Source organism: Bradyrhizobium sp. Arg237L (assembly GCF_029990105.1).
In the GTDB taxonomy this organism is placed as follows: domain Bacteria; phylum Pseudomonadota; class Alphaproteobacteria; order Rhizobiales; family Xanthobacteraceae; genus Bradyrhizobium.
In genome coordinates, this window is record NZ_JAQMIL010000001.1 from 114,094 (window position 1) to 171,049 (window position 56,956).

General features: G+C 63.2%; 52 protein-coding genes (2 of these 52 running past the window's edge). 29 read left to right on the forward strand and 23 right to left on the reverse strand.

The window, feature by feature from the left end; translation table 11 throughout:
* Positions 1–1,335, reverse strand: partial view of a sensor protein FixL gene (gene fixL, locus OZ411_RS00525; protein WP_282526343.1) — the 5' portion only. The gene continues 195 nt to the left of window position 1, outside the view; 1,335 of the gene's 1,530 nt are visible here — the first part of the coding sequence; its start codon is at positions 1,333–1,335; the stop codon falls past the left edge of the window.
* A 206-nt stretch (positions 1,336–1,541) separates the two neighbouring features.
* Between fixL and OZ411_RS00530 the strand changes: the two genes are divergently transcribed.
* Positions 1,542–1,979, forward strand: a complete 438-nt coding sequence (locus tag OZ411_RS00530; RefSeq protein ID WP_282526344.1) for a CBS domain-containing protein — start codon at positions 1,542–1,544, stop codon at positions 1,977–1,979.
* A 227-nt stretch (positions 1,980–2,206) separates the two neighbouring features.
* On the opposite strand, the gene OZ411_RS00535 is transcribed toward OZ411_RS00530, so the two are convergent.
* Entirely contained in the window at positions 2,207–2,932 is a 726-nt protein-coding gene (locus OZ411_RS00535; RefSeq protein ID WP_282526345.1) for a CBS domain-containing protein, read from the reverse strand.
* 237 nt (positions 2,933–3,169) lie between these two features.
* Between OZ411_RS00535 and OZ411_RS00540 the strand changes: the two genes are divergently transcribed.
* The gene (locus OZ411_RS00540) at positions 3,170–5,878 is read left to right on the forward strand and encodes a bifunctional acetate--CoA ligase family protein/GNAT family N-acetyltransferase (RefSeq protein ID WP_282526346.1); all 2,709 of its coding nucleotides are present in this window, start codon (positions 3,170–3,172) and stop codon (positions 5,876–5,878) included.
* Positions 5,879–6,178: 300 nt separating this feature from the next.
* Here OZ411_RS00540 and OZ411_RS00545 read toward each other — a convergent pair whose 3' ends face one another.
* The 4 genes from OZ411_RS00545 to OZ411_RS00560 all read right to left on the reverse strand — a co-directional run bounded on the left by OZ411_RS00545 (position 6,179) and on the right by OZ411_RS00560 (position 7,795).
* Complete coding sequence (locus OZ411_RS00545; protein ID WP_282526347.1) at positions 6,179–6,589, reverse strand: hypothetical protein; 411 nt, start codon at positions 6,587–6,589, stop codon at positions 6,179–6,181.
* A gap of 38 nt (positions 6,590–6,627) precedes the next feature.
* Positions 6,628–7,104 (reverse strand): phage holin family protein, encoded by a 477-nt coding sequence (locus OZ411_RS00550; RefSeq protein ID WP_282526348.1) that lies wholly within the window; start codon positions 7,102–7,104, stop codon positions 6,628–6,630.
* Positions 7,105–7,109: 5 nt separating this feature from the next.
* A complete protein-coding gene (locus OZ411_RS00555) occupies positions 7,110–7,382 on the reverse strand; it encodes a hypothetical protein (protein WP_130581921.1) in 273 nt (90 codons plus the stop codon).
* Between the two features lie 95 nt (positions 7,383–7,477).
* A complete protein-coding gene (locus tag OZ411_RS00560; RefSeq protein WP_282526418.1) occupies positions 7,478–7,795 on the reverse strand; it encodes a cytochrome c in 318 nt (105 codons plus the stop codon).
* A 173-nt stretch (positions 7,796–7,968) separates the two neighbouring features.
* Here OZ411_RS00560 and OZ411_RS00565 point away from each other — a divergent pair, with 173 nt between their 5' ends.
* The 11 genes from OZ411_RS00565 to OZ411_RS00615 all read left to right on the forward strand — a co-directional run bounded on the left by OZ411_RS00565 (position 7,969) and on the right by OZ411_RS00615 (position 18,528).
* On the forward strand, positions 7,969–8,679 hold the full coding sequence (locus OZ411_RS00565) for a cyclic nucleotide-binding domain-containing protein (RefSeq protein WP_282526349.1): 711 nt from the start codon (positions 7,969–7,971) through the stop codon (positions 8,677–8,679).
* Between the two features lie 416 nt (positions 8,680–9,095).
* Positions 9,096–10,718: a cytochrome-c oxidase, cbb3-type subunit I gene (ccoN, locus tag OZ411_RS00570; protein ID WP_282526419.1), complete on the forward strand. Its 1,623-nt coding sequence runs from the start codon at positions 9,096–9,098 to the stop codon at positions 10,716–10,718.
* Positions 10,719–10,729: 11 nt separating this feature from the next.
* A complete protein-coding gene (gene ccoO, locus OZ411_RS00575; RefSeq protein WP_282526350.1) occupies positions 10,730–11,464 on the forward strand; it encodes a cytochrome-c oxidase, cbb3-type subunit II in 735 nt (244 codons plus the stop codon).
* Between the two features lie 11 nt (positions 11,465–11,475).
* On the forward strand, positions 11,476–11,640 hold the full coding sequence (locus tag OZ411_RS00580) for a cbb3-type cytochrome c oxidase subunit 3 (protein WP_130581917.1): 165 nt from the start codon (positions 11,476–11,478) through the stop codon (positions 11,638–11,640).
* Between the two features lie 6 nt (positions 11,641–11,646).
* On the forward strand, positions 11,647–12,516 hold the full coding sequence (ccoP, locus tag OZ411_RS00585) for a cytochrome-c oxidase, cbb3-type subunit III (protein WP_282526351.1): 870 nt from the start codon (positions 11,647–11,649) through the stop codon (positions 12,514–12,516).
* A gap of 91 nt (positions 12,517–12,607) precedes the next feature.
* Positions 12,608–14,071 (forward strand): cytochrome c oxidase accessory protein CcoG, encoded by a 1,464-nt coding sequence (gene ccoG, locus OZ411_RS00590; RefSeq protein ID WP_130581915.1) that lies wholly within the window; start codon positions 12,608–12,610, stop codon positions 14,069–14,071.
* Positions 14,072–14,091: 20 nt separating this feature from the next.
* Positions 14,092–14,592, forward strand: a complete 501-nt coding sequence (locus OZ411_RS00595) for a FixH family protein (RefSeq protein WP_130581914.1) — start codon at positions 14,092–14,094, stop codon at positions 14,590–14,592.
* A gap of 9 nt (positions 14,593–14,601) precedes the next feature.
* On the forward strand, positions 14,602–16,794 hold the full coding sequence (locus OZ411_RS00600) for a cation-translocating P-type ATPase (RefSeq protein ID WP_282526352.1): 2,193 nt from the start codon (positions 14,602–14,604) through the stop codon (positions 16,792–16,794).
* Entirely contained in the window at positions 16,794–16,979 is a 186-nt protein-coding gene (ccoS, locus tag OZ411_RS00605; protein WP_130581912.1) for a cbb3-type cytochrome oxidase assembly protein CcoS, read from the forward strand. Before OZ411_RS00600 ends, ccoS begins: the two co-directional genes overlap by 1 nt.
* A 66-nt stretch (positions 16,980–17,045) precedes the next feature.
* Positions 17,046–17,492, forward strand: coding sequence for a hypothetical protein (locus OZ411_RS00610; RefSeq protein WP_282526353.1), 447 nt, complete (start codon positions 17,046–17,048; stop codon positions 17,490–17,492).
* A 181-nt stretch (positions 17,493–17,673) separates the two neighbouring features.
* A complete protein-coding gene (locus OZ411_RS00615; protein ID WP_282526354.1) occupies positions 17,674–18,528 on the forward strand; it encodes a 3-hydroxybutyryl-CoA dehydrogenase in 855 nt (284 codons plus the stop codon).
* 113 nt (positions 18,529–18,641) lie between these two features.
* On the opposite strand, the gene OZ411_RS00620 is transcribed toward OZ411_RS00615, so the two are convergent.
* The gene (locus OZ411_RS00620) at positions 18,642–19,856 is read right to left on the reverse strand and encodes an ABC transporter substrate-binding protein (RefSeq protein WP_282526355.1); all 1,215 of its coding nucleotides are present in this window, start codon (positions 19,854–19,856) and stop codon (positions 18,642–18,644) included.
* A 154-nt stretch (positions 19,857–20,010) separates the two neighbouring features.
* Between OZ411_RS00620 and OZ411_RS00625 the strand changes: the two genes are divergently transcribed.
* The 3 genes from OZ411_RS00625 (at position 20,011) to OZ411_RS00635 (ending at position 23,765) form a co-directional block, all read left to right on the forward strand.
* Positions 20,011–20,778 carry an FCD domain-containing protein gene (locus OZ411_RS00625; protein ID WP_282526356.1) on the forward strand — a complete coding sequence of 256 codons (768 nt, stop codon included), beginning with the start codon at positions 20,011–20,013 and terminating at the stop codon, positions 20,776–20,778.
* Positions 20,779–20,833: 55 nt separating this feature from the next.
* Complete coding sequence (locus tag OZ411_RS00630) at positions 20,834–22,447, forward strand: acyl-CoA synthetase (RefSeq protein ID WP_282526357.1); 1,614 nt, start codon at positions 20,834–20,836, stop codon at positions 22,445–22,447.
* Positions 22,448–22,595: 148 nt separating this feature from the next.
* Positions 22,596–23,765 carry an acyltransferase gene (locus OZ411_RS00635; RefSeq protein ID WP_282526358.1) on the forward strand — a complete coding sequence of 390 codons (1,170 nt, stop codon included), beginning with the start codon at positions 22,596–22,598 and terminating at the stop codon, positions 23,763–23,765.
* A 630-nt stretch (positions 23,766–24,395) separates the two neighbouring features.
* Here OZ411_RS00635 and OZ411_RS00640 read toward each other — a convergent pair.
* The 3 genes from OZ411_RS00640 to OZ411_RS00650 form a co-directional block, all read right to left on the reverse strand.
* Positions 24,396–24,884, reverse strand: a complete 489-nt coding sequence (locus tag OZ411_RS00640) for a hypothetical protein (protein WP_130583102.1) — start codon at positions 24,882–24,884, stop codon at positions 24,396–24,398.
* 300 nt (positions 24,885–25,184) lie between these two features.
* Positions 25,185–26,330, reverse strand: a complete 1,146-nt coding sequence (locus tag OZ411_RS00645) for a GGDEF domain-containing protein (RefSeq protein WP_282526359.1) — start codon at positions 26,328–26,330, stop codon at positions 25,185–25,187.
* 259 nt (positions 26,331–26,589) lie between these two features.
* Positions 26,590–26,805, reverse strand: a complete 216-nt coding sequence (locus OZ411_RS00650; protein ID WP_130583104.1) for a dodecin domain-containing protein — start codon at positions 26,803–26,805, stop codon at positions 26,590–26,592.
* Positions 26,806–26,984: 179 nt separating this feature from the next.
* Between OZ411_RS00650 and OZ411_RS00655 the strand changes: the two genes are divergently transcribed.
* The 3 genes from OZ411_RS00655 to OZ411_RS00665 all read left to right on the forward strand — a co-directional run bounded on the left by OZ411_RS00655 (position 26,985) and on the right by OZ411_RS00665 (position 29,415).
* Positions 26,985–27,560: a heme-binding protein gene (locus tag OZ411_RS00655; protein WP_282526360.1), complete on the forward strand. Its 576-nt coding sequence runs from the start codon at positions 26,985–26,987 to the stop codon at positions 27,558–27,560.
* A 216-nt stretch (positions 27,561–27,776) separates the two neighbouring features.
* The gene (locus tag OZ411_RS00660; RefSeq protein WP_282526361.1) at positions 27,777–28,772 is read left to right on the forward strand and encodes a hypothetical protein; all 996 of its coding nucleotides are present in this window, start codon (positions 27,777–27,779) and stop codon (positions 28,770–28,772) included.
* A 274-nt stretch (positions 28,773–29,046) separates the two neighbouring features.
* Positions 29,047–29,415 (forward strand): winged helix-turn-helix domain-containing protein, encoded by a 369-nt coding sequence (locus OZ411_RS00665; protein WP_282526362.1) that lies wholly within the window; start codon positions 29,047–29,049, stop codon positions 29,413–29,415.
* Positions 29,416–29,423: 8 nt separating this feature from the next.
* Here the strand turns inward: OZ411_RS00665 and OZ411_RS00670 are convergent, their stop codons facing one another.
* Positions 29,424–29,801 carry a hypothetical protein gene (locus tag OZ411_RS00670; RefSeq protein WP_130576769.1) on the reverse strand — a complete coding sequence of 126 codons (378 nt, stop codon included), beginning with the start codon at positions 29,799–29,801 and terminating at the stop codon, positions 29,424–29,426.
* A gap of 188 nt (positions 29,802–29,989) precedes the next feature.
* Between OZ411_RS00670 and OZ411_RS00675 the strand changes: the two genes are divergently transcribed.
* The gene (locus tag OZ411_RS00675; RefSeq protein WP_282526363.1) at positions 29,990–30,553 is read left to right on the forward strand and encodes a DUF2478 domain-containing protein; all 564 of its coding nucleotides are present in this window, start codon (positions 29,990–29,992) and stop codon (positions 30,551–30,553) included.
* Positions 30,554–30,577: 24 nt separating this feature from the next.
* On the opposite strand, the gene OZ411_RS00680 is transcribed toward OZ411_RS00675, so the two are convergent.
* Positions 30,578–31,426, reverse strand: a complete 849-nt coding sequence (locus OZ411_RS00680) for a VOC family protein (protein WP_282526364.1) — start codon at positions 31,424–31,426, stop codon at positions 30,578–30,580.
* Positions 31,427–31,616: 190 nt separating this feature from the next.
* On the opposite strand from OZ411_RS00680, the gene OZ411_RS00685 reads away from it, so the two are divergent.
* Positions 31,617–32,252, forward strand: a complete 636-nt coding sequence (locus OZ411_RS00685; protein WP_282526365.1) for a 2-hydroxychromene-2-carboxylate isomerase — start codon at positions 31,617–31,619, stop codon at positions 32,250–32,252.
* 49 nt (positions 32,253–32,301) lie between these two features.
* Positions 32,302–33,501, forward strand: coding sequence for a CoA transferase (locus tag OZ411_RS00690; RefSeq protein WP_282526366.1), 1,200 nt, complete (start codon positions 32,302–32,304; stop codon positions 33,499–33,501).
* Positions 33,502–33,690: 189 nt separating this feature from the next.
* On the opposite strand, the gene OZ411_RS00695 is transcribed toward OZ411_RS00690, so the two are convergent.
* Together OZ411_RS00695 and OZ411_RS00700 are read right to left on the reverse strand one after the other, a co-directional pair.
* On the reverse strand, positions 33,691–34,359 hold the full coding sequence (locus OZ411_RS00695; RefSeq protein ID WP_282526367.1) for a glutathione S-transferase family protein: 669 nt from the start codon (positions 34,357–34,359) through the stop codon (positions 33,691–33,693).
* A 1-nt stretch (position 34,360) separates the two neighbouring features.
* Positions 34,361–35,101 carry an SDR family NAD(P)-dependent oxidoreductase gene (locus OZ411_RS00700; RefSeq protein ID WP_282526368.1) on the reverse strand — a complete coding sequence of 247 codons (741 nt, stop codon included), beginning with the start codon at positions 35,099–35,101 and terminating at the stop codon, positions 34,361–34,363.
* Positions 35,102–35,446: 345 nt separating this feature from the next.
* Here OZ411_RS00700 and OZ411_RS00705 point away from each other — a divergent pair, with 345 nt between their 5' ends.
* The 5 genes from OZ411_RS00705 to OZ411_RS00725 all read left to right on the forward strand — a co-directional run bounded on the left by OZ411_RS00705 (position 35,447) and on the right by OZ411_RS00725 (position 41,354).
* Entirely contained in the window at positions 35,447–36,628 is a 1,182-nt protein-coding gene (locus OZ411_RS00705; protein ID WP_282526369.1) for an acyl-CoA dehydrogenase family protein, read from the forward strand.
* A 20-nt stretch (positions 36,629–36,648) separates the two neighbouring features.
* Positions 36,649–37,788: an acyl-CoA dehydrogenase family protein gene (locus OZ411_RS00710; protein WP_282526370.1), complete on the forward strand. Its 1,140-nt coding sequence runs from the start codon at positions 36,649–36,651 to the stop codon at positions 37,786–37,788.
* Between the two features lie 17 nt (positions 37,789–37,805).
* Positions 37,806–38,990, forward strand: coding sequence for an acetyl-CoA C-acyltransferase (locus OZ411_RS00715; protein ID WP_282526371.1), 1,185 nt, complete (start codon positions 37,806–37,808; stop codon positions 38,988–38,990).
* Positions 38,991–39,012: 22 nt separating this feature from the next.
* Positions 39,013–40,023 (forward strand): nitronate monooxygenase family protein, encoded by a 1,011-nt coding sequence (locus tag OZ411_RS00720; RefSeq protein WP_130576759.1) that lies wholly within the window; start codon positions 39,013–39,015, stop codon positions 40,021–40,023.
* Positions 40,024–40,148: 125 nt separating this feature from the next.
* Positions 40,149–41,354 carry an ABC transporter substrate-binding protein gene (locus tag OZ411_RS00725; protein ID WP_130576758.1) on the forward strand — a complete coding sequence of 402 codons (1,206 nt, stop codon included), beginning with the start codon at positions 40,149–40,151 and terminating at the stop codon, positions 41,352–41,354.
* A gap of 130 nt (positions 41,355–41,484) precedes the next feature.
* Here the strand turns inward: OZ411_RS00725 and OZ411_RS00730 are convergent, their stop codons facing one another.
* On the reverse strand, positions 41,485–42,312 hold the full coding sequence (locus tag OZ411_RS00730) for an enoyl-CoA hydratase-related protein (RefSeq protein WP_130576757.1): 828 nt from the start codon (positions 42,310–42,312) through the stop codon (positions 41,485–41,487).
* Between the two features lie 185 nt (positions 42,313–42,497).
* Here OZ411_RS00730 and OZ411_RS00735 point away from each other — a divergent pair, with 185 nt between their 5' ends.
* Positions 42,498–43,523 (forward strand): aldo/keto reductase, encoded by a 1,026-nt coding sequence (locus OZ411_RS00735; RefSeq protein WP_282526372.1) that lies wholly within the window; start codon positions 42,498–42,500, stop codon positions 43,521–43,523.
* Between the two features lie 45 nt (positions 43,524–43,568).
* Here the strand turns inward: OZ411_RS00735 and fabF are convergent, their stop codons facing one another.
* On the reverse strand, positions 43,569–44,831 hold the full coding sequence (gene fabF, locus OZ411_RS00740; RefSeq protein ID WP_282526373.1) for a beta-ketoacyl-ACP synthase II: 1,263 nt from the start codon (positions 44,829–44,831) through the stop codon (positions 43,569–43,571).
* Positions 44,832–45,006: 175 nt separating this feature from the next.
* Positions 45,007–47,904, reverse strand: coding sequence for a winged helix-turn-helix domain-containing protein (locus OZ411_RS00745; RefSeq protein ID WP_282526374.1), 2,898 nt, complete (start codon positions 47,902–47,904; stop codon positions 45,007–45,009).
* Positions 47,905–48,077: 173 nt separating this feature from the next.
* Here OZ411_RS00745 and OZ411_RS00750 point away from each other — a divergent pair, with 173 nt between their 5' ends.
* Complete coding sequence (locus OZ411_RS00750; protein WP_282526375.1) at positions 48,078–48,767, forward strand: nuclear transport factor 2 family protein; 690 nt, start codon at positions 48,078–48,080, stop codon at positions 48,765–48,767.
* 202 nt (positions 48,768–48,969) lie between these two features.
* On the opposite strand, the gene OZ411_RS00755 is transcribed toward OZ411_RS00750, so the two are convergent.
* The 6 genes from OZ411_RS00755 to OZ411_RS00780 all read right to left on the reverse strand — a co-directional run.
* On the reverse strand, positions 48,970–49,818 hold the full coding sequence (locus OZ411_RS00755; protein WP_282526376.1) for an oxidoreductase: 849 nt from the start codon (positions 49,816–49,818) through the stop codon (positions 48,970–48,972).
* Between the two features lie 111 nt (positions 49,819–49,929).
* The gene (locus OZ411_RS00760; protein ID WP_282526420.1) at positions 49,930–50,370 is read right to left on the reverse strand and encodes a nuclear transport factor 2 family protein; all 441 of its coding nucleotides are present in this window, start codon (positions 50,368–50,370) and stop codon (positions 49,930–49,932) included.
* Between the two features lie 104 nt (positions 50,371–50,474).
* Positions 50,475–51,278, reverse strand: a complete 804-nt coding sequence (locus OZ411_RS00765; RefSeq protein WP_282526377.1) for an SDR family oxidoreductase — start codon at positions 51,276–51,278, stop codon at positions 50,475–50,477.
* 46 nt (positions 51,279–51,324) lie between these two features.
* On the reverse strand, positions 51,325–51,738 hold the full coding sequence (locus OZ411_RS00770) for a heme-binding protein (RefSeq protein ID WP_282526378.1): 414 nt from the start codon (positions 51,736–51,738) through the stop codon (positions 51,325–51,327).
* A gap of 180 nt (positions 51,739–51,918) precedes the next feature.
* Positions 51,919–53,160, reverse strand: a complete 1,242-nt coding sequence (locus OZ411_RS00775) for a GTP-binding protein (RefSeq protein ID WP_282526379.1) — start codon at positions 53,158–53,160, stop codon at positions 51,919–51,921.
* A gap of 6 nt (positions 53,161–53,166) precedes the next feature.
* A protein-coding gene (locus tag OZ411_RS00780; protein WP_282526380.1) for a DUF4082 domain-containing protein crosses the window boundary here: on the reverse strand, positions 53,167–56,956 show its 3' portion. 773 nt of this gene lie beyond the right edge of the window; the window shows 3,790 of its 4,563 coding nt (coding positions 774–4,563); its start codon lies off the right edge, out of view; its stop codon occupies positions 53,167–53,169.

Below are 56,956 nucleotides of genomic sequence, written 5' to 3' on the forward strand. Positions count from 1 at the left end.
CTCAGGAAATCCATGGCCGGTGTCGAACACCGATACTTCGATCATGTCCTCATCGACCGGCCGGTTCGAGGCGATCAATTCGCGCCGCTCGGACTGCGCCATCGCCTCCAGCGCATTGCGGAACAGATTGACCAGCACCTGCTGCACCTGGACGCGGTCGACCAGCACCAAGTCATATCGCGGATCGAGGTTGAAGCGGATCCGCACGTCCTGCTCGCGGGCGCCGGCAAGCCCGAGCGCGCCGGCTTCCTCGACCATCTTCGAGAGGCGTTCGACGCGCTTTTCCGATTCACCGCGGGCGACGAAGTCGCGCAGCCGGCGGATGATCTGCCCGGCGCGGATCGCCTGTTCGGCGGCGCGATCCATCGCGCCCTCGATCTTGGCGCGGTTCGGGTCATCGCTTGCGGCGAGCAGGCGGCGCGAGCCCTTCATGTAATTGCTGATGGCGGCGAGCGGCTGGTTGAGCTCATGGGCGAGCGCGGACGCCATTTCGCCCATTGCGCTGAGGCGCGAGACGTGGACGAGTTCCGATTGCAATTCCTGCAGCCGCGCCTGGGTCTGCTGGTGCTCGGTGAGGTCGCGAACGAAGCCGGTGAAATAGGGCACGCCGCCGGACTGCATCTCGCCGATCGACAAATGCATCGGGAAGGTGGTGCCGTCCCTGCGCTGGCCGGTCACGATGCGGCCGATGCCGATGATGTGGCGCTCGCCGGTGGTAAGGTAGCGCGCCATGTAGCTGTCATGGCGGGAGCGGTCGGGCTCCGGCATCAAGATGCTGACATTCTGTCCGATGGCCTCCTGCTCGGTATATCCGAACTGCCGTTCCGCGGCGCTCGAGAAGAACTGCATGATGCCGCGGCCGTCGATGACGATCATCGCGTCGGGGATCGTCTCCAGGATCGACCGCAGGTGCCCTTCGCGCGTGCGCAGGGCCTCCTCATGCTGCTTTTCCTCATCGATGTCGAGCACGATGCCGGAAAGATGCGTAGACGTCTTGTCCCGCGTCAGACTGCCGCGCAGCCGCACCCAGTGGTTGTCGCCATCATTTCGGCTCAGCCGGTAGGCGAGGTCGAAGGCCTCTCCGCTCTCGGTCGCGTGTGAAATGGCCTGTTCGGTGCGCTGGCGGTCGTCGGGCTCGAGCAGCGAGAGGAAGAGCTCATAGCTGATCGGCGCGTCGTCGGGAACGCCGAACAGCCTGCGCGCGGTGGTCGACCAGGTGAGCTGCTTGGTCGCCAGATCGATATCCCAGCCGCCGATCCCGGCTCCCTCGGCACCGAGCCGAAAGCGCCGATCGGGGGCGCGGTCATCGGAGGGGGAGGGGTCGAGGCCAGTCAAACGCTTTTCCGGTTCTTCGCCGCCCCGCGGGGGCGGATTCGTACAGTGATCTGGCAGATTATGGTCCGATTGGCCAGCCCCGCTCAAGGGGAGGCGGGGCCTTCGCTCCGCGGTCGTCGTGATCCGCAGTAGATCCGGTGATTGACCTCGGTCAATATACCAGCGGGGAGGCTGGCTTAAATGAAGGGCCTGACAGAGGACTCGCCTTGTACAAATTTCTCGAGCTGACCGCCGCCGATTACATGACGCGCGATCCAAAGACGGTCTCGCGCGATATGACGATGGCCAAATTGTGCGAACGATTCGAGAAGGAGGACTTCAACACCTATCCCGTCGTCGACGGGACGCAGGCGGTGGGGATGGTCTCCAAATTCGATGTCTTGTCCTGCTTCGTCTTCACGCCGGCGCGCATCCTTCCGCGCTATGAGGACCTGATGCAGAAGACGACCGCCGACGTGATGACGTCGGACTTCATCTATGTGGTGCCGGAGACGCGGTTGACCCGGGTGCTCGAATTGATGGTCAATCACCGGCTGCGAAGCATTCCGGTGCTCGAGGGCGAACAGCTCGCCGGCATCATTTCTCGCGAAGACGTGATGCGCGCCCTGCGCGACTGCGCCGCGGCGGCAGACCGCCGAAACTGAGCGCTAGCTCAATTGCATTCAGTGCGATGACGGCGGTTCTCCCTCGCCCCGCTCTTGCGGGGCCGGGACGAGCAGAGCTCGCCCTGAGAGGGTTGGGGTGAGGGGCTCTCTCCGCGAACACGGTGACAGATGGACTCGCGGAAGCTCCCCCTCACCCGAAATTCAAGCTGTGCTTGAATTTCGACCTCTCCCCGCAAGCGGGGCGAGGTGGAGCAGCAGGCGAGCTGTCAGCCCGTCTTCGCCCACTCCCTGTCGTCAGGCGAAGGCAGGTAGAATCCGGACATCGGCTCGACCCAGCAGAGATGGTCGTGGACCTTCCTCACGCCGGCGACGTTCTCGGTGGCGACGACGACGGCCTGGCGGCTGCGCTCGTCGGTGATGACGCCGCTTAAGTGCACAATGCCGTCGCGGACGACGACGCTGAGGCCGAACGGGCACCAATCCGCTTCCTCCAGCGCAGCGATGATGCGGTCACGGATGTGGTCATCGTCGGCGGTCGGATCGGGGACGTCGCGGGCAAGGCTTGCCACCGCCTGCAAGAGGTTGGACCGTGACACGATGCCGACGAGCTCGTCACCGCGAACGACCGGCAGGCGCTTGATGTGATGCTTCTCCATCAGCGCGACGATCGTATCGAGCGGCGTCTCCTCGGTGACCGTGATCGGGTCCGAGGTCATGATCTCGGCGACCCTGCGGCCCTGCTCGCGAACGAACTCGGTGGCGGCCGGGCCGGGGCCGAGCAGGAATTTCAGGAACCGGCCGTACTTGCGCTGGGTTCCGATCTCGCCGCGACGCAGGAAGTCGCCTTCCGAGATGACGCCGACCAGCTTGCCGGCGGCGACGACCGGTAGTCCACTGATATGCCGCTGCAGCATCAGGTTGGCTGCATCGACGATGGGTGTTTCCGGCGTGACTGAAATGACCGGGCGGGTCATGATCTGATGGGCGCGCATGGGTTTGTTCCCGTTTGATGCGGTTGATAGTCGCAGCCTAGTTGCACTGTAGGTGCGGTGTTTGAGGCAGGTCAACGCCTTCGGCGGGGTCGAATTGAGCAAGCGCAAGGCCAGCTCTGAAACAGGAACTATTCGTCATGGGCCGGCCACCATGGCTGGTTACGGTGTCGCATCGGAGCGCCATCGCCACGCAATCTCGGCACTGCCAGTGCCAGCCGAAAGTCCGGAAGCAGAGCAATGTCCACTTACAGATTGAATCACCTGCTGTCGCCGCGCTCGGTCGCGCTCGTCGGAGCCAGTCCGCGCGAGGGCTCGGTCGGCCGCGCCATCGTGCAGAATATTTCCGGCGGCAAGTTCAAGGGCCAGTTCGGTGTGGTCAATTCGCGCCATGCCGAGATTGCCGGCGTCGCCACGGTCGGCAGCATCGCCGAATTGCCGTTCGTGCCCGAACTCGTCGTGATCACGGCGCCGGCTGCCGCCGTGCCCGGGATCGTCGACGATGCCGGACAGCGCGGCGCGATCGGCGCCGTGATCATCACCGCCGGATTGGGCCACGGTCCAGGCTCGCTGGCGGAGGCCACCGAACAGGCGGCGCGAAAGCATCGCATGCGGCTGATCGGCCCCAATTGCATCGGCATCATGGCGCCTAGCGTCGGCCTCAATGCCAGCTTCTCCACGCATCTGCCGGCGCCCGGCAACCTCGCGCTGATCTCGCAATCGGGCGCGATCGCGGCCGGCATGGTGGACTGGGCCGCGCAGCGCGTGGTCGGATTTTCCGGCATCGTCTCGATCGGCGACCAGCTCGACGTCGATATCGCCGATCTCCTGGATTATTTCGCGCTCGACGGCGCAACGCACGCCATCCTGCTCTATGTCGAGTCGATCAAGGACGCGCGCAAGTTCATGTCGGCGGCGCGCGCCGCGGCGAGGATCAAGCCGGTCGTCGTGGTCAAGTCCGGCCGCATGGCGCAAGGCGCGAAGGCGGCCGCCACCCATACCGGCGCGCTTGCCGGCTCGGATGCGGTCTATGATGCCGCGTTTCGCCGCGCCGGCATGCTCAGGGTCTCCGACCTGCGCGAATTGTTCGACTGCGCCGAGACGCTGGCGCGCGTGGCCTCGCCGCCCGGCAAGCGGCTTGCGCTGCTCACCAATGGCGGCGGCCTCGGCGTGCTCGCGATCGACCGGCTGGTCGAGCTCGGTGGAATTCCGGCGACGATCACGCCAAACATTCACGCGCAGCTCGATGCGGCCCTGCCGCCGACCTGGTCCGGCTCGAACCCTGTCGACATCGTCGGCGATGCCGGGGCTTCGCGTTACGCCGTGGCACTCGAGGCGCTGCTCGCCGATCCCGGCAATGACGCGGTCCTGGTCATGAATGTGCAGACCGCGATCGCCGCGCCGGACGAGATCGCTTCGACCGTGACCAAGATCGTTACCGAGCACCGCAAGAAGCGGGGCAGGGCGGCCAAGCCGGTGCTTGCGGTGTGGGTCGGCGCCAATGGCACCATCAGCGACCTCTTCAGCAGCAACAGGATTCCGAACTACATCACCGAGGACGACGCGGTGCGAGGCTTCATGCATCTGGTGCGGCACCGCGAGGTGGTGGAAGAATTGACGCAGGTGCCACCGGCGATGCCGGAGAGTTTCACGCCTGATGCCGCGGCGGCGCGCAAGATCGTCACCGCCGCGATCTCGGACCAGCGCCATTGGCTCAACCCGATCGAGGTCAAGGAGCTGTTCGAGGCCTACGACATCCCGATGGTCGAGACCTATCTCGCCGCCGATGCGGAGGGGGCGGTCAAGTATGCCAACACGCTGTTCGCCCAGGGCATGACAGTGGCGCTGAAGATCATGTCGCGCGACATCGTGCACAAGTCTGATATTGGCGGCGTCGTCCTCAACCTCACATCGCCCGATGCCGTGCGCACGGCGACCGCGGAGATCCTGGGACGCGCCAAGACACTGCGGCCAGAAGCGCGAATTGATGGCGTCATCGTGCAGGCGATGATCGTGCGGCCGAAGGTGCGCGAGCTCATTCTCGGCCTTGCCGACGATCCGACCTTCGGCACCGTGGTCGTGTTCGGCCGCGGCGGCGTTGCGGTCGAGATCATCAACGACAAGGCCCTGGCGCTGCCGCCGCTCGACATGCGACTGGCGCGCGAATTGATCGAGCGCACGCGGGTGTCGCGGCTGTTGCGCGCCTATCGCGACGTGCCGGCGGTGAAGCCCGATGCGGTGGCGACGGTGCTGGTCAAGCTCGCGCAGATGGCGGCGGATCTTCCCGAGATCAGGGAGCTCGACATCAATCCGCTCCTGGCGGACGAGGCCGGCGTGCTCGTGGTCGACGCGCGCGTCGCAGTCGGCATCGTGCCGCGCAAATTCGCAGGCCCCGGGCTCAGCAACTTTGCGGTCAGGCCCTATCCGTCACGATGGCAGCGGCAGCTTGCGGACCGGGACGGGCGACCGATCGACGGGCGACGCATCTTCGCGCGGCCGATCCGCCCCGAAGACGAGCCGCAGATCCACGAATTGCTGCGGCATGTCACGGCTGAGGATTTGCGGCTGCGCTTCTTCGCGCCGATCAAGGAATTTTCCCACGAGTTCATCGCTCGCCTCACCCAGCTCGACTATGCGCGCGCGATGGCCTTCGTGGCGGTCGACGAAAGCACGCAAGAAATCCTCGGCGTGGTGCGGATTCATTCCGACTCGATCTATGAAAGCGGGGAATATGCAATCCTGCTGCGCACCGATCTGAAGGGCAAGGGGCTCGGCTGGGCACTGATGCAGCTTCTGATAGAATATGCGAAGTCGGAAGGGTTGAAGGCGATCTCGGGTCAGGTGCTGACCGAGAACATCGTGATGCTGGACATGTGCCGGAAGCTCGGCTTCGAGGTGAAGGCCGATCCCGTCGAGTACGGCCTCTGCGACGTCAAGCTGGCGCTGTGAGGCGCCACAGCTTCGTAGTCCGGCTGGAGCGGAACGCGTAACCCGGGCTAAGAGCCTCTCGCCGTCATTGCGGCCACCGCTCTCTCCTCCGTCATTGCGAGCGCAGCGAAGCGATCCATGCCTCCGCAAGCGGTGAGACGGATTGCTTCGCTGCGCTCGCAATGACGGGGGTTAGGTCTGATTTGGATTTCAAACAGCGTGCAGCACCGTAGCCCGGGTGCAGCGCAGCCCGGGGCCACTCGCCAATGTGGACGCAGATGTCCCGGGTTACGCTGGCGCTTCGCCCGGGCTACGAAGTGATCAAAGCCGCGACACCATCGTGACGCGATAGGTGTGCATCTTGTCGCCTTCGCCGATCGAGACATATTCGCCGGGGACGAAGTGCTCGTCTTTGAAGTGGAAGCCGATCTCATCAGGCGTGCCGGGCGCGCCGTCATAGTGCAAGACCCAGCCGCCGCCCTGGTGATGGATGAGATGGCCGAGGATGTATTCCTCGTCGGGCCGGAGCCGGACCACCCGGTACGCCTCGCGGTTGGCCCGCCACAGTTTCTGGTCGATCCTGTAGTCGTCGTCGAGTGGCGCGACCATCACATAGCCGGCGCCGGCATCGCCTTCGGGATGATCAGGCTCGCGCGCGAGCTCGAGGCGGATCTTGCGAAACTGCGGCGGCAAGGAAGTGTTGAGGATCGGCTTTTGGGGTGTGGTGGTCATCTCGCTCTACTCGGTTTCGGTCGGCGCGGCGTGCCGCGTCAGGCGTGGTCCTTCGCGGCGTGCTCTGCCGCGGGTTTCTTCAGGCTGTTGATGATGATGCCGATCAGCGGCACCAGCATCGGCAGGATTCCATTCAGGGGATTGCGCACCAGTCCGGAGACTTGCGACTGCATCGCGCGTGCCTCGACCTGCAGCGCCTCGACGGAAGCGCCGTGGATCTCGCTCGCGAGATCGAGCTCGCGGCCTGACGGCGGCCGGAGAGCGAGGGCAAACAGGAGCGCCGCGATGGCGAAGTTGGCTGCGCCGAGGATCGCCGCGGCCGCAATTGCGCCCCAGACCTGGACCAGCGCGAAATAGGCCGCCAGTTCGAACATCAGAAGGCCGAACGCCGCGATCAGGCCCGCGAAGGCCCGCAGGCCAAGGCCGATCAGGAGGTGGCGCAGGCGGATATCGGCGATGATCCTATCGGTGCGCCAGAGTACGCGTAGCTGCCTGACGATATTTTCAGTATTCACCTTGGCTACCTCCGCATGACGAAGCCGACCACCACGCCCAGCGCAAAGGCGGAGGCGAGCGAGGTAATCGGTCGTTCCGAAATGAGCTGCCGGACCTGAGTGTCTTCGCCGCTCAGGACCTCGCTCAATTCCTCCAGCGCTTCCTTGATGCGCGTGGCAAAGGCGTCGGCGCTTGCGCTTGCGGTGTCGCGTATGCCTTCACCTGTCGTGTTGAGGAGGCGCGACACATCGATCTTCAGGGCTTGCAACTCGTCGTTCAGATGGGTCGTGTTGAACATCTCGTTCATCCCTGTTGCATGATGAAGAACTGTTACCGGCCCTCGCCACGCCGTGGTTGATTTGCGTCAACCCTCGCGGGCGAGGCGTCATCGCGCTATTCGAGCGTCTTGAGGTAGGCCAGCAGGTCGTGGATCTGGTCCGGGTCAAGCCGAAACTCCGGCATCGTCGGATGTCCGGTCTGGATGCCTTCCGCGAACGCCTCCGCGAGGCTCTCGACGGGATAGCGCTTGTGCAGGGTGCGGAAGGGAGGCGCGACTTTGAGCGGACTCTCGGTGACCTTGTCGATGGAATGGCAGCGGGCGCAATTGTTGAGCGCGAATGTCCGGCCGCGCTGCTCGGAGGGCGAGACGGCGAGGGCCGATGTCGTCAGCATGAGCCCAATGAAAACCTGGCGTGCGGCGGACTGCAGCATCACGGCCCCATCTATCAAAAAGCTCCGCGATGGGCGGAGCGACGGTTTTCAAATTAGCTTCGCAATGGTGGGGACGATTGATCTGCATCAACACCCCGGCGGTGTGGACGTTAGACTGCGTTAATCCGCCGGGCGGCATAAGGACGTCCGCCGGCGGTCATTTGGAGCGGCGTGTGAAGGTTTCTCTCTTGGACGGTTCTCATCGGCAAACCTGTACCGATTGCGCGGTACGTGGCTTTGCGATCTGCGCCGCGCTCGACAAGACCGAGGTATGGGAGCTGGCGAACCTGTCGCGCCATGTCCAGTGCGAACCCGGCACGACGGTGTTTGCGCAGGCGACCATGGCGACGTCGTTCTTCAGCGTGCTCGAAGGCGTCCTGCGTCTCTATAAGCTGTTGCCGGATGGCCGCCGGCAGATCATCGGCTTTGTCTTGCCCGGCGATTTCCTCGGACTTGCCGGCTCGCCGCAGTATGAATTCTCTGCCGATGCGGTCGGCGCGGTATTGCTTTGCCAGTTCTCCCGGGCCAGCTTCTCACGATTCGCCGAGAACCGGCCTCGCTTCCTGCGCCGTATGAACGAACTCGCGGGCCGCGAATTGATCCGGGCGCAGGAGCATATGGTTCTGCTCGGACGCCGTTCCGCCGAAGAGAAGGTTGCGAGCTTCCTAATCGGCTGGCGCGATCGGCTCGCCGAAATCGGGCGTGCCGAGGAAGTGCTGCCGTTGCCGATGGGCCGGCTCGATATCGCTGATTACCTGGGACTCACCATCGAAACGGTGAGCCGCACCTTCACCAAGCTCGAACGCGACGGCATCATCCGTATTCTTACGGGCGGCATCAGCCTGCTCGATGCGGCGCGCGCCGAGGCGCTTTCTGCAGCCTGAGCCTGTCGCGTCATAGCCGGGATTCTCTGCTCTCGCATTTTTGATCGAAGTCAAAGACGGTTCCCCACGAGCGACGATATTCGAGCGAACTTCAATGGAGGTCGCTATGCCCGCCGACTCGATTTTGGTTTCCGCAGCCGTCGTCTCAGTTTTCGTGGTTTTCGCCGGGGTGCTCGCTTGGGCGAGTGTCCACGTGCCGGGGGCGCGGCAGCCGGCGTCAGGCATGCGCAAGCGTCGTCCTTTCTAATCGGTAGTCGTTTCCGAAAGGGTTCAAGGGCTGGTGCCAAAGCGCAACCGCGAGGGGAAGTCTGATCGCGGTTGATCTCGATCAAGGACGCGGCGGCCAAAGCTGGGCTGATGGGGCAGGGCCCCTGCAAAGAGAATCAAACATGCAGCAAGTTCAATCCACGAAATGGATGACCCACGGCGAAGCCGGGTTGACGCTATTCTTCACAGTGGCGGCCTTCCTCTGCGCCTTCGCCGCGGCCAAGGCGCTGGATGCGCCATTTGCCTTCCATGCTTCGCTCGCCGCCGTGGCCAGCGGCGCTGCAGCCTTCGCAATCCTTAACCGCTATTTCGATCGCCCGGCGGAGCTGCCGCCGCAGGAGATCAACGGCAAGCCGAACTACAATCTCGGCCCGATCAAGTTCGCCTCTTTCATGGCGATGTTCTGGGGCATTGCCGGATTTACCGTCGGACTCCTGATCGCCTGCCAGCTCGCCTGGCCCTGGCTCAATTTCGATCTGCCCTGGACCAGTTTTGGCCGGCTTCGTCCGCTGCACACCTCGGCGGTGATCTTCGCCTTTGGCGGCAACGTTCTGATCGCGACCTCCTTCTACGTGGTGCAGAGGACCTGCCGGGCGCGACTGGCCGGCGATCTGGCGCCATGGTTCGTCGTGCTCGGCTACAACTTCTTCATCCTGGTTGCTGGCACCGGTTATTTGCTGGGCGTGACGCAGTCCAAGGAATATGCCGAGCCGGAATGGTACTCCGATCTCTGGCTGACGATCGTCTGGGTCGTTTATCTGCTGGTGTTCCTGGCGACGATACTCAAGCGCAAGGAGCCGCACATCTTCGTCGCCAACTGGTTCTATCTCGCCTTCATCGTCACCATCGCGGTTCTTCACCTCGGCAACAACCCGGCGCTTCCGGTGTCGGTGTTCGGCTCGAAGTCCTACATCGCCTGGGGCGGCGTGCAGGATGCGATGTTCCAGTGGTGGTACGGCCATAACGCGGTCGGCTTCTTCCTGACCGCCGGCTTCCTCGCCATCATGTACTACTTCATCCCGAAGCGGGCGGAGCGGCCGATCTATTCCTATCGGTTGTCGATCATCCACTTCTGGGCGTTGATCTTCCTCTATATCTGGGCCGGCCCGCACCATCTGCACTATACGGCACTGCCGGACTGGGCGCAGACGCTCGGCATGACGTTCTCGATCATGCTCTGGATGCCGTCCTGGGGCGGCATGATCAACGGCCTGATGACGCTGTCGGGCGCGTGGGACAAGCTGCGCACTGATCCGGTGCTGCGCATGCTGGTAGTCTCGGTCGCGTTCTACGGCATGTCGACCTTCGAAGGCCCGATGATGTCGATCAAGGTGGTGAACTCGCTGAGCCACTACACCGACTGGACCATCGGCCACGTTCACTCCGGTGCGCTGGGCTGGGTCGGCTTCGTCTCCTTCGGCGCGCTGTATTGCCTGGTGCCGTGGCTGTGGGGCCGCAAGCAACTGTACAGCCTCAAGCTCGTCAACTGGCACTTCTGGATCTCGACCATCGGCATCGTGCTCTACATCTCCGCGATGTGGGTCTCGGGAATCCTGCAGGGCCTGATGTGGCGCGCCTACACCTCGCTCGGCTTCCTCGAATATTCCTTCATCGAGACCGTGGAAGCGATGCATCCCTTCTACATCATCCGCGCCGGCGGCGGCGCGCTGTTCCTGATCGGCTCGCTGATCATGGCATATAACCTCTGGATGACCGTGCGGGTAGGCGAGGTGGAAGTCACCACGCCGCTCGCACTGCAGCCGGCGGAATAAGGAGCGTCAAGATGTCCTTCTGGACCCGCCACCAAATCTTCGAAAAGAACTCGATCATACTGATCGCGGGCATCCTGGTCGTGATCGCGATCGGCGGCCTGGTCGAGATCACGCCGCTGTTCTATCTCAAGAGCACGATCGAGGTGGTCGACGGCGTCAGGCCGTATACCCCGCTCGAACTCGCTGGCCGCAACATCTATGTGCGCGAAGGCTGCTATCTCTGTCACTCGCAGATGATCCGGCCGCTGCGTGACGAAGTCGAGCGCTACGGTCACTTCTCGCTCGCCGCCGAGAGCATGTACGACCATCCGTTCCAGTGGGGCTCCAAGCGTACCGGGCCTGACCTGGCGCGGGTTGGCGCCAAATATTCGGATGAGTGGCACGTCACGCACCTGACCAATCCGCGCGCGATCGTGCCGCAGTCGGTGATGCCGGGCTATCCCTTCCTGGCAAAGACTGAGCTCGATCCCGAGGCGATTGCCGATCACCTCAGGACCAACCGCGCGGTCGGCGTGCCCTATACCGACGAGCAGATCGCCAACGCGATGGCTGACCTGAAAGCGCAGGCTGATCCAGACAATGCCGGCAGCGACGCGTTTGCAAAACGCTATCCGAAGGCCGTGGTCCGCAATTTCGACGGCAAGGGCGGGGCGCCGACCGAGATGGATGCGCTGGTCGCGTACTTGCAGATGCTCGGCACGCTGGTCGACTTCAAGATCTACAACGAAAAAGCCAATCTTCGCTGAGAGGCCGGACGATGAAAGCAATTCTGACAGTTCACAATCTGGCGTCGAACCTCGTGACGAGCGTGTGGACGCCGATCTTCGTCGCCCTGTTCGTCGCGATCGTGATCTATGCGCTCTGGCCCCGCAACCAGGCCGCCTTCGATGAGGCATCGCGGATACCGTTGCGGGAGGAGTGAGAGACCATGGCTGAAACCGAACTCGATCAAGTCTCCGGCAAGACCACGACCGGTCACCAGTGGGACGGCATCAAGGAACTCAACACGCCGCTGCCGCGCTGGTGGGTGTTGACCTTCTACGCCACCATCATCTGGGCGATCGGCTACTGGGTGGTGTACCCGGCATGGCCGCTGTTGTGGAGCAACACCACCGGGCTGATCAACTATTCGTCGCGCGCCGATGTCGGCGTCGAACTGGCTAACCTCGAGAAGATCCGCGGCGACAAGATGGTCGCGCTCGGCGCGGCGTCGCTGGAAGACATCGAGAAGGACCCGGCGCTGCTGGCGCTCGCGCGCGCCCGCGGCAAGGCGGCCTTTGGTGACAATTGCGCGCCGTGCCACGGCTCGGGCGGCGCCGGCGCCAAGGGTTTTCCGAACCTGAACGACGACGACTGGCTGTGGGGCGGCTCGCTTGAGCAGATTCAGCAGACCATCCAGTTTGGCGCGCGCTCGGGCAATGCCAAGGCGCATGAGGGCGCGATGCTCGCCTTCGGCAAGGATGGCATCCTGAAGAAGGACGAGATCGTCACGGTCGCCAACTACGTCCGTTCGCTCTCGGGCCTGCCGACGAGCCAGGGCTACAATGCCGCCGCCGGGGCCAAGCTGTTCGCCGATAATTGCTCGGCCTGCCACGGCGAGAACGGCAAGGGCAACCAGGACCTCGGTGCGCCCGATCTCACCGACAAGATCTGGCTCTACGGCTCTGATGAGGCCACCGTGATCGAGACCATCACCAACGGCCGTTCCGGCGTGATGCCGGCCTGGGTCGGCCGGCTCGATCCGTCCACCATCAAGGCGCTTGCGGTCTACGTGCATACGCTGGGCGGCGGCAAATAAGCGGCGAATAGGCCGCCTGTTTGCGCTGGATCAACCAGGTCACGGGGGGAGGGGTTAGCCTCTCCCTGTGATGCCAGAAGAAGCCCGGCCCATGAACAAGATCGTCCAGATAGACCCTGACCAAGTCGAAGACGTCGGGCCGCTTTATGCGGCCCGCAAGAAGGTCTACCCGCAGAAGGTCTCCGGGACCTTCCGCCGGATCAAATGGGGCCTGATGGCGTTCTGCCTCGGCGTCTATTATTTCCTGCCTTTCGTACGCTGGAATCGCGGCCTCGGCGCGCCCGACCAAGCGGTGCTGATCGACCTGCCGAACAGCCGCTTCTATTTCTTCTTCATCGAGCTGTGGCCGCAGGAAGTCTACTACTTCACTGGCCTCTTGATCCTCGCCGCGATCACGCTGTTCCTGATGAACTCGGTCGGGGGCCGCATCTGGTGCGGCTATCTCTGCCCGCAGACGGTCTGGACCGACCTGTTCTATGCGGTCGAGCGCCTGGTCGAGGGTGACCGGCGCGAGCGGATGAAGAAGGATGCCTCCGCCCATCGCTGGACATTGGAACGCATCTCCGAGCTCGTGCTCAAGCATTCGATCTGGCTGCTGATCGCCTGGTGGACCGGCGGCGCCTGGGTGCTCTATTTCACCGACGCGCCGACGCTCGTCAAAGAGCTCGTCACCTTCCAGGCGCCGGCGATCGCCTATATCTGGATCGCGATCCTGACCACGACGACCTATCTGCTCGCCGGCTTCATGCGCGAGCAGGTCTGCGTCTATATGTGCCCGTGGCCGCGCATCCAGGCGGCGCTAACGGATGAATGGGCGCTCAACGTCACCTACCGCTACGATCGCGGCGAAAAGCGGATGTCGGTGAAGAAGGCGAACGACCTGCGTGCGCTTGGCCAGCACGCCGGCGACTGCGTCGACTGCTATCAATGCGTCGCCGTCTGTCCGGTCGGTATCGATATCCGTAACGGGCCGCAGCTCGACTGCATCCAGTGCGGGTTGTGCATCGACGCCTGCGACAATGTGATGAAGAAGATCAACCGGCCGACCCGGCTGATCGGCTACGACAACGACATCAACATCCAGCGCCGGATCGAAGGCAAAGCGCCGATCTACCGCATCGTGCGGCCGCGCACTATCATCTACACCGCGATGATCGCGCTTGTCGGCGGGATCATGCTCTATACGCTCGCGACGCGTTCGCTGCTCGACATCAACGTGCTGCACGATCGTAACCCGGTCGCGGTGAAGCTCAGCGACGGGTCGATCCGCAACGCCTATACGGTCCGCTTCCTCAACAAGCGCGGCTTCGACCGCGTGGTGGCGATCGACATCGACGGCCCGCAGGATGCCAAGCTTCATGTCGTCGGCGGCGACTCGATCACGCCCGATCGTCCCATGATCGTGCTCGGGCGCGACGGCACCACCGAGCTGCGCGTGCTGGTCACTGCGCCCTCGGACAGGAATCCCGAGAAGTCGATCCCGGTGAAATTCCGCGTCACCGACATCGGTCTCGGCGAAGTCGCCTCCGCCACCGACAATTTCGTCGCGCCGTAACAAGAAGAAGTGGAGCCGTCATGAGCAGAGCCAGTGCATCGCCGAAGCCGCTGACCGGGGGCAAGGTCCTTGCCATGCTGGTAGCGTTCTTCGGCGTGGTGATCGGCGTCAACTTCACCATGATGAAGCTGGCCACGCTCACATTGCCCGGCACCGACGTCGACAGCGCCTACGCAGCGAGCCTCGCCTACGAGAAAGAGATCGCCGCTGCGCGCGAGCAGGACGCCCGCAACTGGAAGGTCGATGCGCATCTGGCGCGCGATGCCAATGGCGGTACAGCGCTCGAAGTCGAAGCGCGCGACGGCAATGGCAGGCCGTTGACCGGATTGCAATTCACCTCCCGCTTGGAGCGCCCGACCGACCGGCGCGCCGACCAGGCGATCGAGCTGTCGGAAGCCGGCGGCGGCCGCTACCGCGGCAAGGGCAGCGTGATCGGTCCCGGACAATGGGAGCTGGTGCTCGAAAGCGAAGCCGATGGTCGGCGCGTGTTCCTGTCCAGGAACCGCGTGGTGCTGAATTAAGAGGGCGTGATGCAGGCGACACGGGACTTTTCGCACTACGTCAAACATCTCGGCTCGGGACTGGCGCATATCGACCTCGCGGTCGAGGGCGTGAGCTGTGCCGGCTGCATGTCGAAGATCGAGCGCGGGCTTTCGGCGATTCCCGATGTGACCTTGGCGCGCGTCAACCTCACCGACCGCCGCGTGGCGCTGGAATGGAAGGAGGGCGCGCTCGATCCGGCGCGCTTCATCGATCGGCTCGCCGAGCTCGGCTACAAGGCCTATCCGTTCGAGACGGTGAGCGCGGAAGCCGCCGAGGTGGAGAATTCGCGCTTCCTGCTCCGCTGCCTCGGCGTTGCGGCATTCGCGACCATGAACGTGATGATGCTGTCGATCCCGGTGTGGTCCGGCAATGTCAGCGACATGCTGCCGGAGCAGCGCGATTTCTTCCACTGGATGTCGGCGCTGATCGCACTGCCGGCAGCCGCGTATGCCGGCCAGCCCTTCTTCCGCTCGGCGTTCAACGCGCTGCGCACGGGCAATGTCAACATGGACGTGCCGATCAGCATCGGCGTGATCCTGGCGCTGGCGATGTCTGTTATCGAGACCATCGGACATGCCGAGCACGCTTATTTCGATGCGGCGATCATGCTGCTCACCTTCCTCCTGGTCGGACGCTATCTCGACCAGAGCATGCGGCGGCGTACCCGGGCGGTCGCCGGCAATCTCGCCGCGCTCAAGGCGGAGACCGCGACGAAATTCGTCGGACCCGACGAGATTTCGGTGGTGCCGGCGGCAGCGATTACGGCCGGCGATATGGTGCTGTTGCGGCCGGGCGAGCGCTCTGCGGTTGACGGCACCGTGATCGAGGGCCGGTCCGAGATCGACCAGAGCCTGATCACCGGCGAGACGCGGCATGCGGCGGTCGAGGCGGGCAGCGCGGTCTATGCCGGCTCGCTCAACATCTCCGGCGCGCTGCGCATCCGCGTCTCGGCGGCGGCCGAAGGCACGCTCTTGGCGGAGATCCAGCGCTTGCTCGATCACGCCGTGCAGGCGCGCTCGCGCTATGTGCAACTCGCCGATCGTGCGTCGCGGCTCTATGCGCCGCTGGTGCATGCGACCGCTCTCTTGACCATGATCGGCTGGCTGATCGCGGGCGCGAGCTTGCACGATTCCGTCATCACCGCGATCGCGGTGCTCATCATCACCTGTCCCTGCGCGCTGGGGCTGGCGATCCCGACGGTGCAGACGATCGCCGCGGGCGCGATGTTCCGCGCCGGCGTGCTGATCAATTCGGGCGATGCCATCGAGCGCGTCGCCGAGGTCGACCACGTCATCTTCGACAAGACGGGAACGCTGACGTTGCCCGAACTGGATGTGGTGAATTCCGCTTCCGTGCTGGCGGATGTGTTCGAGCTGGCAGGCCGGCTCGCGCTGGCAAGCCACCATCCGGTCGCCGCGGCGCTGGCGCGCGCGGCTCGCGCAAAATCGCCGCTGCCCGGCGTCACGGAAGAGCCGGGGCAGGGGGTGCGGGGCAGCTTCGGCGGCGAAGAGGTCAGGCTCGGCCGTCCCTCGTTCTGCAACGCGGAGGACCTCGCAGGCGAGATCCTGCGTCGCGATCCCGAGGCGTCAGTGGTCGCCTTTGCCCGCGGCGAACAGCGATACGTGTTCGCGGTTCGCCAAGGCTTGCGGCCGGACGCGCGCGAAACCGTCGCGGCGCTGCAGCGGCGCGGCATCGCGGTCGAAATCTTGTCGGGAGATCGCGAGCCGGCGGTGCGGGCCGCGGCCGAGACGCTTGGCATACCGGAATGGCGCGCCGGCGTGACGCCATCAGACAAGATCGCGCGGATCGAGGAATTGAAACGGCAGGGCGTCAAGGTGATGATGGTCGGCGACGGCTTGAACGATGCGCCATCGCTTGCGGCCGCGCATGTCTCGATGTCGCCGATCTCGGCCGCGCATCTGAGTCAGGCGACCGCCGATCTCGTCTTCCTCGGCAAGCCGCTGGCGCCGGTGATCGCGGCCATCGACTATTCGCGGAAAGCGCTGCGGCTGATGCGGCAGAACCTCTATCTCGCCGTCGGCTACAATTTCCTCGCCGTGCCGATTGCGATCCTGGGCTTCGTGACGCCCTTGATCGCAGCCGCGGCGATGTCGGGCTCCTCGATCCTGGTGATGCTGAACGCGCTGCGCGGACGTCGGGTGCGGCAGGAGGTGGTGTGATGGAAGTGATCGCGTTCCTGGTGCCGCTGGCGCTGCTGCTCGGCCTGTTTGGATTGCTCGGATTCCTCTGGTCGTTGAAGAACGGCCAGTACGATGATCTCGAGGGCGCCGCCTGGCGGGCGATCTCCGACGATGACGAGACGCCAACAACCCCGGGGCCGTCGACCGCGCATCGTGGCGTTTGATCTGGCGCAATGACGGCCGCTTTGCATGGGCCATAGTCAACCTGCTCAGAACTACGGGAGGGTAACATGGCATCGGCAACACAGACGGAATCGATTGCGGGCAGGCTGATCGGCAAGCTCACGGGCATCCTCGAACGGTTCCGCGACGTCGGCGAAATTCGCAGCCTCAGCCCCGCCGAGGCCTGTTCCGTCGCGCACGATCTCCGCATCTCGCCGGCCCAGATCGAGACGCTGGTTGCCCGGGGGCGCCACGGTGCCGATGAATTGCCGAAGATGCTGAAGGCGCTCGGGATCGACGAAGTTGCCATCAAGCGCCAAGAGCCGGGCGTGCTGCACGACATGAGGCGGGTGTGCGCGCTCTGCATCGAGAAGTCCCGCTGCAACAGCGAGCTCGAGGCCGGAACCGCCGCCCTGCATCATCGCGAATATTGCGCCAATACCTATACGATCGACTCCCTCGAGCCGAAGCCCGACCAGACCGAGCTCCAGCTCCGCGGGCCCTGCTGCTGCTGAGCGGGGAACGTTCGTCGTCCCAACTGAGCCGGCGCAGGTAGCGCCGGCTGGCCAAACTGCACCGTATCCTTGAACGCGAGGCCCTGCTAACCATGGGCAGCGGCGGCGGCCGGCTGGTCGCCGCGACCGTCTATTGTGCGCCGGCGCAACGCCAGCGCGTTTTGCGAGAAGGATACGAGCAATGATCGAAACCGTTGGCATCATCGGGGCGGGCACTATGGGCAACGGCATCGCCCAGGTCAGTGCCGCCGCCGGGCTTCAGGTGGTGATGGTCGATATCTCGGATGCCGCCGTGCAGCGCGGGCTGGCGACCGTCGGCAGCAGCCTGGACCGCTTGGTCAAGAAGGAGAAGATGACCGAGGCGGACAAGAATGCCGCGCTCGGGCGCATCAATGCGACCACCGACAAGGCCAAGCTTGCCGCCTGCGACCTCGTGATTGAGGCGGCGACCGAAAACGAGGAATTGAAGCTCAAGATCCTGAAGGATCTCAGCGCGACTCTGAACCCGCGGGCGGTGATCGCCACCAATACGTCTTCGATTTCCATCACCAAGCTTGCCACCGCGACCGACCGGCCCGACCGTTTCATCGGCATGCACTTCTTCAACCCGGTGCCGGTGATGGCGCTGCTCGAACTGATCCGCGGCCTGCAGACCTCGGACGACACGCTGGCCAAGGCGGAAGCGTTCGCAAAACGCGTCGGCAAGGTCGCGATCACCGCGAAAAACAGCCCCGGCTTCGCAGTCAACCGCATCCTGTGCCCGATGATCAACGAGGCGATCTTCGCGCTGCAGGAAGGCATTGCCACCGCCGAGGAGATCGACGCCGGTATGAAGCTCGGCTGCAACCACCCGATCGGCCCGCTGGCGCTCGCTGACCTGATCGGGCTCGACACCATGCTGTCGGTGATGGACGTGTTCTACAAGGGCTTCAACGATCCGAAATATCGCGCAGCGCCACTGCTCAAGGAGATGGTCGACGCCGGCTACCTCGGCCGCAAGACCGGCAGGGGCTTTTACGACTACGGCAAGGCATGAGCCAGGCTTTGTAGGGTGGGCAAAGCGTAGCGTGCCCACCTTCAAGCACTCCGCTCGAGATGGTGGGCACGCTTCGCTTTGCCCACCCTACAATGTGCGGGAAGGGCGCTCGTTCACTTCACCAGCGGGCAGCCGCCGTCCTTCAGCGGGCGGAAGGCCTGGTCGCCGGGGACCTCGGCCAGCACCTTGTAATAGTCCCAGGGCGCCTTGGATTCCTCGGGCTTCTTGACCTCGAACAGGAACATGCTGTGCACCATGCGGCCGTCAGCGCGCAGCACGCCGTTGTCGGTGAAGGCGTCGCGCACCGGCATTTCGCGCATCTTCGCCATCACGGGTTTTGTTTCTTTGGTGCCGGCGGCCTGTACCGCCTTGAGATAGTGTAGTGTGGCGCTGTAAGTGGCGGCCTGGTTCATCGTCGGCATCCGCTTCATGCGCTCGAGGAAGCGCTTGCCGAAGGCGCGGGTCCTGTCGTTGAGGTCCCAGTAGTAGGCCTCGGTGACGATCAGCCCCTGCGCGAGCTTCAGCCCGAGGCTGTGCACGTCCGAGATGAACATCACGATCGCCGCCAGGTTCTGGCCGCCGGCGACGATGCCGAATTCGCCGGCCTGCTTGATCGTGTTGATGGTGTCGCCGCCACCATTGGCCAGCCCGATGATCTTGGCCTTGGACGCCTGTGCCTGCAGCAGGAAGGAGGAGAAATCCGGCGTGTTGAGCGGATGCCTGACGCTGCCGAGCACCTTGCCGCCGGCGGCCTTCACGACATCGCCGGTGTCGCGCTCGATCGAATGGCCGAACAGATAGTCCGCGGTGATGAAGAACCAGCTATCGCCGCCGTTCTTCACGATGGCGCTGCCGACCGTGTGGGCGTTGGAATAAGTGTCGTAGGTCCAGTGCGCCACATAGGGACCGCAGGATTTGCCGGTGATGTCGGAGCTCGCGGCGTCCGTGACGATCATGATCTTTTCGTGTTGCTTGGACAATTCCATCACCGCGAGCGCGGTGGCGGAGGTCGGCAAATCGATGATCATGTCGACGCCTTCGTTCTCCCACCATTTGCGCACCATGGTCGCCGCGATATCAGGCTTGTTCAGCACGTCGGCGGAAACGATCTCGATCGGCTTACCGAACATGGTGCCGCCGAATTCCTCGATCGCCATCTTGGTCGCTTCGACATTCCCCGCGCCGCCGATGTCGGAATAAACCGACGAGAAATCGGTGAGCACGCCGATCTTGAGCGACGTCGCGGCTGGCTGCTGCGCGGATGCCGATACGATCAATAGCGCCGACAACAGGCAAGCCGTCGACACCATCCTTGCGATGGGCTTCATGGGGGTCTCCTCCGTGTTTTTATCAGTTTGTCGGACAAAGTAGATTTGGGTTCCGTCGAAGTCAATCGCTGTCGACACGAGGCGTGTGTGCGGCCGAATTGACGCACCGTCGCCGCCGGGATACTTTGTCGGACAACCGACATTGAGGTCGCCTTTGCCCGCTTCCCCGCTGTTTCGACGGATCGACGTCGCGCCCGCTTACCAGAAGGTGGCGGATGCGATCGAGCGCGAGATCGTCAGCGGCCGCATCAAGCCGGGAGACCCGATCGGGACCGAGCTCGAACTGGTGCGGCAATTCGGCGTCAACCGCTCGACGGTGCGCGAGGGCATCCGGGTGCTGGAGGAAGGCGGGCTGTTGCGCCGCGATTCCAGCCGCCGCCTGCAGGCCTGCCTGCCGCGCTACAACAAGCTCGCGACCCGCTTGAGCCGCGCATTGGTGCTCCACGAGGTCACCTTCCGCGAATTATTCGAGGTGTCGCTGACGCTCGAGATAGCGAGCACGGAATGCGCGGTCGAACGCGCCACCGAAGAGGACATCGCCGAGCTCGCCGACAATCTGGCGCGAAGCGAGCAGGTGATCGCCGATCCCGCAGCGCTCGCCGAGTGCGACGCCGATTTCCATGTGCTGGTGGCAAAGGCCTCGCACAATCGCGTGCTGCAGCTCGCGCGCGAGCCGGCCGCGCAATTGTTCTTTCCGACCACCGAGATGATCGTGAGCCATGGCACGCAGGGTGCCTCGCGCCTGGTCGAGGCGCATCGCCATCTGCTCGAAGCGATCCGGCGGCGCGACAAGGCGGCGGGCGTGCAGTGGACGCGGCGTCATTTGCAGGACTGGCGCCGCGGCTTCGAGCGGATCGCTTCGCTCGACCGGTCGGTCGAGCACATGTACATGGAGCATGCGCAGGCGGTTCGGCGCAAATAGAACGAAACAAATCGTCCGAACCAGAAACAAACAGCGGACGTTCAGGGAGGGAAAAATGACCGCGGACATCACCACGACCATCCAGAAGGCGCGCGAGCAAAGCATCGGCGATCTCTTGCGCCGCTCGGCCCGGCGCTATCCCGACAAGACGGCGCTGATCTGCGGCGACGTGAGCTGGACCTATGCGGAGATGGACGCGATCTGCAATCGCCTGGGCCGCGGCCTCGGCGGGCTCGGGGTGACGAGGGGCGACCGCGTCGCGGTGCTGTCGCGCAACTCGCACGCCTTTGCGGCGCTGCGCTTTGCGCTCGCCAGGATTGGCGCGATCATGGTGCCGATCAATTTCATGCTGAACCCGGACGAGATCAATTTCATCCTGTCCAATTCGGGCGCGAAGCTGCTCGCCGTCGGCCCCGATCTCGTCGAGGCCGGCCGCTCCGCGACCGCCAGGGGCACGAAGGTCGAGAAATTGATCTGGCTTCCGGGTGAGGATGCCGCTGCGCCGCCGAAGGACATCACGACCTTTGCGGACCTGCTTGCCGCCGACGCTTCGCCGTTAGAGACTTCCGTCGACAGCCGCGACGTCGCGCAGATCATCTATACCAGCGGCACGGAGTCGCTGCCCAAGGGCGCCGTCCTCACCCATGAAGCGGTGATGTGGCAATATGTGAGCTGCATCATCGATGGCGGCATGGCGGCTGAGGACACCATCCTGCATGCGCTGCCGCTCTACCACTGCGCGCAGCTCGACGTCTTCCTCGGGCCCGGCATCTATCTCGGCGCCACCAACGTGCTCACCGGAAAGCCGGTGCCTGATCACATCCTCGCGCTGATCGCGGCCCACAGGATCAACGCCTTCTTTGCGCCGCCGACGATCTGGATCGCGATGCTGCGCTCGCCGGCCTTCGACAAGACCGATCTTTCGAGCCTGCAAAAGGGCTATTACGGCGCATCCATCATGCCGGTGGAGGTGCTGCTCGAATTGCAGCGGCGCCTGCCGGGTGTGAAGTTCTGGAATTTCTACGGCCAGACCGAGATCGCGCCACTCGCGACCGTGCTGAAGCCCGAGGATCAATTGCGCAAGGCAGGATCGGCCGGCAAGCCCGCACTCAATGTCGAGACGCGCGTGGTGAATGCCGACATGGAGGACGTCAAGGTGGGCGAGGTCGGCGAGATCGTGCACCGCTCGCCGCATCTGCTGTCCGGCTATTACAACGATCCCGCCAAGACTGAAGCGGCCTTTGCCGGCGGCTGGTTCCATAGCGGAGATCTCGCGACCGTCGATGCCGAGGGGCACGTCACCGTGGTCGACCGCGTCAAGGACATGATCAAGACCGGCGGCGAGAATGTCGCAAGCCGCGAGGTCGAGGAGATGGTCTATCGCCTGCCGGCGGTCTCCGAAGTCGCGGTGGTTGGCTTGCCGGACCCGCGCTGGATCGAGGCGGTGACCGCGATCGTGGTGGTGAAGACTGGCGAAACGCTGGATGAGGAGACCGTCATCAAGCACTGTGCCGGCCAGATGGCGCACTTCAAGGTGCCGAAGCGCGTGCTCTTCGTCAACAGCCTGCCCAAGAATCCGAGCGGCAAATTGCTGAAGCGGGAATTGCGGACGCGTTTTCTTGGCAGCGAAACACTCGATCGTGCGATTCAGAAAAATTTCGCGGGCTGAGAATTCCGAACCCCGCAGCCGATCAAGCGGGCGTGAACGGATCGCGTCGCGGTAGCTGATCGGATTCCCGTAGCGACAGTGTATGGTTGTGTCGCTGCGATGGCTTACCGCGGCAGCGATGCAGCATCATTGCGACACGCAGGGGCCGATGCTCAAGAAATCCCATGCCACCGGGCTGCCCGGGACGACCGGGACACGCATCGTTCCGCTCGACCGCGCGCGCACCTTCATCACCTTCCTGGTGGTCCTGTATCACGGCGTGATCAACTACACCTATTTCGGCATCGGCGGCGATCGGATGCGATGGCTCGGCTTCGATCTGATCGCGCTGTTCAACGACAGCTTCTTCATGGCCTGCATGTTCTTCATCTCGGGCCTGTTCGTGCACGACAGCCTGGCGCGCAGGGGGCCGGCCAACTTCCTCGGTAGCCGCGCGTGGCGGCTGGGCATCCCGTACCTGGTGTCGATCTTCGTGCTGATGCCGATTGCCTACTACCGCTACCACGTGACGGAGCTTAGTTTCCCGCAGTTCTATTGGCACATGGTCACGGTCGGCCCGTGGTCGTCTGGGTCGGCCTGGTTCCTGTGGGTGCTGCTCGCGCTGGACGCGATCGCCGCGTTGATTGGGGCCGTGGCACCTCGCGCGATCCCAGCGCTTGGGCAACTCGTCGACGGCTTCCGTCAGCAGCCGATGGCGGCCTTCGCCTTATTCCTGATCTTCTCGATCATCATCTACCTGCCGCTCCACCTGGAGTTCGGCGATTCCGCCTGGTTCGTGCCCGGCCATTATCCGCTGCCGATCCAGACCAGCCGCATCCTGCTTTACACCGGCTACTTCTTCACCGGCGTCGCGGTCGGCGCCATCAGCCTGAGAGGCGGGATACTGGCGGAGGGCCGGGATGTGGCGAAGCGCTGGATGCTGTGGCTCGCTTGCGGGCTCGCGTTCTACGGCGTCATCCTGCTTCTGGTCTACGTCCATCATAGCGTGCTGCCGGACTTCCGTTCACCGCCGCTGTGGTGGCAGATCGCCTATGGCTTGGCGTTTGCCATGTTCAACGCGGCGATGACCTTCACGGTGCCCACGCTGTTCCTGCGCTTTGCGCGATCACGATTTCGGTTCCTCGATGCGATGCGGCCTTCGGCCTACGGCATTTATCTCGTGCATTTCGTTCCGCTGATCTGGCTGCAATATCTCGTCTATGATCCGCCGTTGCCCGTGTTCGTCAAATTCGCGATCGTCTTCCTCGGCACGCTGTTCATCAGTTGGGGCGCGACCATCCTGCTGCGAAGAATTCCGCTCGTCGCACGCATGATCTGACGCGGTCGTCAGAAAAGGCCGATCTGGGCCGGACAGCCTTATGTGGCCTTTATAAAAGGACAAGGCGATCCCCATGGAATTTACACGCCTTGCCATTCACCTCTGGGCAAGCGTTCGGTTCCGCCATGGCGATAAGGACAGAAGATGATTGTCCGCTTCGAGCGTCGGGGCCGGCAAATTCACCCGCGCGGCGTTCGCGCTGCTTGGAGGCCAAGATGACGGTCTATCATGCATACATCGTTGGGCTGCACGGCCGATCGATTGGAGTGGTTCGGATAGATTGTGTCGATGATGACACAGCCATCAAATCCGCCGAGCGTCTTGTCGACAGCCATGATGTGGAGCTCTGGCAGATGGATCGGCCCGTAGCCAGGTTCGACGCCCCGTCAAAGCAGTTGTTCAGAAAATAAGTGTAGCGCCCGGGCTCGCTAGCACAGCGACACAGCGCCGGTGCCATGAGGACCGGCTGAGGGTCAAATGCGTCCGTGCATGCGAGCATGAAGCGGCGCCCGGTCTGCCGCTGGCAGCCGACATGCCAGCGGCTTAAGCGCTATTCGGCTCGGGGTCGCAATCGGACTCTGGCAACGAAGAGGGCCGCTCAAAAGCGGCCCTCGCACACAAAGTGCAGTATCACTTCAATTTGTAGGTACCAGTCTGGTGATTGCAGTCTTGGAACGTCCCCTCCTTGACAACTGGGAAAGGTCCGAGCGGTTGCACCGTGGCGTTCGTGACCATACCCTCGTACTTCCCAGTGCCCGCAACAGACTCCCTGGTTACTTTTCCATCTGCAATTGAGAAGTACGAAAGTCGCTTATTGCCGTCCCCGTCAGTAGCCTCACAGACGGTGGTGCCGGTAATCTTCCCGCCAAGAGAGGCATTCATCCCTACGCACCGGAATGTTTCCTTATCGAAAATTCCGCCCGGAGGATTGCTTCGAATAGAACCTGTCTGCTCATAGCTTAGCGCAGTGTGGGTCTTGGAAAATGAGATGGTATTACTCGTGCCCGACCAGCATGCAGTGAAGTCGAAGTTGCCTTCCTTTGGTAGCTCGGCGGCAAAAGCAGACGGGGCAAATGCAAAGATGATAGAGGCTAAGGCGTACCTGCGTGCGCTTTCCATAGTACGTACCCTCCGTTTGCAATGAGAATGAGCACGAACGATCAAGACGCGAACGCGAATGGATCTTCGCGCCATCCAATGATGGCATTTTCAACCTTCTGTAGAAATGACAACTTGACGCACGTGCCACAATTCGGTCACGGCGGGCTCTAGCGAAACCTCGACTTTCCGGCCGGAGTTCGTTCTTGGGTGGAAATGCCCGGTTTAAGTCACAAGCCGACGTCGCCGACGTGTCCAGCCTTTGTCTGCCCTGCCGCCCGCGGTGGGCATCGCTCAAGTATGAGCCCGCGACGGCAGAGCCTAGGCAGCCAATCCGAAGTTGGAGAGCTTCACGCGATTGCGGCCGGAGGTCTTCGCCTCATAGAGAGCTTCATCCGCGCGGATCAACAGCGACTGGATCGTTTCGGATCCGGTGGCGTGGGCAATTCCGCCGCTTACGGTTGTCCGGATGGGGCCCAAAGGAGTAGGGACGGACATCGCCTCGATCTGCGCTCTTATGCGCTCGGCAACGGCTGCCGATGCCCTCGGACTCGAGTTCAACATCACGATGCAGAACTCTTCGCCGCCAATTCGCGCGGCCAGATCGTCTGAACGGACATTTGCGGCGATGATTTCGGCAAAGGCCTTCAACGTCCGGTCGCCGGAATCGTGTCCGAACCGATCGTTGATGGTCTTGAAGTGGTCCAGATCCATCGCCACGACGGCGGTGCCAACCGGGACATGGCCGGGCGGACCGTCAAACAGCGCTCGGCGATTTAAGAGTCCGGTCAAGGCGTCCGTCATGGCTTCCGACTTATGCCGGTTCGCGATCCGCGCCTGATTGAGGGTGAGGGACAATGTGCCGATGCCGGTCAATCCGGCGATCACAACGATGGAATTGATGTCTTCGGCCCAATTGGACGGACGAGCGGTCAGGACGAATTGGCCTTGCTCGGCCAGCGCGTAGCCACACGCGACGAATGATAGTGCGGCGATCAGATAGAGCGTCGCATTGGCGGCCATCAGAAGCGGGGATTCGGCGCGTGCCGTCCAGTATTGGAAAGCGGTCAGAAGGAGCAGCATGCCGATCACCAGATTTGCGGCGATCGTCCCGGTGCCGGAATAGCCCATCGCGAATGCGGCCGATGTGGACAGAACGCCAAGGCCGACAACTGCGAATACGGTGAACCAATTGAACCGGCTTGAGCAAAATTTGGCTGAGCCCGCGTAGAGCAGTCCGAAGCCGGACATCAGCAGCACGAAGGACACGAGCAGCAGATTGGCGTCGTACCTTTGAATGATACTGCCAAAGAACGCCACTCCGGCGACGATAAGGGCAAGGCCGATCGACCAGCTCAGCAGGTGGGTCTCGGATTTCCCGACCACCCACATCATGCAGAGCGTGAGGCCAAGGGACGCGCCCGAGAAGCCGATGGCGACGAGAATCGAAAACTGGTCGAGAAGCATGACGCCGGGCCGAGGTGGGATCGGCTCCTTATTACGTCATCGATCGTTACCCAAATGATGGGGGCGCACGTCGTTTGCGGTGCACGGTAATCAAATGGTTATCGCTTTCGGTTGAAAACCATCGAATTGGCGCAGCGGATTTCGTAAGCGAAAAGAGAGGGATACTGGATACTCTGAAACCTCGAATTGAGATCAGCGTGGAAGCGGACTGCGATCGAGTTCAACCTCGCCCCGCGAGCGGGGCGAGGTTGCGAAAACGTCAGGAGCCCTCGAACTTGAACGATACGTTGAGCTTGGCGCGGTAGGCCTCCACTTGCCCCTTAGCGTCCAGTTGCAGATCGAGTTTGACGACCTCTGCGACGCGAAGATCTCGGAGAGATTTTGCGGCTTGCCCGACCGCGTTGGCCGCGGCCTTTTCCCAGGATTCGCTGCTGGTACCGATCAGTTCGATGACCTTGTAGACGCTCTCAGGCATGTCGTCCTCCTGTCCGGAATGAAGCAGGAAGCAGGTGCTCCCTGCCGCGGTCGAAACTAGCATCACGATATCGGCGTTGAAAGGACGCGCCACGGCCGCAGGCCTGCGGGATCGTTCGGCAACTTGAGGGTCAGCCTCAAGTTGTGCTTTGATCTTGCGGCCGCAACTGGGGTTTTATCATGATCTATCTGCGTTTCCTGGCGTTACGGCTGTTTGCTTTTGTCCCTTTCCGCTTCCGCCATGGTGTCGCTACCTGGATCATCGCCTGCGCCGCGGTGATCCCCGCGGGGGCAGCATCGGCACAGCCGCTGCCGCCCGGCGTGCCCGAGAAGATGCCCGCCGACATTCCCTACGGGACGCCGATTTCGTTGGATTTCGCCCGACAAGCGGTGGACGCCGCGTTTGCAGAAGCGTCCAAGCGGGGGTGGAAGATGGCCATCGCCGTCGTATCGCCGTCGGGCGACCTGACTTATTTCGTGAAAATGGACGACACCATGTTGGCATCGCCAACCATCGCCCAGAACAAGGCGCGCACCGCCGCGCGCTTTCGGCGCGACACCAAGGGCATGTTCGATCTGACGGAGACCGGCCATCCCTATGTGATGACGCTCGATCCGACGCTGGTCGCATCGCCGGGCGGCATACCGATCATCAGCGAAGGCAAGGTCATCGGCGCGATCGGATGCAGCGGAGGAGCAGGCGCGCAGGATGCTGTCGTCTGCCAGGCGGGCATCGAGGCTCTCAATCGCAAATGACGCCTGAAGCGCGATAGGGCGAGATCGCCGAGGCGATCCGCAGAAGGCGGCGGCTTTCGCATCGTTGTATGTTGCGCTATATACCGGATGCGAACAGCCGGGCCGGAAGAGCTACGGAGTTCCGGTCCTGCAGGACGCGCAGTGAACGATCATCGATCGATGATCGTCCGTTCGAGGCATTGCCTCGTCCACCCCACGTCCATCAGGAACCAAAACATGAAACAGAATGACAGCGTTGCCCTGTGCTCGCTGCGACAGGGAGACTTGCTCAAGAGCTACAATGCATGGGCGCTCGGCGCGGCCGGGTTGATATTGCTCATGCTCGGCATGGCGCATGCCGAGACGCCGGTCGGCGTTCCCGACAAGAGCCATCCGGAGAGCGTTACGGCGACCAGCGACGGCACGCTCTATATCGGAAGCTTCAACCTGGGCGGCGTCATAAAGGCCGCGCCTGGCGAAAAAACGGAGCAGTTCATCTCGCCCGGCGCAAACGGCAGCCGTTCGGTGCTCGGCGTGCTCGCCGACGAAAAGAGCCGTACCTTGTACGTCTGTTCCAACGACCTGAGCGGTTCGGGCGTTGCCGGTCCGGGCGAGACCAAGGGCGCCTGGCTGAAAACCTTCGATCTTGTCACCGGCGCCCCGAAGGCGAGTTTTCAACTGAAGGACCCAAAATCGCTTTGCAACGACATCGCGATCGGCGGTGACGGAACCGCTTACGTCACCGACTCCTTCGCGCCGTATATCTACAGCCTGAGGCCGGGCGGCACGGCGCTCGACGTGTGGGCGACCGATCCGCTGCTGGCGCCGCCAAAGGACGGGGTCGGGCTCGACGGCATCGCGGTCGGATCGGACGGCCATCTCTACGTCACGACCTTCATTCCCGCGAAACTGTTCAGGATCGCGGTCAAGGATGGCAAGGCGGGGGAGATCACCGAGCTGAAGCCGTCCCGTCCGCTGGATCACGCGGATGCGATGCGTGCGTTCGGCGGCGACTTCCTGCTGGTCGAAGGCGCCGGCCGGCTCGACAAGGTCACGGTGACGGGCGATGAGGCCAGGGTCGACGTGATCAAGGATGGTCTGGCCGAGCCTGTTTCGGTGACCCAGGTCGGCAACACCGGATGGATCGCCGAGGGCAAGCTGTCCTACCTGATCGGGCCCAACAAGGGGAAGGATCCCGGTCCATTCGCGATCACGCCAGTTCCGCTAAAGTAACACGTGAGCAAGAGTCTCGGTTCTGATTCAATCAGAACCGAGACTCTAGATTCTTGTTTTGACGCGTTTTCTGCGCAGATAAGTCTACGCAATCTGCGTAAACTTGATTGCTACGCGAACCGGTGTCCACTTCGCTCGAAAACGCGCTCGTTGCTGTAGTGTAGGAGGGACGCGCCGGCCGACGCCGACTGCGGCGTTATCGGCCGGTGCTCATCTTGTCCGCGAAAGGCTTCAATGGCATTCTAGGGAATAAGACGCAACCAACGGATTCTGCATGTCAAAACCGGGCGCCAAATCGCTTCCACATTTGAGCGTTCGCATCGATCTCGATAGCGACGAGAGGATCGGGCCCGGCAAGATCCAGTTGCTCGAGCATATCCGCGATTGCGGGTCGATTTCGGCCGCCGGCCGCGCCATGGAGATGTCCTACAAGCGGGCGTGGGACCTGGTCGACGAGGTCAACCGCATCTGTCGGCACCCGGCGGTCGAGCGGCAGACCGGCGGCAAGAATGGCGGCGGCGCGGTGCTGACGCCGTTCGGCCTCACTCTGGTCGCTCGCTACCGCAAGATCGAGCGCGATGCGGCAAGCGCGGCGCGCAAGGAACTGGTGGCGTTGCAGACCGATATCTCCCGCAAGGCGTGATGCCGTCGTCAGTTTGCGCGCAGCGTCACACTTGGCTGCGGTTCGGCTGCGATCGCCTCCCCCAACGGGCTCTGCTGCTCGCGGAGGACGGAGAAGCAGACGCTGAACCCATCCACCGTCCGCAGCGTCACCATGCGCACGCTCGGATCGCTCGATTGCTCGACCATCCAGGAATCCAGCGGATAGGCGTAGCGCAGGCTGCCGTCGCCGTAGCGGCGCTGCAGCGCCTTGTCGAGCAATCCCGGCAAGGTCATCACCAGCGTGCCGACCTGGTTGAGCGAAAGCCGCAGGGTCGCCGGATTGCCGGCGGAATCGACGAAGCCAAGCGAAACGGCGCCGTCGGCGGCGACTTCGCACGTCGTCAGGGCCTGCGGGTCGATCTGCATCATAGGCTCCGAACAAATATCCGTTATATCCGTAATGATATATCGATGCGATCCCGGTCGTCCAGCCCGTCTTTTTTGACCCGCAGCGCCGCATCCCGGGTATGGTCGGAAACCGCCGGGACGTGATATGGTGACGGATATAACGGAGCCCGGGCCGGGGCCCGTCGCCAATGGAGATGAGGCCCGCCATGTTCGACTCCCAATGCGATCTTGCTGCGCTCGTGTATGAGCAGCATCAGGACCCCGACGAGATCCTGCGCGATTTCGCGGCCAGCCTGAACAGAGCCGGATATCGCGCCGTCGGGATTGTGCAGCTCGGCCATCACTGCCTCGATGCCGGCCTGTCCGCCATGCTGGTCCATAGCGGCGAAGAGCTGCAGCTATTCCAGGACCTCGGCAGTTGCTCGGCCGGCTGCCGGCTCGACGTCGGCCAGTTGCTCGACGCGGGCGAGCGGATCGCGGCGGCGATCGATCGCGGCGCGGACGTGCTGATCGTCAACCGCTTCGGTCGGCAGGAATGTGAGGGCAAAGGCCTTTGCTACCTGGTCGAGCGTGCGCTCAGCGCGGATATCCCGGTTGTGATCGCCGTGCCCAGCCACCGCTTTGCCCATTGGATCAAGTTCGCCGACGGCATGAGCGTCCGCCTCCGCTGCGACCGCGATGCACTGGAGGCGTGGTGGAGCCGCGTCTCGGCCCAATATCCGAGGCCGATGGCTGCCGAACACCAGACGGTTTGCGAAGTGTTGAAATGACGTCAGCGCAGAAAGGAGCTTGGCCTACGGCGCTTGCGCAAGATGCTGCACGAAGAGGGTGGGGACGTTGCACGTTCCATCGCGGAGCGTGAAGACGCGCGTTCCCGGTTTCGCGCCCGCCTTGACATCGGACACGTTGCGGCCGGCACGCAGCAGCCGCTCGCGCGCGGCGTCGGCATCGTCGACCGACCAGGCGATGCCCCAGAGGCGGTCCGCCTTGCGCGCCTCGCCTTCGTCCGGACGGTGGACGATCTCGATCAGCATGTCGCCACAGGCAAATTGCATCAACCGGCTTTTGCTCTTCGCGTCGGTGCGGTCGAAGATCAGCTCTAACCCGAGGCGCGCGCCGTAGAGCGCCACCGCGCGCTCCGGCTCGTCGGTTGCAACCACCACCAGGTCCATCCTGCGAACCGTGGCCGGCCCTGTCGCCGCAGAGCGAGCTGCTTTGGATAGAAGCTTACTGAAGCGGATCGGTACGCCGTGCGACTGTTCGGCCGGCAAGCCGCTGCGTCTCCAGGAGAGTGTCGTGCCGGTCGCAAGATGACTGCAGGTGATGTCGGCGACCTCGTCCGGCTGAAGCGAGATACGTCGCAATCGCCGATAGCTCTTTTCGATATCGTCGACCTCGAACTCTAGACACCACAGGCCTTCGCCGCTCTCGGCAAGGGCGGCACGGACGCGCGCGCCAAGCGCGCCTTCGCTGTCGGGAGCCATGACCCGAAGCGTGGCGTTGTCCAGAATGAAGAACGCGCTTTCGACGCCATCGGTTCTGGAGCGAAACGCCGGTTCTCTCGCGAGCACCTCGCGATAGGCGGCAATGCCGGTGTCGAGATCGTGAACCAGGACGCTGGTATGGTCGAGGGTCGTGATCATGAGGGACGCTCCGGAAGAGGCCGGCTCCGCTGCAAAGTGCATCGAGCTTCGGCGCGCAGCAGCATATTGGATGATCCCAAGAATTGACAGTTCATTTTCGGAACTGTATGAGGAGGACCAGCCAGGGCATGGCTACAGGTCGCCTGTACGTGACGGGCGGAGAATAACGGATGCTCGGGAGGAGAGGCCGGTGGGAAATCCCCTGAAGGTTGAATTCCATTTCGATTTCGGCAGCCCGAACGCCTATCTGGCGGAACTTGTCATCCCCTCGATCGAACAGCGCACCGGCGTGAAGTTCGACTATGTGCCGGTCTTGCTCGGCGGAATTTTCAAGGCGACCGGCAACATGTCGCCGGCCGACTCGCTGCGCGGCATCAAGAACAAGCCGGAATACATGGCGCTGGAAACCGAGCGCTTCATCCGCCGCCACAACATCACGACCTATCGTCGGAACCCGTTCTTCCCGGTCATCACCCTGATGCTGATGCGCGGCGCGGTCGCTGCGCAATTCGAAGGCGTGTTCGAGCCCTACGTCCGTGCGGCCTTCCATCACATGTGGGAAGAGCCGAAGAAGATGGATGACGTCGAAGTGGTTCGCGCCGCGCTCAAATCTTCCGGCCTGGACGCCGACAGGTTGATCGCACGGGCGCAGCAGGACGACGTCAAGAAGCGGCTGATCGAGCTGACGGCCGACGCGGTCAACCGCGGCGCTTTCGGCTCACCGACGTTCTTCGTCGGCAAGGAGATGTTCTTCGGCAAGGATCAGCTTCGCGACGTCGAGGAATCCATCGTCGAGCAGACAAGGCAGTTGGCGAAGAGCGCGTGAGCGCCGGACCGCGGCGGCCGGAGATCGTCGAACAAATAAGGAGAACGTGATGCCGGGCCCACTCAATGGCGTACGCGTACTGGATCTCACCGGCGTGGTATCGGGACCGTTCGCCACCATGTTCCTCGCCGACCAGGGCGCCGATGTTCTCAAGATCGAGCCGATCGGCGGCGACATCACCCGCCGCAGCCGCGCCACCATCGACAAGTCCGGCGAATTCTCGGCGCTGTTCATTTCCTCCAACCGCGGCAAGCGCTCGCTCGCAATCGACGTCAAGAGCGAGGCCGGCCGCGAGGTGCTGGCCAAGCTCGTCGCGCAAGCCGACGTGCTGGTGCAGAATTTCCGGCCCGGCACCATGGAGCGCCTCGGCCTTGGCGCGGATGAGCTGCGCCAGCGTCATCCGCGCTTGATCTATGTCTCGATCAGCGGCGTCGGCGAGACCGGGCCCTATGTGAAGAAGCGGGTGTACGATCCGATCATCCAGGGATTGTCGGGATTCGCCGACATCCAGTCTCAGCCCATCACCAACCGTCCGCAGATGATCCGCACGATCGTCTGCGACAAGACCACCGCGGTGATGACCGCGCAGGCGGTTGCGGCCGCACTCTATGCGCGCGAGAAGACCGGGCAGGGCGATCACATCCGGGTCGCGATGCTGGATGCGATGATCTCCTATCTCTGGCCGGAAGGCATGATGCAATACACGGTGGTCGGCGCCGAGGAGACCTCTGCCGATCCCAACGACCGGCCGGATCTCGTATTCAAGACCAGCGATGGCTACATCACCGCCGGCACGATCTCGGATTCGGAATGGCAGGGTTTTTGCCGCGCCACCGGCGATCCCGAGCTTGCCAAGGATCCGCGCTTTGCGACGCCCTCCGCGCGCTCGGTGAATGCGACGGCGCGGATCAACAAGATGGCCGAATATATCGCGCAGCACACCACGGCCGAATGGCTGGAGCGGCTCGATGCGGCCGATGTTCCCTGCGCCCCGATCCTGCGCCGCGGCGAGATCATCCACAACGAGCAGGTGGTGGCGCGCGAGATCATCACCGAGTTCGAGCAGCCCAAGGTCGGACGCGTGCGGCAGCCAAAGCCGGCGGCGCGCTTTGAAGTCAACGAGGCGTCGATCGGCGGACCGGCGCCGCGCGTCGGCGAGCACTCGCGCGAGGTGCTGCGCGAGCTCGGCTATGACGATGCCGCGATCGAGCGGATGGTCAGCGAGAAGGCCGTGCGGGTGGCGGTGTAAGCGCGCAATCAATAAGCAACGAGTGGGGCGCTCTCTTTCCCTCTCCCCGTTCTTCACGGAGAGAGGGCAGGGTGAGGGGCTGTCTCCGCGATCATATCTCTCACCGTATTCGTGGAGAGAGCCCCTCACCCCAACCCTCTCCCCGTAAAGGACGGGGAGAGGGAGAACTGCTGCCTCGCGCTTGGCTGCTCACGTCTTCGGCGGCGTGATTGGGGCGAGCGGCTTGTTTGCGGCCTGGCCGCGCTGATAGGCTTCCCGCTGGTGCATGCGCTCGAGATAGGGATGGGCGTGGTCGCAGATGCCGACGCCGTAGGCGATCGCCCAGTCGAGGCAGGTGGTGAGCAAGATGTCGGCGCTGGTGAACCGATCGCCCATCAGGAATTGGCGGCCGTCGGCGAGCGCGACCTCGACGTGGCGCGATTGCTGACGGAAATATTCCGCGGCCTGGGCCACGACATCGGGCGCGACGCCGTAGATGTGTCCGAGCGCGTCGGCCTTGTGTCGGCGCATGACATAGAGGCTCGTCGAATCGAGCTCGGCAACGATGAAGAAGCACCATTCGAGCCAGGCGGCGTAGTCGCGCTGGCTCTCCGGAATCAACGAGCGCTCCGGTGTCGAATAGGTCCGCGACAGATAGGCGACGATCGCCGCGCTCTCGCCGATACAGAAATCGCCGTCCTGCAGCAGCGGAATCTTCTGCCGCGGATTGAGCACGGTATATTCCTGGGTCTTGGTCTCGCCCGTGCGGGGGCCGATCGGCCGCGTCTTGTAGGCGAGGCCAAGCTCGTGCATGGCCCAGTGCGGTCGTATCGTCCGGCTCGTGCCCACGCCCCAGAGGGTCAGCTCCGGCGCGGCCATCTCACCATTTCTCCACCGCGGGACGCAGATCGAGCTCGTGCGTCCAGCCGTCCCGCGTCTGCTGATGCGCGAACCAATAGGCTTCCGCGATCGACGACGTCTTGGTCAGGCTGTCCTGTGGAATCGCGCTCGCCTCGATGCCGCGGGCTTTCATGCGCTCATGGATGGCCGGGCTGTCGACGCCGGCGTCAATGATGAGGTGCACGACATGGACGTTCTTCGGACCGAGCTCGCGCGCCATCGCTTGCGCGACCGCGCGCAGTGCGAACTTTGCCGATGAGAACGCAGCAAAACCAGTTCCGCCGCGGATGCTCGCGGTCGCGCCGGTGAAGAAGATGGTGCCGCGGCCGCGCGGCACCATGTGGCGCGCGGCCTCGCGGCCGACCAGGAACCCGGCGTAGCAGGCCAGCTCCCAGGCCTTGAAGAACAGCTTTTCGGTGGTCTCGAGCAGCGGCTTGTTGACGTTCGAACCGGCGTTGAAGAGGCAGACTTCGATCGGGCCGATCTCTTTCTCGACGCGGGCGAACAGATCCTGGACTTCCGCTTCCTGCCGGGCGTCGACGCTGAGCGCGTGGACCTCATGGCCAGCGGCTTTCAACTCGTCGACCAGGTCCTGCGATTTGGCGGCATCGCGGCGGCAGATGCAGACGGTGTAGCCGCCCTTTGCGAAACGCCGCGCCACGGCGGCCCCGATCGCGTCGCCCGCGCCGACCAATATCGCTACCCCGCGGCGTTCTGTCATCCTGTTTCTCCCATATAGTTCTTATTTGGTACCGAATTAATAGAGAGCGGTGAGGACGATGTAAATGGAGTTATTTGAGTTGGTACAGCTATTCAGCCTTCAAATTCACATCATTCCGCCGTGAGCCGCTTACTCGCGAATAATTGCGATTGACGAGTTCTAAAAAAGAACGTTAGATGCGGCGAGTGATGAAGTCGCCTCGCGAGCGGCTCGATATCTGTCGGGAGGTCTGAGGTGGCGAATTTGGCAGGGACACTTGGCATCCGCGAAGCCGCAGGCTCGGCGCCGCGCGCTACGGCACGAAGATCCGTCCACCTCGGCGAAACCCGGTAGGAGCGTCGTCCGATGGAGCTGGTGCTTACTCCTGAAGAAGTCGCGTTTCGCGACGAGGTGCGGAGCTTCATTGCGGTAAACTATCCGGCGGAGATGCGCGTCCCCAACCCGGAGACCGACCTCACCAAGGAGCAGATGCTGCTCTGGCACCGCATCCTCTACAAGAAGGGCTGGATCGCGCCACTCTGGCCCAAGGAATATGGCGGCCCCGGCTGGTCGATCACCAAGCGCTTCATCTTCGAGCGGGAGACCACGCGCGCCGGCACGCTGCCGCCGCTCGCGTTCAGCGTCACCATGGTGGGTCCTGTCATCTACACCTTCGGCAATGAGGCGCAGAAGAAGAAGTTCCTGCCGCGCATCCTGTCCGGCGAGGATTGGTGGTGCCAGGGCTATTCGGAGCCGGGCTCAGGCTCCGATCTTGCCTCCGTCCGTACCAAGGCGGCGCGTGACGGCGACCACTATATCGTGAACGGCCATAAGACCTGGACCACGCTCGCGCAGCACGCCGACTGGATCTTCTGCCTGGTGCGCACCGACACGAGCGCGAAACCGCAATCCGGCATCTCGTTCCTCTTGATCGACATGAAGTCGCCGGGCGTCACCGTGCGCCCGATCATCACGATCGACGGCAGTCATGAGGTGAACGACGTTTTTCTCGAGAACGTCCGCGTGCCCGCCGCCAATCTGATCGGGGAGGAGAACAAGGGCTGGACCTACGCCAAATTCCTGCTCGGCAATGAGCGCACCAGCATGGCCGGTATCGGCCGCTCCACGCGCTATCTCAATCGGCTCAAGCAGATCGTGAAGGCGGAGATTCCCGAAGGCGATCCGGCCCACCTCGAATTCGTCAGGGACATCGCCCGCATCGAGCTCGACGTGCTGGCGCTGGAGGCGACCGAGCTTCGTATCGTAGCCCAAATGGCGCGCGGCATCGATCCCGGTCCGGCGGCGTCGCTGTTCAAGATCAGGGGCACCGAGATCTTCCAGGACATCACCGAGCTGACACACCGCGCGATCGGCAATTACGGGCTCGCGATCCGCGAGCATCCCGTGAGCGCCAATCATTTCATGCCGGGCCCGGACTACGGGCACACCGCCTCGGAAAAATATCTCAACTCGCGCAAGCTCTCGATCTACGGCGGCTCGAACGAGATCCAGCGCAACATCATCGCTAAGGCCGTACTCGGACTCTAGCTTCGCAGGGAGCCATCGGAATGGACATCCAGTTCACGGAAGAGCAGGAGCTGTTACGGTCCAGCGTGCAGCGCCTGTTGCGCGATCAGTATGATTTCGATGCACGCCGCAAGATCGTCGCGAGCGAGGAGGGCTGGAGCCGCAAACATTGGTCGTCCTTCGCCGAGCTCGGCCTGCTCGCCGCGCCGTTCTCCGAGGAGGTCGGAGGGCTCGGTGGCGGGCCGCTGGCCACCATGATCATGATGCAGGAGTTCGGCAGGCACCTTCTGGTCGAGCCGTTCTTCGAGACCGTCGTCCTTGCCGGCGGCCTGATCGAAGATTTCGGCTCGGCGGCTCAGCAGGCCACGTATCTCCCTGATATCATGTCCGGAGAGAAGGTCTGGGCACTGGCCTGGTCCGAAGGCCGCTCGCGTTACGATCTCGGCCATGTCTCTACCATCGCTCGCCGTGAGGGTGGAAGCTACGTGCTCAGCGGCACCAAGGCAGCGGTCGTGGCTGCGCCCTGGGCCGACAGTCTGATCGTCTCCGCTCGCACCTCGGGAGAGCGGGGCGATCGCAACGGCGTCAGCCTGTTCGTTGTCGATCGCCATTCTCCGAATCTTCATCTGCAAGGTTTCAGGACCATCGATGGCCGGCGCGCCGCCGAGGTCGCGCTGATGAACGTTTCCGTGCCGGCGAGCCAGATGCTGGGACGGGAGGGCGAGGGCGTTGCCGCACTCGAAGCCTGCCGTGACAGCGCCATCGGCGCACTCTGCGCGGAGACCGTCGGCGCGATGGGTGAACTGAATGCGGCGACTCTCGAATACAGCAAGACGCGAAAGCAGTTCGGCGCGACGCTCGGCTCGTTCCAAGTGCTGCAGCACCGGATGGTCGACATGTTCATCGCGCATCAGGAGGCGCTGTCCCTGATGCAGCATCTCAATCTCAGCCTTGCATCGAAGGACGAAGGGGTATCGCGGCTTGCTTCCGGTGCCAAGTCGAAGATCGGCTATGCCGCCAAGTTCGTGGCCGACCAGGCGGTGCAACTCCACGGCGGCATGGGCATGACCGACGAGCTCAATGTCGGCCATTACTTCAAGCGGATTTCATCCATCAACATCCAGTTCGGCGATCCCGCCTTTCATGTCCTGCGCTATGCGCAGCTCGACGCGGCAGCCTGACGAGAAGAGGAAAGCATATGCGAGATGCAGTGATCGTATCGACGGCGCGTACCGGCGTCGGCAAGGCCTATCGCGGCGCACTCAACAACACGGAAGGGCCGACCCTGGCCGGCCACGTGATGGCCGAGGCGGTCAAGCGCGCCGGGATCGAACCCGGCGAGGTCGAGGACGTGGTGATGGGCTGCGCGATGCAGCAGGGCACCATGGTGATGAACGTCGCTCGCAAGGGCGCGATCCGGGCCGGGCTTCCGGTGACGGTCGCCGGCACCACGATCGACCGGCAATGTGCCTCCGGCCTGCAGGCCATCGCGGTCGCGGCGCGCTCGGTGATGCTCGACGGCGTCGAGATCGCGATCGGCGGCGGCATCGAATCGATCAGCCTGGTGCAGAACGAGCACATGAACAGGTTCCACGCCGTCGACGACGAGCTGATGGCGATGAAGCCGGACATGTACATGTCGATGCTTGAGACGGCCGAAGTGGTCGCCGAGCGCTACAAGATTGGTCGCGAGCAGCAGGACGAATACTCGCTCGAGTGCCAGCGCCGCGTCGGCGCCGCATTGCAGGGCGGCCGCTTCAGTGACGAGATCGTGCCGATCACGACCAGGATGGCTGTTGTCGATAAGGATACGAAGGAGGTCACCTACAAGGAGGTGACGCTGACCAAGGACGAGGGACCGCGGCCCGATACGACGGCCGAAGCGCTTGCGAAGATCAAGCCGGTGTTCGAGGGCAAGACGATCAGCGCCGGTAACGCCAGCCAGCTTTCGGATGGCGCGTCCGCCTGCGTGATCATGAGTGACAAGGTTGCCGCGCAGAAGGGGCTGAAGCCACTCGGCATCTTCCGCGGCTTCGTTGCTGCTGGCGTCGAGCCGGACGAGATGGGCGTCGGCCCGGTCGCCGCGATCCCGCGGCTATTGAAGCGGCATAACCTGAAGATCGAGGACATCGATCTCTGGGAGCTCAACGAGGCCTATGCGGTGCAGGTGATCTATTGCCGCGACAAGCTCGGCATTGATCCAGAAAAACTCAACGTCAATGGCGGCTCGATCGCGATCGGCCATCCCTACGGTATGACCGGTGCGCGGCTGACCGGCCACATCCTGATTGAGGGGCGGCGGCGCAAGGCGAAATACGGCGTGGTGACCATGTGCATCGGTGGCGGCATGGGCGCCGCGGGATTGTTTGAAATCGTCAACTGATCGGGAAAGCGGGAGAAACTTCGTGAAGACAGCGATCACTGAACTGTTCGGCATCCAGCATCCGATCATCCAGGGCGGCATGCATTATGTCGGCTTTGCCGAGCTCGCCGCCGCGGTGTCGAACGCCGGCGGTCTCGGCATCATCACCGGGTTGACGCAGAAGACGCCGGAATTGCTCGCCAAGGAAATCGCGCGTTGCCGCGACATGACCGACAAGCCGTTCGGCGTCAATCTCACCTTCCTGCCGAGCTTCACCGCGCCGCCTTATCCGGAATATATCGCCGCGATCCGCGAGGGCGGTGTCAAGATCGTGGAGACCGCGGGCCGTAGCCCCGAGCAGTACATGCCGGCGTTGAAGGCCGCCGGCATCAAGGTGATCCACAAATGCACGTCCGTCCGCCATTCGCTGAAGGCCGAGAAGATCGGCTGCGATGCGGTCAGTGTCGACGGCTTCGAGTGCGGCGGTCATCCCGGTGAGGACGATATCCCGAACATGATCCTGCTGCCGCGTGCGGCCGATGAACTGAAGATCCCGTTTGTGGCCTCGGGCGGCATGGCTGACGGGCGTAGCCTCGCCGCGTCGCTCGCGATGGGCGCTGACGGCATCAACATGGGTACGCGCTTTGTCGCCACGAAGGAGGCGCCAGTCCACGACAACGTGAAGCGGGCGCTGGTGGAGGCCACCGAGCTCGACACCCGCCTGGTGATGCGCGCGCTGCGCAACACCGAGCGCGTCCTGAAGAACAAGGGCGTCGATCAGCTTCTCGAGATCGAGCGCGAGAAGGGCGCGAGCATCAAGATCCAGGACATTCACGAGCAGGTCGCGGGCGTCTATCCCAAGGTGATGGTCGACGGCGAGATGGATGCCGGCGCCTGGAGCTGCGGCATGGTGGTCGGACTGATCCATGACATCCCGACGGTGCAGGAACTGATCGACCGCGTCATGACCGAAGCCGAGCAGATCATCCGGACGCGGCTCACCGGCTTCCTCGACGGTGTCGTGGCGGAGGCGCCGGCGCGCGCGGTCGCCTGAGAGGTCTTTGAGGTTTTCGACATGTTGGCTGGTTCGCCTGAGCGGGCGGACCGGGCCGCGGGCGTATGCCTGCATTTCTTTTAAACGATTGGCCTGCGCGTGACGGGCTTTGGAGGGAGGGAAGCATGAAGATGAAATTGAGTGTGGCGGCGGCATGCCTAGCGGCGTCGCTGCTGGCGCTTCCGGCTGACGCCGCCGACGAGCCGGGCGTCAGCGCGACCGAGATCAAGATCGGCGGGATCTTTCCGTTCAGCGGTCCGGCGTCGTCGATCGGTCTCGTCGGCCGCGGCGTGCTCGGCTATGTCCAGATGATCAACGATCGCGGCGGCATCAACGGGCGCAAGATCAACTATATCGCGATGGACGATGCTTACAGTCCGCCAAAGGCGGTCGAGCATGCGCGCAAGCTCGTCGAAAGCGACGAGGTCGCCTTCATCTTCAGCCAGCTCGGGACACCAGGCAATTCGGCGACGGCGAAATATTTGAAGGCGAAAGGCGTTCCTTCGATTGCGATCGTCAGCGGCTCGAGCAAGTTCACCGATGTTGCCGAATTTCCGCTGACAACGACCGGGCTCGTCAGCTATCAGACGGAGGGCCGGATCTATGCGAAGTTCCTTGAGCAGACGCTGCCCGGCAAGAAATACGCGATCCTGTTCCAGAACGACGACCTCGGCAAAGACTATGTCGCCGCGTTCAAGTCGATCTTGAAGAGCGATTTCGACAAGCGCGTCGTCACCGCAGCCTATGAGGTGACGGAGCCGACCATCGATTCCCAGGTGGTCAACCTCAAGAGCTCCGGCGCAGAAGGATTCTTCATTGCGGGCACGCCGAAATTCGCGGCGCAGGCGATCCGCAAGGCGTCCGAGATCGGCTGGAAGGCAACCGTGATCCTCAATTTCCCGTCGGGCTCGATCGGAGGTACGTTGAAGCCGGCCGGACTTGAGAATTCGAAGGGCGTCATTGTCGGCACCATCAACAAGGACCCGACCGATGGGCGATGGGACGATGACGAGGGCGTGAAGGCCTATCGCGCGTTCTTCGAGAAGTACCTGCCCGGCGCCGACATCCAGAACACCAGCTATCTCACCGGCTATATGCAGGGCATGATCCTGGAGCAGATCCTGAAGCAGTGCGGCGATGACCTGTCGCGCAAGAACATCATCAAGCAGGCGAAATCTCTGAAAGACTTTGTGGTCCCGACAGCGTCGCCCGGCATCAAGGCCAATACGTCTGACAGCAACAACATGGTCTGGACGCAGTTGCAGATGCAGCGTTGGAGCGGCACCAATTGGGAACCGTTCGGCGCGATCCTGGATGCGAATTCGGAATGATCTCGCTTTCTCCTGTGAGTGCGGTGAGGAATTGTAGGGTGGGCAAAGCGAAGCGTGCCCACCGTCCACGTTCGGTGCAAGGAAGGTGGGCACGCTGCGCTTTGCCCACCCTACGGCGCCGGTGCGTCTCTTACTGGCCGTGAAATACCGGCTTGCGCTTCTCAACGAAGGCGCGCACGGCTTCGTTGTGGTCGTTCGTGCGCGCCGCGCGGACCATATGCTCGGCTTCCAAATCCATCGAGGTCAGAAGGTCGGACGCAAGGGCGTGGTCGAGATTGTCCTTGATGTAGCCAAGCGCGATCGGCGGCCCATCGGCGAGTTGCTGTGCCAGTTCCAGCGCGGTCGATCGGAGCTGATCGTCAGGGACGACGCGGTTGACCAGTCCGAACGCTTCGCAACGCCTAGCGTCGAGACGTTCCGACAGGAACATCAATTCGCGCGCGCGGGCCGTTCCCGCCAGCCGCGTCAGCAGCCAGGCGACGCCGTAATCGCCGGACAGGCCGATGCGGGCGTAGCCGGTCGCCATGATGGCGGATTCGGCTGCGATCCGGATGTCGCAGGCAAGCGCGATCGCGAGGCCTGCGCCTGCAGCAGGGCCGGGAAGGGCGGCGACGGTGGGTTTGCGGACGGCCACCAGCACGCCGGTGAGCGTGCGCTGCCTCTCCTGGAGAATAGCGACACGCTCCTCCAGCGTCCGTTCGGGCCGGGCAATGCCGCTGCCCATGCCCTTGACGTCACCGCCGGCGCAAAAGGCATTGCCCGCGCCCGTGATCAGGAGGGCGCCAATCTTGGGATCGTCGCCCAGGCTCTTGATCATGCGCCGCAAAGCCGGGGTGAGATTGTCCGAGAGCGCGTTGCGTGCCTCAGGCCGATTCAGCGTCAGGATGGCGACGCGCCCGTCGATCTGGCACAGCAATTCGCCGGTTCCGGTTTCAACCTCGGTCAGATCCTCCGACATGGCAAATGCCCTCACGATTGTATTTCGATCATAATATGATAGAGCGAGTCGTGCTGCAATAGAGTGTCAAGTCACTTTGACTCCGCCATGTCATTCCATCCGCGCGCTTGCACCGGTTCCGGATTTGAATACGATCCTGCGGCGGCCGTTGGATGGGCCGCATGCACGAAGCGCGGAGAATACAGATGGAATACCGACGTCTGGGAAAGTCAGGGTTTAGCGTGCCCGCGCTCAGCTTCGGGACGGGCACCTTCGGCGGCGTTGGTCGCCTGGCCCCGTGGGGCAATACCGATGCGACCGAAGCGCGGCGGCTGGTCGACATCTGCCTCGATACCGGCGTGTCGATGTTCGATACCGCTGATGTCTACTCCATGGGCGAGTCCGAACGCGTGCTCGGCCAGGCGATCAAGGGGCGGCGCGACAAGCTGCTGATCTCGACGAAGGCGAGCTTCCGTAGCGGCGAAGGGCCGAACGATATCGGCTCGTCCCGTCAGCATCTGCTTGCGGCAGTCGACGGTTCGCTGAGCCGATTGGGGACCGATTATATCGACCTGTTCCAGCTGCATGGCTTCGATGCGCTCACGCCGCCCGAAGAGGTGCTCGCAACGCTCGATGTGCTCGTGCGTTCCGGCAAGATCCGCTATGTCGGGGTCTCGAATTTTTCCGGCTGGCACCTCATGAAGGCGCTTTCGGTTGCCGACAAATACGGCTTTCCGCGCTACGTCGCCAACCAGACCTATTATTCGCTGATCGGGCGCGATTATGAGTGGGAGTTGATGCCGCTCTGCCTCGACCAGGGTCTCGGCGCGGTGGTGTGGTCGCCGCTCGGCTGGGGCAGGCTCACTGGCAAGATCCGGCGCGACCAGCCGCGGCCGGAGGTCAGCCGGTTGCCGCAGACGTCTTCCTTCGGACCGCCGGTGCCGGATGAGCACCTCTATCGCGTCGTGGATGCGATCGACGAGATCGCCAAGGAAACCGGCAAGAGCGTATCGCAGATCGCGCTGAACTGGCTGTTGCAGCGACCGACCGTCGCCACGCTGATCGTCGGCGCGCGCAACGAGGCGCAACTGCGCGAGAACCTCGGCGCGATCGGATGGGCGCTGACCAAGGAGCAGGTCGCCAAGCTCGACGAAGTCAGCAAGGTGACGCTGCCTTATCCCTATTGGCACCAACGCTCGACCTTCATCGACCGTAATCCGCCGGCGGTGTAAGACGGGTGAGCGGGGTCGCGCGTGCGACGTCACCCCGCAACATGATCACGTCCAGCGCCGCAGGATGATGCTGGCGTTGACGCCGCCGAAGCCAAACCCGTTCGAGATCGCGTGCTCGATGGCCATCGGCCTGGCTGCTCTGGCGACGAGATCGATGCCTATAGCCGCATCGTCAGGATTCTCCAGATTGAGGGTGGGCGGCGCCACCTGGTCGCGGAGAGCGAGAACGGTGAAGATCGCTTCCAAGCCTCCGGCCGCGCCGAGCAGATGTCCCGTCGCCGATTTGGTTGCGCTCACTGCGAGCTTGCCCTCGCGCCCGAACACCGACTTGATGGCTTCGATCTCGGAGTGATCGCCGGCGGGCGTCGAAGTCGAGTGCGCATTGAGGTGCTGGACCTGGCTGGGCTCAAGTCGCGCCTGACGCAAGGCGAGTTCCATGGCGCGGCGTGCGCCATCGCCGTCTTCGGGGCCCGAGGTGATGTGGTGGGCATCCGCGGTCGTGCCATAGCCGATGATTTCGGCAATGGGCCTGGCGCCGCGCTGTAGCGCATGATCGAGTTCCTCAATGACCAGCATGCCAGCGCCTTCGCCCATCACGAAGCCGTCGCGGTCCCGATCGAAGGGACGGGATGCGCGCTCGGGCGTTTCGTTGAAATCGGTCGACAGCGCCCGCGCGGCGGCAAAGCCGCCGAGGCTGACGAGATCGATACAGGCTTCCGCGCCGCCGCATACGGCGACATCGGCTTCACCCGACCGGATCAGGCGCGCGGCATCGCCGATCGCTTGCACGCTTGCGGCACAGGCCGTGACGGGCGCGCCGATCGGACCCTTGAAACCATAGCGGATCGAGATGTGGCCGGCCGCGAGATTGGCGAGGAACGACGGCACGGTGAACGGCGACAAGCGCCGAACGCCGCGCTGATCGGTGGTACGCACCGCTTCGACGATCGCCGGGAATCCACCGATGCCAGATGCAATGACGGTCGCCGTCCGCTCCATCGCGTGGGCATCGGCAGGCGTCCATGCAGCCTGCGCAATCGCCTCGGCCGCGGCGACCAGCGCGAACAGGATGAAACGGTCCATCTTGCGCTGGTCCTTGGGCGGTGCGCCGAGATCGGGATCGAAGCCGCCTTCGACATCATCGGCCTTGGTCGGCACGATCCCCGCGACCCGCGCCGGCAGCGCGGCCGCCCATGCCGGCAGGGTACGAAGCCCCGATCGTCCGGCAAGCAGCCGCGACCATGCGAGCTCGACGCCGCAACCGAGCGGCGACACCAATCCCATTCCCGTAACGACGATGCGGCGCATCACAACAACACCCTGTGCTCTTGACCCTGCGAGAACGGTCCGTTCCCAATCGGAACTTGTGTGCTCACAAATGGAAAGTCGAGTGGGCGGCGCGCAATTTCATGCTTGACAGATACTCGCGTCCCTTCAGCGGCCACGCTGTGAACCAATCAGCGATGCGGTTCAGACAGGCCGGCTAGGCCGAAGATATCTTCGGCATCGAGATCGATGTGGAACTCATCTCGCTGAGGAGCCCTTTGGCCGCCCGCAGATCGGCCGTGTCGAAACCCTCGGTGAATCGACCGCAGATTTCGGCAAGCATGGCGTGCGCTTCGCCCGCATCTTCCTGACCGATCTTCAGCCGGGCGAGACTCATGGCCGTGCGGAGCTGCAGCGATAGTGCGGAGTGGCTCCTTGCCAGCTCAAGCGAGCGCCGCAAATTATCTTCCGCCGCGGCCAGATCGCCAGCCTGCGCGAGCAGCGTGCCCTTGGTGCGCAGCAATTCCGGCAGATCCAGCGAACCGCCATTCGCGTTGACGATTGCGATCGTGTCATCGAGCGCAGTCATGGCTTCGTCCAGCCGGCCGCTCGCACCAAGGCCGTCGGCCAAGGCCAGACACAACCCGCCGGTATAGAGTTCGTAATGATCCGCGCGCAACTTCGTCAGCGCCGCACGCAGCAATTCGACGCCACGTTCGATCTCGCCGCGGTTGATCAACACGGCGCCCTTCATGCCATTGCCCACGGCGATATGCGGCCCGAGCGAATACTTGCTCGCATACGCGATCAACCGATCGGCCCGCTCTTCGACCGCATCCCAATTGCCGATCCATCCGAATACGTTGGCGCCCCAGATCGTCACGATGCAGACAGGCACTGGACTTCGGACATTGATCGCTTCCTCGTCCGCCTTCCTGACGGCCTCGACCGCCTGATCCGGAAAGCCGAGCAGCCAAAGGACGCGGCTCCGGCCGATCCGGGGGACGCGACCGGCATTGAAAGCACTGGTGTCTGTGATCTGAGACGGACGCGGCTGCCAGGTTTCCAGATGAGACAGCGCTTCGGGCTGGTTGCCCACGAGATGATGGGAAGTACTGAGCAATCGGTGCGCGGCGGACAATCCGACGGGATCGGCGATCTTTTGCGCAACGGTCCAGGCGCGCTCGGCGAGCGCCAGCGTGTCCTGATATTTTCCGGCCCGCAATCGAAACATGTGCAGATCGCTCAGCAGCCGGAACTGATAGAAGCGGTCGCCCAACTCTTCCGCGAGTTCGAGGCCCCTGGTCATCGCAGCGAACGCGCGTCCGCCATCTCCCCGCGTGAACATCGTCGAATGGCCGAACGCCGCCTGGAGCTGCATTTCGGACCGCGTCGCGTCGGTTGGCGGGCCGAGTACCGACAAAGCGCGCTCGGTCCACCGGGAGCATTCGTTCAACAGCGAGAATTTTGTGAACAGACGGGCGGCTGACGCGGTCAGCGCAACGGCAAGATCCTGGTCGCCGTTATCCGAGAAACTGTATTCGAGAGCCGCGCGTATGTTACCGAGGTCCTCGGCCGGGATGTCTTCCTTTGCGTGAGGATCGACCAGGGCTTCGTTTGTGTGGGTCCGTTCCAGACGGTCCTGCCAATAGCGCGCATGGCGCCGACAGGCGGAAGACGCCTCGCCGAACTCCTCCAGCTTCGCGCGGGCATAGGCGCGCGTCGTGTCGAGCAGCCGGTAGCGCATCGAAGCATCCGACACGCTCGTCGTCGAGATCAGGGATTTGGCGACCAACTGCTCGATGGCGTCGATAACGTCGGACGGCTCAAGCTCATCGTCGGCCGCCACCGCTTGCGCCGCCTCCAGCGTGAAGGTGCCGACAAAGACCGAAAGCCGGCGGAATATGGTCTGCTCGCGATCGGTGATCAAATCATGACTCCAATCGAGCGTCGCGGTCAGGGTCTGGTGGCGGGGCGACGCCGTGCGCCGGCCGCGCCACAGCAGTTTCATGCGCTTGTCCAGCAGGGCCGCCGTCTCGCGCAGGCCGTGGGTGCTGATGCGGCCTGCCGCCAGTTCGATCGCAAGCGCGATACCGTCCAGCTTGCGGCAGATCTCCGCGACAACAGGAGCGTCCGCATCGGTCAGCTCGAACAGGTGATTGCCGGCGACTGCGCGCTCGACCAGGAGATGCGCGGCGGGAAAGGAGAGGGTACGTTCGGCGTCCAGGTCGCCATCCTCAGGCGGGCTCTGCAGCGGTGCCAGCCGATGGACATACTCGCCCTCGACGCGCAGCGGTTCGCGGCTCGTGGCGATGATGCTCACCTCGGGCACCTCCAGCACGAGGCGCTCGGCCAAATTCGCGAGAGGCTCGATCACATGTTCGCAGCTATCAAGGATCAGGAGCGAGCGGCGGCCGCGAAGAAAGTTGATGATCGCCGCAGACGGATCGCTCGACTGAACCGGCAGTCCCAGCGCCGATGCAACAGAGCCGGGCACAAGTCCGGGAGCGCTGAGCACGGCAAGGTCGACGAAGTGCACGGCGGCGCCGAAGTCGGCGACAAGCAGGTGCCCCAGCGCAACGGCGAGCGTGGTCTTGCCGATGCCGCCGGGGCCATGAATGGTGATGAGCCGGCGATCGGTTATTTGTCTTGCCAGATCGCCGATCAGCTCCTCGCGGCCCACCATGCGCTTCAGCCGCGGTGGAAGGCGCGCGGGTTGCTCGGAGCGGGCAGGGGTGACGACCTGGAGAATGGGGTCCGGGGCCAACGGGCGGTCGGCCTCGCGCACAACAGGAGAAACGAAGCAATATCCGCGGCCGGTCACGTTGACGACGTAGCGCGTACCCGAATTTCCATCTCCGAGCGCCTTTCGCAAGCCGGTGATGTGGACCCGAAGGCTGCTTTCGTCGACGATGATATCGGGCCAAACGCGCGAGATCAGTTCCTTCTTGCTGACCACATCGCCTGCACGCTCGACCAGGGCGATGAGAATATCGAGGGCACGGCTTCCTAAGTTGACGGGGACACCGTCCTTTTCAAGGAGGCGCTCCGTCGCGAACAGCCGAAACGGGCCGAATGTTGCGCCTTCCACGGGGCGGGTGAGATTGCTTGCCATACGCCCTCATCTACGCACGCAAGGCGAGGCCGGCGGCATCGCGCGTGTCGTCCAGTAGCTGCCCTTCACTCCCATGCCGTCGTGACGTTCGCAATTATTCGCAAGACTTAACGGGCCGCCGGCAGGCGCGAGGCCTATCTCTCTGTCTGTCACTTCATCGGATCTCGGCATCAATGTCTGCAAAGCTCCCATCTGCGGTTACCGAATTGCTTCAGGCGCTGCGAAGGCGCGACCTGTCGGCTTTTCTTGCGGCATTCGCCGACGACGCTGTCATATGCGATATCGAAGCCGAATACGGCGTAGGAAACATTCGAGAGTGGAGCGATCGTTTCTTCGGCAGCGGGATCACGGTGCAACCCATCAACGCGGTTCGACGCAGTGGACCGACGATCGTGACCGTCATGATCCATGGTGCCGATGAGAACGGCATCGACGGCGCAACGCAGCTCGATTGGACGTTGTCGATTCGCGACGAGAAAGTCTCCGCGCTCGCGATTGCGAGATCTGTCGTGCCCGAATCGCCTGCTCCTGTGACTGCCTTCATCCTGGCGATCAACACGTTCAATATCTCTCGGCTGCTGGACAGCTTCGCCGACGATGCGATCGTCAACGATCAGCTTCGGGAGTGCCGGGGCAAGGCCGAGATCAGGGCCTGGGCCGAGCGCGACATGATCGGAAACCGTATCACGATGTATGTCGTGAGCGTCTTCAAGCGCCCCGGTATTGCGGTCGTGGCCGCCAATGTCGACGGGGAATTTGATAGGAGCGGGTTGCCTGACCCGCTTGTGCTTTCGTTCTATTTCACGATCCATGACGAGAAGATCATTCAACTGATAATTCTGCGCAATGAACCTGATGTTTAAGTTGTCGACCTCAACATAGCTTTGCGGAGGGCACCCTGGAAATGCGACCTTTTGTGTCGCAGCTCGCAATTCATCATCGGCTGCGAGCACGGGCAGCGTAAAAAAAGCGAAGAGGAAATGGAATAAAATCCGGAGGGTAAGATCGTCCTCCGGTCGGCCGGCGACGTTGAGTGATCGATCGCCGGCCCCCGGAGCGTAACCGTCAGGTGCCTACCGGCCCAGGCTGTGCGAAATCGGTCGAGACCGAAACCGCGCGCCACTCAGCGAGGATCGCGGCGTCGGACACATGCTTGGCTTCGATGGCGGCCACCGTGTCGCTGCCGAGCGGCAGGCGCACGGGCGGATTGGCTGCCGTCGCAAAATCGACGAGGACCTTCGCCAGCCTGTCGGGATCGCCGGGCTGTTCGTGGTTGAGATCAGCGGCATGGGTTCGCACAGCCCCCGCCGTCTGGTCGTAATCCGCAATGCGCGCGGGGCTTGCTGCCAGCGAAGAGGAATCCAGGAAGTCGGTCCGGAAATAGCCGGGCTCGACCACCGTGACATAGATCCCGAGCGGCGCCAGTTCGGCATGGAGCGCCTCCGACAGCGCCTCGACCGCGAACTTGGTCGAGCAATAGACGCCGAAGCCGGGACCGGCCCGGTACCCGCCGATGGAGGAGATGTTCAGGATGCGTCCTGAGCGCTGCGCGCGCATGTGGGGCAGGATGGCGCGGGTCACATTCAGAAGGCCGAACACATTGGTCCGGTAAAGCGCCTCGACCTCGGCGGCCGTCGCCTCTTCGACCGCGCCGAGCAGGCCATAGCCGGCATTGTTGAGGAGCACATCGATCCGCCCAAATCGCTCGATCGCGGCTGCAGCCGCAGTAGTGGCTTGTGTTTCATCCGTCACGTCGAGCGGAAGCGGCAGCAGGTTGGGATGATCGCCGAGGCGCCTCGTGACAGCGCGGTGGTTGCGGGCGGTAGCGGCGACATTGTCGCCGTTCGCCAGGGCCAGTTCGGCAATCCGCGCGCCGAAGCCGCGGGAGGCGCCAGTGATGAACCATGTGCTCATGATCTTGGGCTCTCGATTGGTCATGCTGGAGGATTGGATCTAGTAGCTGATCCGCCGCTTCCGGAACTCCCGGCCGATACCCGGCCGGGTCTCCCAAAGCGGCGGCTGCAGTCAGCGTACCGACTGTTGAGCCGGCTGAACACGGGTCCACAGATCGTTGAACGCGATGCTGTCGAAGAAGGCCGATGCCTTCGCGATCTTGTCATCGCGGAGGTCAAGGAACCAGGCATAGGTGTTCTCATAGGGCACGCCGTCTCGCGCCGTACCCTTGGCGTCGAAGAAGATAACGACGGTGTTGCCTTCCGCGTAGATGTTGCGGATCGCCGGCTTTAGGCCTGTGCTCATGCGCGCATTGAACGGCCGAATGACCTCCGCCATGAAGGCTTCGCGGCTCGGATAGGTCTTGGCCGCGAGCGACCTGCCGGTGATGGTCCAGACCGCGTCGTCGGCGAGCAACTCGTACGGGCCTCCGGTGCCGGACGCCCAGGCGTCGAATTTGGCCTGGATCAACGCCTTGTTGCGCGCTTCGCGTTGTTCACTTGCCTGACCCATGGTGATGCCTCCAAGCAGGGTTGAAAGGAAAATTGCGACGAAGAGCCGTGACATGACTTCCTCCTTCGGATTGCGCAGGTTTGACATCGGTTGTACCTGCGTGCTCAGATCTGGTTTTCCCATGCCGCGATCTGATGCGCCTTGAGCATGTCCTCGGTCGCTTTCGGCACCACGTTGCGGAATTTTCCGGTGTCGGCGGGAACGATCTCGATCATGCGGTCGATCATCTCGCGGGCATCCAGGTGTCCCTCGGGCGCGGAGAGGAAGTCGTCGAATTCCTTGCGCAGGGCGGCGCGCTTGGTGATGTGCTGGCTGTCGTCGAGCCAGCGGAATGGTGCATCGGCCATCGTTTCATTGTAGCCGGTGTAGAAGGCGCCGGGATTGATCGTCTGCACCGCAATTCCATACGGCTTCAGCTCTTGCTGCAGCGCCTCGGCCACCGATTCCAGTGCATGCTTGGTAGAAACATAGACGCCCCAATTGGCCGGCGTGAACAGGCCGCCCATCGAGGACGTGAACACGATCTTGCTCTTCTTCTTGATGTCGATCCATCGGCGGATGAACCCTTGCGTGAGCTGGAGCGGCAGGAACACGTTCACCTCATAGTTCTTGCGCACAAGATCAAGCGGGATTTCGAAGACGGGACCGGCTTCGCCCATGCCGGCGTTATTCCACAGCACGTCGACGTCGAGTTTTTGCGCAGCGGCCACGTCATAGGGATCGGTCAGGTCGAGACGTTCGACGCGGAAGTTCTTGAGGCCGAGCGCCTTGGCTTCCTCCCGCAGGGGAGTGACCTGCGACGCAACGTGCACGGTGGCGATGATGTTGTGGCCGTTCCTGGCCATGCCGATCGCTGCGCCTTTGCCGAGGCCGGATCCGGCACCGGTGATGAGAATGGTCTTGGACATAGGGTCGTTCCTTTTGGCTGGTGGGGTAATGGGTTGAGGTTGGGGGTCAGTGAGTCGTTGCGTCGAATGCAGCGAGGCCGGCCTGCGCGACTTCGACATCCTGCGGAACGGTGCCGCCGGACACGCCGAGCGCGCCGATCACGGTGCCATCAGGCCCTTTGAGCGGGATACCGCCGCCAAAGGTGGCAAGGCCGCCATTGGTCAGTTGCAGACCGGGCGCGGGAGCGCCGGGCTTGCAGTACTCCCAGACGGCGTCGCTGTTCGCCTGGAACAGGACAGCGGTCGACGCCTTGCGGATCGCGATGTCGATCGACGCCAGCACCGCGCCGTCCATGCGCCTGAAAGCCTTGAGGTGCGCGCCGGCGTCAAGCACGGCGACGACCACGGGAAGCCCGATGTCGCGCGCCTTGGCCTCCACGCCATCGATGATGGCCTGCGCCTGGTGAGAGTTGAGTTGCATAGTGTCGATCTCCGGCAAGCTGGTTGTTCGCTGCGTCCGGAAGATCGGCTATCGGTGGGGCGACCGCGAGTTTAGTGTTGTGAGGAGCCGCGAAGCCTCATTAGCGCCTGCTCTCGAGAAGCAGGTGCCGGTTTTCGAAAAGATCGTTGCAAAACAACGGGCTGACCTGGATGTGCACTATCAGGCGGACGCACCTGCGTGCTTCTCTTGTTGAGAAGCATTCCAGGGTGGAAAGGGGTCGTCGAGGCTGCGCCAGCAGTCCGGATCGAACCCATTTTCGCAAGGGGTGAGGCAGGCATCGAGCGAGGCGCGGATCTGTGCCTCGTCCATGCCTGAGCCGATGAAGACGAGTTCCTGGCGGCGATCGCCCCAGTCGTCATCCCAATGGCTATTGATCTGCTCCTGAAATTGCTGATGGCTGGGCCATGCCGGCTTCGGAACGGTTGCCCACCAGAAGCCCATCGGCTCGCACCGACGCTGAATCCCGGCCACGGACAGCACACCTACCCAATCCGGACGGGTGGCAAGCCAGAAATGGCCCTTGGCGCGAATGACGCCCGGCCAGGGTTGGTCGAGAAAAGATCGGAAGCTGACTGGATCGAATGGGCGCCTCGCCCGGTACACGAAGCTTGATATTCCGTACTCGTCGGTCTCCGGCACGTGAGCGTCAGGGTTGTACAGCTCCTTGTGCCAGAGCGGATGGGTCGCAGCTCTCGCTTCATTGAAGAGACCGGTGCCAAGCAGCGCCTTGGGAGGAATCTTGCCGAAATCGGCTTCGATCTGGCGCGCATCCGGATTGAGTGCCGCAATGATCTTCCGGAGCGACGCGCGCGTCGTGTCCGCCACTTCCGAGATCTTGTTGATCACCACAACGTCGGAAAATTCGATCTGCTCAACCAGGAGATCGATAAGCGTGCGCTGATCGTTTCTGTCGCGCATCTCGCCGCGCTCGCGGAGCAGTTGACGGCTGCCATAGTCGGCGAGCATGCTCGTCGCATCCACGACCGTAACCATTGTGTCGAGCCGCGCGACATCGGAAAGCGAGACGCCGCCCTCGTCGCGAAAACAGAACGTTGCCGCGATAGGAAGCGGCTCGGCGATCCCGGTTCCTTCGATCAGCAGATAATCGAAGCGCCGTTGTTCGGCGAGTCGCCTGACCTCCTGCAGGAGGTCGTCGCGGAGCGTGCAGCAGATGCAGCCGTTGCTGAGCTCGACGAGGCTCTCGGTCGTGTGCGACAGGTCGGCGCCGCCATTGCGGATGAGGCTTGCGTCGATGTTCAGTTGACTCATGTCGTTGACGATGACCGCGACCCGAAGACCGTCGCGGTTCATCAACAGATGATCGAGCAGCGTTGTCTTGCCTGCGCCGAGAAATCCGCTCAGCACGGTCACAGGCAGCAAATCTCTCCCGTCCGCTCCCATGCAACCCTAGCCGACCAGTTGTGGTTGGAACACAACGTCCGCCCAGTAATTGGCCGAGTTGAACGAATTGGTCGGGAATAGCCCGGTCGTGCTGTTGCCGCCATAGCCATAGACGCCGTTGCCGCCCGCGCTCGCACTCGAGGGCGCCGTCAGCGGCCCGCTAGTGACGGGAGAACTGAAGCCGCCGCCGTTCGCCACATACGCACCGGTGGTGTGATAGGACGCGATGTAAGTCGTGTTGGCGTTGATAGAGACAGGCGTCGGAAGCTGAACCGTCTGCCAGCCGCTCGCCGTCGTGTTGGTGAAGGTGGCGGTCGCCAGCCTGGTGCCGGTGGCGCTCCAGAGGTCGACGACATCCGGGCCGGTGTCGTTGGCGCTCCGGTAGAATTTGAGCGCGGTAATCTGGCCGGCGACCGAAGAGGTGAACTTCACCCCAAGTTCAACCTGCTGGCCGTCATTGAAATTCCCCGCTGGCGTGCTGGATGCGCTGAACAGGCTGACCGGTGCAGGCGGGGGCGTGGTGGACACGGCGATATTGAAAGTCTCGCTGGTGGCAGCGCCCGCAAGATCGGTAGCTGTCACCTTGATGCTGGCGGTGCCGACATTGGCGGCCGCCGGCGTGCCGCTGAAGCTGCGTGTGGACGCGTTGAATGAGAGCCAGGTGGGCAGGGCGGTGCCATCGGCGGACGTGGCCGCATAGGTCAGGGTGTCGCCGGCGTCGACGTCAGTGAAGGTGTTGGCGGGCAGCACCAGCGAGAACGACGAGCCGACGGTCGCGTTCTGGTTGGCGGTCTGGGTCGCGAGCACCGGTGCGTCATCAGCGCCGTGAATGGTGATGGTGAGCGTGGTGGTCGAGGTGAGGCCGGCGGTGTCACGCATGGTGTAGCTGAAGGTGTCGGTCACCGTGTTCGTCGACAGCCGCAACGCCTGCACGGCGGAATCATTCTCGCTGATGGTATAGGTGAACGTACCGTTGGCATTGAGCACGAGGCTGCCGTGCGCGCCGGCGAGCGCGGTGCCGAGCGTGCCCGTTGTCGCACCAAAGCTGACCGCGGTGACGGTCTTGGTGTCGCCGGCATCAGGATCGGTGTCGTTGGTAAGGACGTTGCCAGTGGCGGACGAGCCGCCTGAACCGTTGGCTACGCCGCCTTTCTCGGTCGCGTTGGCGACGTCAGCGACAGCCGTCGGCGCGGTGTTCGACCCGCCACCCGATCCGGACGGAATGAACACGACATCGGCCCAGTAATTGGAGGCGTTCCAGGTGCTGGTGGGGAAGATGCCGGTGGTGTTGGTGCCGCCATAGGAGTAGACGCCGTTGCCGCCGGCGGTCGCCGTCAGCGGCCCGTTGGTGACGGCGCTTGTGAAGAAGTTGTTGGTCGCAACATAGGCGCCGGTGGTGTGATAGGAGGCGACGTACGTCGTGTTGGCGGTGAGGGTGACGGGCGTCGGCAGTGCAACCGTCTGCCAGCCGCTGGCCGTAGTATTGGTGAAGGTGACTGTTGCCAGATTGACGCCGGTCGCACTCCAAAGGTCGAGAACGTCAGGACCGGTGTCGGTAGCACTGCGGTAGAATCTGAGCGCGGTGATCTGACCAGCCACGGAGGTGGTGAACTTCACGCCGACTTCAAGCGCCGAGCCGTCATGGAAGCTGCCGCCGGGTGTGCTCGATGCGCTGAACAGGCTCACCGGCGTTTGCCCTGGTGCCAGCACGGTGAGGCTGACATTGGCGGTAGCCGTGCCGCCGCGGCCGTCCGAAACCGTGTAGGTGAAGCTCGCGTTGCCGGTATAGCCCGCGTCGGGCGTGAAGGTGATGGTGTTGTTTTGCGGATTGCTCTGCACGTTGAGCGTGACGGTCCCGTGGCTGGCACCGCTCACCGCGGTGATGGTCAGAGGATCACCATTGGCATCGCTGTCATTGCTGATCAGGGACGCGGCGGTAATCGTAACCGCCGTGTTTTGCGTCACGTTCGGCCCGACGTCGTTTGCCGCCACCGGCGGCACGTTGGTGTTACCCGAGGAGGGGTTGAACATGACGTCAACCCAGAAGTTCGTCGCCTGGAACGTGCTCGTCGGGAACAGGCTGGTGCTGCCGTAGGCAAAGACGCCATTGCCGCTGGCGGGAGCGGTCAGCGGTCCGTTGATTACGTCAGCGGTGAAGAAGTTATTCGTGTTGGAATAGTGGCCGGTGTTGGTGTGATAGGAGACGGTATAGATTTGTCCAGGCGTCAACGTGATCGGAGTGGAGAAGATCGCACTCTGCCAGCCGCTCGCCGTCTCGTTGGTGAAGGTGACGGTCGCAAGCTTGACGCCGGTGCTTGACCAGAGTTCGCCGGTGTGGGTGCCTGTGTCCTGGCTACTCTTGTAGAACCGCACGCCGGTTACGGTGCCCGCGACCGAAGCCTGAAACCTCACCCCGAGTTCGACCGCGCTCGCGTCCGTGGTGTTCACGACGGCGGGGGTTGCTAATGGTGAGAACAGCGAGACGTAATTCGGCGCCCCGACGGTAACGGTGCGGCCGGTCGAAGGCGTTTCGAGATTGATGCTGTCGTCGACCGCGCGCGAGAGGATGGTGTAGGTGCCGCTGACCGGTGGCGACCAGGAATAGGTCCAGTTCTCGTCGCCGGTGGCCGGATGCCAGGTCGCGCCATTGTCAGTCGAGACTTCGACGCTGGCGATCACGCCGCCCCCGAGATCCGCGGCCGTGCCGGAGATCGTGACAATGGTTCCTGCAGTAACGGATCCGAGCGGGGTGATCGTGGAGGTCGGCGGCGTGTGGTCTGTCGAGGCGGTGGCAGCGACGAGCCCCGATTGAAGCGTGCCCGGCTGAACGCCCATGTCGGCGAGCGTGTTGACCATCGCCTGTTGCGCGCGCGAATCGGTCGGCGTCGACTGCAGGTCGTGATTGTCGCTCAGGGCCCAGGGCCAAAAGACGGTCCCGGCACCGAAGACCAACGCGCCGCTCGCAGCACGATAGAGCGTGAGGCTGTGCGTCGAGATGCCATTGCCAGTCGTGTTGCCGTAATCGAGCAAATAGCTGCTTACGGGCAGGGTCGTCGAGGAGAGCCGCACCAGGCCCGCGGGATCAAACCCGTTGTCAACCGCGTCGTCCCACTCATAGCCGAGATAGTTCTGGACCAGCGACGCGGTCTGACCAGGCTGCAGATTGGCAATACTGGTGTTGCGCCAGAAGCGCAAATTGGCGTCGTCGTACGGGATTTGGATCGACTGCAGGTTGGTACCGACGTCATCGACGTCGAAAAGCTGTCCAGTGAGCGAGTTCTCCGGGTTGCCGCCGCCGATCGCCGGCGGGCTGAAACGCGGGTCGCGGAAAGTGCCTGTCCATTGGTCGGTGGGATCGATCGAGGCGTTCGCCCATGTCTCCTTGTAGGAAATCAACGTGCGATAAGCGCTCGCGTCGCTGCTGATGCTGTTGCCCCAGCGGGTGCGCCAGTAAACTTCGTTGCCGCTCCAGAACATCAGGTTGACGCCGGCATCGCGCGCGGCCTCGACATTGGTACGCTGCTGACCTGACCAGTATTCGTCGTGGCCGGCATCGACATAGGCTTTATGGTTGAGCAGCAGACTGCCGAAACGATCGGCGTCAACTCCCGCCATGTAGGAGACATCGTAACCGTTCTGCTCCAGCCAGTAGATGCCTGCGTATTCGGCGCCGAACAGATAATCCTGCGGCCCGGCAAACGTCCCCACGCCACCCCGTGTGTCGATCGGGCGATTGTAGCTTACCGCGTAGGCGCGGCCGGCGCCTTGGCCCGTCGCAGGTCCGTTGCCGCCGTAG

Excerpts from the sequence above, each read along its gene's own strand:
- OZ411_RS00675 (WP_282526363.1), top strand. The coding sequence starts at position 29,990 with ATGTTCGACTCCCAATGCGATCTTGCTGCGCTCGTGTATGAGCAGCAT.
- OZ411_RS00620 (WP_282526355.1), bottom strand. The coding sequence starts at position 19,856 with ATGAAGCCCATCGCAAGGATGGTGTCGACGGCTTGCCTGTTGTCGGCG.
- OZ411_RS00545 (WP_282526347.1), bottom strand. The coding sequence starts at position 6,589 with ATGACCACCACACCCCAAAAGCCGATCCTCAACACTTCCTTGCCGCCG.
- OZ411_RS00705 (WP_282526369.1), top strand. The coding sequence starts at position 35,447 with ATGGAGCTGGTGCTTACTCCTGAAGAAGTCGCGTTTCGCGACGAGGTG.
- OZ411_RS00535 (WP_282526345.1), bottom strand. The coding sequence starts at position 2,932 with ATGCGCGCCCATCAGATCATGACCCGCCCGGTCATTTCAGTCACGCCG.
- ccoN (WP_282526419.1), top strand. The coding sequence starts at position 9,096 with ATGACCCACGGCGAAGCCGGGTTGACGCTATTCTTCACAGTGGCGGCC.
- OZ411_RS00760 (WP_282526420.1), bottom strand. The coding sequence starts at position 50,370 with ATGGGTCAGGCAAGTGAACAACGCGAAGCGCGCAACAAGGCGTTGATC.
- OZ411_RS00660 (WP_282526361.1), top strand. The coding sequence starts at position 27,777 with ATGAAACAGAATGACAGCGTTGCCCTGTGCTCGCTGCGACAGGGAGAC.
- ccoG (WP_130581915.1), top strand. The coding sequence starts at position 12,608 with ATGAACAAGATCGTCCAGATAGACCCTGACCAAGTCGAAGACGTCGGG.
- OZ411_RS00560 (WP_282526418.1), bottom strand. The coding sequence starts at position 7,795 with ATGCTGCAGTCCGCCGCACGCCAGGTTTTCATTGGGCTCATGCTGACG.
- OZ411_RS00725 (WP_130576758.1), top strand. The coding sequence starts at position 40,149 with ATGAAGATGAAATTGAGTGTGGCGGCGGCATGCCTAGCGGCGTCGCTG.
- OZ411_RS00695 (WP_282526367.1), bottom strand. The coding sequence starts at position 34,359 with ATGGCCGCGCCGGAGCTGACCCTCTGGGGCGTGGGCACGAGCCGGACG.
- OZ411_RS00615 (WP_282526354.1), top strand. The coding sequence starts at position 17,674 with ATGATCGAAACCGTTGGCATCATCGGGGCGGGCACTATGGGCAACGGC.
- OZ411_RS00775 (WP_282526379.1), bottom strand. The coding sequence starts at position 53,160 with ATGGGAGCGGACGGGAGAGATTTGCTGCCTGTGACCGTGCTGAGCGGA.
- OZ411_RS00670 (WP_130576769.1), bottom strand. The coding sequence starts at position 29,801 with ATGCAGATCGACCCGCAGGCCCTGACGACGTGCGAAGTCGCCGCCGAC.
- OZ411_RS00650 (WP_130583104.1), bottom strand. The coding sequence starts at position 26,805 with ATGCCTGAGAGCGTCTACAAGGTCATCGAACTGATCGGTACCAGCAGC.
- OZ411_RS00745 (WP_282526374.1), bottom strand. The coding sequence starts at position 47,904 with ATGGCAAGCAATCTCACCCGCCCCGTGGAAGGCGCAACATTCGGCCCG.
- OZ411_RS00735 (WP_282526372.1), top strand. The coding sequence starts at position 42,498 with ATGGAATACCGACGTCTGGGAAAGTCAGGGTTTAGCGTGCCCGCGCTC.
- OZ411_RS00755 (WP_282526376.1), bottom strand. The coding sequence starts at position 49,818 with ATGAGCACATGGTTCATCACTGGCGCCTCCCGCGGCTTCGGCGCGCGG.
- fabF (WP_282526373.1), bottom strand. The coding sequence starts at position 44,831 with ATGCGCCGCATCGTCGTTACGGGAATGGGATTGGTGTCGCCGCTCGGT.
- OZ411_RS00595 (WP_130581914.1), top strand. The coding sequence starts at position 14,092 with ATGAGCAGAGCCAGTGCATCGCCGAAGCCGCTGACCGGGGGCAAGGTC.
- OZ411_RS00610 (WP_282526353.1), top strand. The coding sequence starts at position 17,046 with ATGGCATCGGCAACACAGACGGAATCGATTGCGGGCAGGCTGATCGGC.
- OZ411_RS00730 (WP_130576757.1), bottom strand. The coding sequence starts at position 42,312 with ATGTCGGAGGATCTGACCGAGGTTGAAACCGGAACCGGCGAATTGCTG.
- OZ411_RS00715 (WP_282526371.1), top strand. The coding sequence starts at position 37,806 with ATGCGAGATGCAGTGATCGTATCGACGGCGCGTACCGGCGTCGGCAAG.
- ccoS (WP_130581912.1), top strand. The coding sequence starts at position 16,794 with ATGGAAGTGATCGCGTTCCTGGTGCCGCTGGCGCTGCTGCTCGGCCTG.
- OZ411_RS00765 (WP_282526377.1), bottom strand. The coding sequence starts at position 51,278 with ATGTCCAAGACCATTCTCATCACCGGTGCCGGATCCGGCCTCGGCAAA.
- OZ411_RS00600 (WP_282526352.1), top strand. The coding sequence starts at position 14,602 with ATGCAGGCGACACGGGACTTTTCGCACTACGTCAAACATCTCGGCTCG.
- OZ411_RS00645 (WP_282526359.1), bottom strand. The coding sequence starts at position 26,330 with ATGCTTCTCGACCAGTTTTCGATTCTCGTCGCCATCGGCTTCTCGGGC.
- OZ411_RS00690 (WP_282526366.1), top strand. The coding sequence starts at position 32,302 with ATGCCGGGCCCACTCAATGGCGTACGCGTACTGGATCTCACCGGCGTG.
- OZ411_RS00700 (WP_282526368.1), bottom strand. The coding sequence starts at position 35,101 with ATGACAGAACGCCGCGGGGTAGCGATATTGGTCGGCGCGGGCGACGCG.
- OZ411_RS00555 (WP_130581921.1), bottom strand. The coding sequence starts at position 7,382 with ATGTTCAACACGACCCATCTGAACGACGAGTTGCAAGCCCTGAAGATC.
- OZ411_RS00665 (WP_282526362.1), top strand. The coding sequence starts at position 29,047 with ATGTCAAAACCGGGCGCCAAATCGCTTCCACATTTGAGCGTTCGCATC.
- OZ411_RS00710 (WP_282526370.1), top strand. The coding sequence starts at position 36,649 with ATGGACATCCAGTTCACGGAAGAGCAGGAGCTGTTACGGTCCAGCGTG.
- OZ411_RS00680 (WP_282526364.1), bottom strand. The coding sequence starts at position 31,426 with ATGATCACGACCCTCGACCATACCAGCGTCCTGGTTCACGATCTCGAC.
- OZ411_RS00770 (WP_282526378.1), bottom strand. The coding sequence starts at position 51,738 with ATGCAACTCAACTCTCACCAGGCGCAGGCCATCATCGATGGCGTGGAG.
- ccoP (WP_282526351.1), top strand. The coding sequence starts at position 11,647 with ATGGCTGAAACCGAACTCGATCAAGTCTCCGGCAAGACCACGACCGGT.
- OZ411_RS00750 (WP_282526375.1), top strand. The coding sequence starts at position 48,078 with ATGTCTGCAAAGCTCCCATCTGCGGTTACCGAATTGCTTCAGGCGCTG.
- OZ411_RS00540 (WP_282526346.1), top strand. The coding sequence starts at position 3,170 with ATGTCCACTTACAGATTGAATCACCTGCTGTCGCCGCGCTCGGTCGCG.
- ccoO (WP_282526350.1), top strand. The coding sequence starts at position 10,730 with ATGTCCTTCTGGACCCGCCACCAAATCTTCGAAAAGAACTCGATCATA.
- OZ411_RS00630 (WP_282526357.1), top strand. The coding sequence starts at position 20,834 with ATGACCGCGGACATCACCACGACCATCCAGAAGGCGCGCGAGCAAAGC.
- OZ411_RS00580 (WP_130581917.1), top strand. The coding sequence starts at position 11,476 with ATGAAAGCAATTCTGACAGTTCACAATCTGGCGTCGAACCTCGTGACG.
- OZ411_RS00655 (WP_282526360.1), top strand. The coding sequence starts at position 26,985 with ATGATCTATCTGCGTTTCCTGGCGTTACGGCTGTTTGCTTTTGTCCCT.
- OZ411_RS00640 (WP_130583102.1), bottom strand. The coding sequence starts at position 24,884 with ATGGAAAGCGCACGCAGGTACGCCTTAGCCTCTATCATCTTTGCATTT.
- OZ411_RS00635 (WP_282526358.1), top strand. The coding sequence starts at position 22,596 with ATGCTCAAGAAATCCCATGCCACCGGGCTGCCCGGGACGACCGGGACA.